The organism is Pseudomonas retamae, assembly GCF_043496865.1.
GTDB lineage: Bacteria > Pseudomonadota > Gammaproteobacteria > Pseudomonadales > Pseudomonadaceae > Aquipseudomonas > Aquipseudomonas retamae.
This window is the reverse complement of record NZ_JBIEIL010000001.1, coordinates 460084-517313: the sequence shown is the minus strand read 5'-3', so window position 1 is coordinate 517313 and position 57230 is coordinate 460084. Positions and strand designations below refer to the sequence as shown.

Below are 57230 nucleotides of genomic sequence, written 5' to 3'. Positions count from 1 at the left end.
GCAGGGCGGCACGCCGCACCTATCTAGTTAGCTGCACCGCCCAATAAAAATGCCCGGGCGAGATTCGCTCGGGCTTTTTTTCGCCTCAAATAAAGGAAATCGCCCGTATGTTGGACGCCAATCTTAAAGCCCAGTTGAAATCGTACCTGGAACGGGTCACCCAGCCGATCGAGATCGTTGCATCCCTCGACGACGGTGCGAAATCCCGTGAAATGCACGACCTGCTGAAAGACGTTGCCAGTCTTTCGAGCCAGATTACTTTGATCGACAACGGCGACGATGCACGCAAGCCATCGTTTTCGATCAACCGTCCGGGCGCCGACATCAGTCTGCGTTTCGCCGGTATCCCGATGGGCCACGAATTCACCTCACTGGTGCTGGCCCTGTTGCAAGTCGGCGGTCACCCGTCGAAAGCCAGCGTCGAAGTGATCGAGCAGATCCGCTCGCTCAAAGGCGAGTTCAGCTTCGAGACTTACTTCTCGCTGTCTTGCCAGAACTGCCCGGACGTGGTCCAGGCATTGAACCTGATGGCCGTGCTCAACCCGAACATCCGCCACGTCGCCATCGACGGCGCGCTGTTCCAGGACGAAGTCAACGATCGCAAGATCATGGCCGTGCCGAGCATCTACCTCAACGGCGAGAACTTCGGTCAGGGCCGCATGGGCCTGGAAGAGATCCTCGCCAAACTCGACACCGGCGCTATCGAGCGTCAGGCCGAGAAAATCAGTGCCAAAGACGCCTTTGACGTACTCGTCGTCGGCGGTGGCCCGGCCGGTGCTTCGGCAGCGATCTATGCGGCGCGTAAAGGCATTCGCACTGGCGTCGCGGCTGAGCGTTTCGGCGGTCAGGTGCTCGACACCATGGCCATCGAGAACTTCATTTCCGTACAGGAAACCGAGGGGCCGAAACTGGCGACCGCGCTGGAAGAACACGTCAAGCAATACGACGTCGATATCATGAACCTGCAGCGCGCGGACAAGCTGATCGCTGGCAAAAACGGCGAGCTGCACGAAATTCACTTCGCCAGTGGCGCGACGCTAAAAGCCAAGAGCGTGATTCTCGCCACCGGTGCGCGCTGGCGCGAAATGAACGTGCCGGGCGAGCAGGAATATCGCAACAAAGGCGTGGCGTACTGCCCGCACTGCGACGGTCCGCTGTTCAAAGGCAAGCGGGTCGCGGTGATCGGCGGCGGTAACTCCGGCGTTGAAGCGGCCATCGACCTGGCGGGTATCGTCTCGCACGTTACGTTGCTGGAGTTCGACGTACAACTGCGCGCCGACGCCGTGTTGCAGCGCAAACTGCACAGCCTGCCGAACGTCACCGTGATCACCAGTGCGCAAACCACTGAAGTCACCGGTAACGGCGAGAAAGTCAACGGTCTGCGCTACAAGGATCGTACGACTGACGAGTTGCGCACGGTCGAGCTGGAAGGCATCTTCGTGCAGATCGGTCTGTTGCCCAACACCGATTGGCTCAAAGGCACCATCGAGCTGTCGCCGCGTGGCGAGATTATTGTCGATAACCGTGGCGAGACTTCGATCCCTGGGATCTTCGCTGCCGGTGACGTGACCACCGTGCCGTACAAGCAGATCGTGATTGCGGTAGGTGAGGGCGCCAAGGCTTCGCTGAGTGCGTTCGATCATTTGATTCGCACGTCGGCTCCGGCTTGAGCGTTTTAAACCAGAAATGAAAAACCCGTGAGTGATCACGGGTTTTTTATTGCCTGCCACAAACTTGATGTGGGAGCGAGCCTGCTCGCGAAAGCGGTGTGTCATTCAATGATGATACTGGCTGACCTGACGTCTTCGCGAGCAGGCTCGCTCCCACAGGTGGATTCACGCAGTCTGTTACAACGGCGCAGGTTGGATGATTTCAACCCAGTAACCATCCGGATCTTTGATAAACGCCAGGCTCTTCATGCGGCCATCGGTCAAACGCTTCTGGAAATCGCAGCCCAGTTCTTCAAAGCGCGCGCATGCCGCAACGATGTCCGGTACGGAAATGCAGATGTGACCGAAACCACGCGGGTCGCTATTGCCGTTGTGATAGGCAAAGTCAGCATCGTTTTCGGTGCCGTGGTTGTGAGTCAATTCGAGAATCCCCGGAATCGACTTCATCCATTCAGTGCGAGCAGCCGCGTCAGCCGGGATTTGCGATTTGTCGACCAGTGCGAGGAAGTACAGGCTGAATTCGGCTTCCGGGAAGTCGCGCTTTTCGACCAGCGAAAAACCCAGTACACGGGTGTAGAAGTCCAGGGACTTGGTGATGTCTTTGACGCGCAGCATGGTGTGGTTGAAAACGAAGTTGCGGGTTGCGCTGTCCGGGGTGGCGGTGACGCCGGGGAATGTGTTGAGTTCGTGCAGGCTCATGGGCCCTCCAATGACTATGGGCGAGTGATGGGCGCAATGATACGCATGCCTGCCGGCATCGCCAAATGAAAGGGCAGACTTGCTCTGCGCCCGGGCGAGCCTCAGACTTTACCGCTCAATCTGTGAGTGCGTCCGGCGATGATCCGACTGTTCAAATCCCTGTGTGTGTTTTCTGCCTTGTCGTTCGTCGTGGTGTGCGCGTCCGCTTCCGCGGGCGAGCCGAGTATCACCTGGCCTGTCGGTTGGCAGGTTGAAGCGCTGCCGGCAGCAACTGCGCAGGTGTCTCGACAGCGGGCAGTCAAAATTGACGCTGACGGCAATCAGGTCATGGTGATGGAGCTGACCATGACCGAGGTCGAGAAAGACCACCAAGTCAATTTGCCGGGTGTGCTGCTGGAAATGCGCAAGTCGATTCAGAAGGACTTTTTTCAAAGCGGCTACCAAAGTGTCTGCAACAAAGTGCATGCAGCGATGCTGGGCAGTTTGTCCGCGCTGGAAACCACTTGTACGATCACCGAAAATGGACGGCATGTGCTGTCGCAAACCTTGGTCGCAGCAGTCGAGGCGAACAAGGCCTATGTACTTTCCTACGCGGGGCAGGCAGAGGTCTATAAGGCGAGTGCAGACGAAATATCGGCGGTGAGAAACAGCTTGAAACTTTAAGCCGCTGTTCTACGCCGGCCGGTTAGATATCGGAAGGGATTAAGACTAAAGTTTTAATCGTAGCGACGCTGGTAACATCAAGCAGCAAAATGTTTAGCCGTTGGCTCATAAACGTTACACAAAAGTCGCAACTTGTACGATGAAATTCATTTCATTTGTTAGATATTGTCAATAAAAAAGCCCCGCTTGAAGCAGGGCTTTTAGTCGATTGGCGAGTTAACCGCGCAACCAGGAATCAACGGTGGCAGCACCGTATTGTTCCTTCCAGGCTTTAAGGCCGCGGTGGTTGCCGCCCTTGGTTTCAATCAGTTCACCAGTGTGCGGATTCTGATACACCTTGACCACACGGGCACGGCGGGTTTTAGGCGCCGCAGTGGTCTGCAGGCCGGATTTTGCCGGGTTTGGATCGAGGATGGCGATGATGTCCTTCAGGCCTTTGCCGTAGGTTTTCATCAGCCCCTGGAGCTTTTCTTCGAATTCGATTTCTTTCTTGAGCCCGGCGTCGTTCTTCAGCGATTCGAGCTGCTTGAGCTGTTCCTGAAGGGCCTTTTCAGCTGCACGAAATTCAGCGAGTCTGGACAATATCTTTACTCCAATAGTGTGTTTGGCTGATACCAACCGCAAACAAAGCTATAAGCCAAGAGCCGTGAAGCGACTCGGTGATAAATGGCTCACCTGCGAATTTTGCTCAGGTTGAAAAAATTGTAGTAGTTAATGCGCCAAGAGTAAATCCTGATGTTGTCTTGATGTAACAGCAGCGGTCTTTTGTATCAATTTGGTGCGCCTCACCGGTACGCTCGTCTTAACTCACCTTAGTTAACGGTGAGTTAATGCGTCGATGAAATCCGCCGCCGGCATCGGTCTGGCGAACAGATACCCTTGCAGGAAATCGACATGATGCTCGGTGAGATAGTCGGCCTGTGCCTGAGTTTCGACACCTTCGGCAACAATACCCAGATCCAGCTTGGCCGACAGTTCGATAATCGTGTCGAGTATGTGCCGCGAGAGCGCGTCGAGACCAATCATGGCAACGAAGCTCTGGTCGATTTTCAGGAAATCCACATTGAATTTTCGCAAGTAGGCGAGGCTGGAGTGCCCGGTGCCGAAGTCATCGATGGCGATCTTCACTCCCAGTGAATGCAGTTGCTCGAACAGTTGCCGGGTGATGTCGGTGGGTTCGATCAGCTCGCGCTCGGTCAATTCCAGCACCAGGTTGACGCTATCGGGGGCGAACGCGGCGAGAAACAGCTGGCAGTCCTCCACCAATTCCAGATCCCGGCAATGGCTGGCGGTGATATTGATGCCGATATGAAAGGGCACAGTGAAGGTCGCTGACAACGGTCCCAGCAGCGCGGCGGTTTGTTGCATCAGCGCGCGGGTCATCGGCACGATCAGGCCCGAGTGCTCGGCAAACGGAATGAACAGGTCCGGTCGCACCAGGCCTTCTTTGGGATGAGCCCAGCGCATCAGCACTTCGGCTCCAGACCATGCCTTGCTGTCGCCATGTACCACAGGCTGGAAGTAGGGGATGAACTCGCCGGCTTCCAGCGCCCGAAGCATCTCATGACTTGGCGAAACCGAGCGCTTTTGCACGACATGGCCGATCGCGCCGGAGACTGCACCGAAGAAGATCAGCAGGCTGAACAATGGAGGGTACTCAGCGGCCATGTAGCGCCAGGTTTGACCTTGAGCAAAACCGGCGCTGACGCGGAACCCGTAAAGCGATGAAACCAGCGTGGTCGGCGCAACGGGCAGTGCGGGGAGGGCGCCCGTTTGGACTTTGCCATCAGCCGCCAGCCAGTTATCACCCACTTGCAAGACCAGCAGCGTCTGCCGACCGATCAGTCGCAGGATATTGCTCAGGTGATAACCGTCCAGCGTGGTCAACGCGCCACCGCGGCCTTCGCTGAGTCGATACACCAGCAGCGCGGTGTCGGGAGTCACCGGGTTGCCGTTCATCAGCCATAACTTGCCCTGGTTGTAGTCGCCGGGATTCACCGTTTCCAGGTAATCGCCAAACAGCGAGCTGCAATAGAGGTTGTCGTCCCACACCAGATTGGTCGAGCGCACGAAGGGGCGGCGGGTCACCTGTTCGCGTAGGGCAAGCTTGACGCTTTCGCAAGTCTGGCCGGCCAGTGGCAAAAGTTCATGAGCCGCTTGAGCAGTGTTGTCGAGCATCAGCTCAAACTGGCGCAAGGCCTGTTCGGCGGTCTCTCGAGCACTCTGTTCGAGGGTGCGTTCGGCCTGCAAGTAAAGGATCGTACTGCCCAATATGATCGGCAGCAGCCCGCTCAGCAGCGTGATGACGATACGTGTGCTGCGTTTGCGGCGGGGTCTGACGGTCAACGGCATGGGCGCATCCTGTCGCGGTGGGGTGGGGCGAAGCTTGGCGCCCTGCGCAAAAGCAGTCAGCCAGGAGCGAGGATAGATCGAACACGCTGATTGCGCCGCTCAGTCATGATTTATCCGCGTCGCCACCTCGATAAACGCCAGCGTGGCGGGTGATGCCTGGCGCCGGTCAAGAACGGCGAGTCCAACCTGACGCTTGACCGCAGGCAACAATGGCTTTTTCACGAAACCTGCGTTTTGCGCTCCCGGCAAAGAGCCTTCGGCGACGATGGTGAGGGCGTCGCCACGGCTGACCAGATCGAGCGTGCTGAGCAGTTGCGCGCAGCGGTAGCGGATATTCGGTTGCAGCCGCGCGGCCATGAACAGTCGCGATACCAGTTCAGAAGAGCCAGCCTCGGTGAGCACGAATGGTGTCTCGCACAAATCTTTCAGGCTTAACGCCGGGTGCCTTGCCAGCGGGTGGTCGGGCGGCAGCAGGGCGACCATCTGGTCTTCGATCAGACTGAATGTGTCGAAACGCTCTTCTGGCAGCACGACGAAGCCGATGTCGATCCGTCGCTCCTCCAGCCATTGAATCACCTGACGATCCGGTCCTTCGTCAACGTGCACTTCGATGCCGGGATGAGCTTCTCGATAGCGGCGCAGAATGGCTGGGAGCAGTTTGATCGACGAAGTCGGCCCGAACGAACCGATGCGCAAGGTACCGCTTTTCATGCCGCGCGCATCGGCGGCCTCCTGGCGCAGGGTGTTGGCCAGGCCGAGCATAGCGCGTGCGCGCGGCAACAATTGCTCACCAATGGTACTGAGCTCCACTTGCGACTGATGCCGACGCAGCAGTTCAACGCCCAGTTCCTGCTCCAGTGATTTCATTGCGTGGGACACCGCCGACTGGGAAATCCCCAACCGATGGGCGGCGAGGGTAAAACCGCGCAGTTCGGCGACCAGCGAGAAGATCTCCAGTTGCGTAAGGGTCATGAGTATTTGCTCATTTTACGATGAGGGCGAATGAGCTGATCATAAAGCATCCGCAACTTTTCGAGCCTCGACTACATGCACAACCTTGAAAAAACATCATCCGACGTTCCGGTTTACCTGACCCTGGCAGGGGTAACGATGATATGGGGCGGCACCTTCGTTGCCGGGCGCTTTCTTGTCGGGGGGCTAAGCCCGATGTTTGCCGCCAGCCTGCGTTTCCTGTTAGCGAGCGTGGCGTTGCTGGGTTTCATCTGGCTGGCGCGGGTCCCTCTCGTGCGTCCCACCACTGCGCAATGGCTGCGCTTGACGCTACTGGGATTTTTCGGGATTTTCTTTTACAACCTGTGCTTCTTTTACGGCCTGCAATACATCAACGCGTCGCGCGCTTCGTTGATTGTCGCGCTGAACCCGGCGGTCATCGGCCTGGCTTCGTGGTGCTTGTTCAAGGAGCGCCTGGGCGTAATGAAACCGGCGGGTATCGCGATCTGTATCGCCGGCGCTGCACTGGTGATCTTCAGCCGCAATCCGCAATTACTGGCGGCGACGCCCGACGCATGGATGGGCGATCTGTTGATTCTGGGGTGCGTGCTGGGCTGGGGCGTTTATTCGTTGTTATCCCGTGAACTGAATCAGTCGTTAGGCCCGGTGCAGACGGTGACGTACTCGATCCTGATCGGCACGCTGATGTTATGGCTGTTGGCGGCAGCGCGCAGTGAACTGAGCTGGCATGCTCTGGTTGATCTGGGCACGGCGCAATGGCTGAGCCTCGCCTACCTCGGTGTACTCGGCTCGGCGCTGGCCTACATCGGTTATTACGACGGTATCCGCAAGATCGGCGCGACGCGCAGTGGCGTCTTCATCGCACTCAACCCATTGACGGCGGTAATCTTCGGCGCGCTGCTGTTGGGCGAGCAACTGACGTTGACCATGTGCCTGGGCGGTGCGCTGATCCTCGGCGGCATCTACCTGTGCAACAAACCCCTTGCGGCAAACGCAAAAAAGCGGATTTCATAAGGGCAGCAGACAAGCCGGTTTACGCTGTGTAGAATCGGGTTACGCATACAATAATAATCGTCTTCTGGCAGCAGAAGCCTCGCCCGCAAGAGCCTTGGGTCGACAATGAAGATATTCGGGTTTCAACTGATCTACGGTGACTTCCTCGCCCGCAGTGTGCGCGGCATTTCCTGCGCGCCGCCCAGCGCTCTCAGCATGACTCGCCAATAAACCCCGGTTGATTGATAAGAAATGATGAGGCGTCACCATGGCAGATTTATACGAAAACCCAATGGGCCTGATGGGCTTTGAGTTCATCGAGTTCGCATCGCCGACTCCCGGCACGCTGGAGCCGATCTTCGAGATCATGGGCTTCACCAAAGTCGCGACTCACCGCTCCAAGAACGTCCACCTGTACCGTCAGGGCGCGATCAATCTGATCCTCAACAACGAACCGAACAGCGTGGCGTCGTACTTTGCCGCCGAACACGGCCCGTCCGTGTGCGGCATGGCGTTCCGCGTCAAGGATTCGCAAAAAGCCTACAGCCGCGCCCTGGAACTCGGCGCTCAGCCGATTCACATCGAAACCGGTCCGATGGAGCTGAACCTGCCGGCGATCAAGGGCATTGGTGGCGCGCCACTGTACCTGATCGACCGTTTCGGCGAAGGCAGCTCGATCTATGACATCGACTTCGTGTTCATCGAAGGCGTGGACCGCAACCCGGTCGGCGCCGGTCTGAAGATCATCGATCACCTGACCCACAACGTGTATCGCGGTCGCATGGCCTACTGGGCGAACTTCTACGAGAAGCTGTTCAACTTCCGTGAAATTCGCTACTTCGACATCAAGGGCGAATACACCGGCCTGACCTCCAAGGCGATGACCGCACCGGACGGTATGATCCGCATCCCGCTGAACGAAGAATCGTCCAAGGGCGCCGGGCAGATCGAAGAGTTCCTGATGCAGTTCAACGGTGAGGGCATCCAGCACGTCGCGTTCCTCACGGATGACCTGATCCAGACCTGGGACCAGTTGAAGAAGATCGGCATGCGCTTCATGACCGCACCGCCGGACACTTACTACGAAATGCTCGAAGGGCGTCTGCCGAATCACGGCGAACCGGTCGATCAACTGCAATCGCGCGGTATTCTGCTCGATGGTGCCTCGGAGCAGGGCGACAAGCGTCTGCTGCTGCAGATCTTCTCGGAAACCCTCATGGGCCCGGTGTTCTTCGAATTCATTCAGCGCAAAGGCGATGATGGTTTCGGTGAGGGCAACTTCAAGGCACTGTTCGAGTCGATCGAACGCGACCAGGTGCGTCGTGGTGTTTTGACCACCGAGTAATCCGCAACTGAAATAAAAAATCCCGGCCTGCAGAGATGCAGGGCCGGGATTTTTTGTGCTCGCATAATCTCAACTGTGGGAGCGAGCCTGCTCGCGAAGGCGTCAGCTCAGTCAATATCTTTGGTGAAGGAAAGATTGTATTCGCGAGCAGGCTCGCTGCCATAATTTTGAATTGCGCACTGTTCAGGAACGGCTTTGTCGCATCAGGTGCTTGAAGCCTTCGAAAACCAGCACCACCACCGCCAGCCAGATCGGGATATAGGTCAGCCACTCCCCGGACTTGATGCTTTCACCGAGCAACAGCGCCACACCGAGCAGCAGCACCGGCTCAACATAACTCAACAACCCGAATAAGCTGAACGGCAGCAAGCGACTGGCGATGATGTACACCACCAACGCCGAGGCACTGATCAGCCCCAGCAGCGGAATCAGCCAGAGCAACCCGGGATATTGGTCAAACACGCCCAAGCCTTGCTCGCCGCCCTGCACGAACCACCAAGCGAGCGGGAGCATCAAGGTCATGTCGACCCACAACCCGCCGAGGTTGTCGGTCTGAAGGTATTTGCGCAGCACGAAGTACAACGGATAACCGACCACGACCACCAGCGTTGCCCAGGAAAAACCGCCGACCTGATACAGCTCGTTCAACACGCCAAGGCTGGCGAAAAACACGGCGATCTTTTGCAGATACGACAGGCTCTCGCCGTAGGCGATGCGCCCGGTCAATACCATCGCCAGCGGCAGCAGGAAATAACCCAGCGAGACATCAAGGCTGTAATCGTTCAGCGGCGCCCACATGAACAGCCACAACTGCACGCCGAGCAATGCCGCCGAGACGATCAAACCGCCGATCAATTTCGGCCTCGCCGCCATCAAGCGCACCAATTCGACAACCCGCCGCCATTCTCCGGACACCAGCATGAACACGGTCATGCACGGGACCGTCAGAAGCATCCGCCAGCCGAAGATCTCCACACCGCTCAACGGCGTGAGCAACGAAGTGTAGTAATACATGACGGCAAACAGCACCGATGCCGAAACCGATAGAGCGATACCTTTAGCCAAGCTGTCCTCGCGGGTTGAGGGGTGAACGGGGCGCGCAGGATACGTGGTTTTTGTGCTGAATATTGATCGAATGCTCAATATTCTTCACATGCATCAACCGGATCGACGCGCCTTCAGCATAGCTGCCGGTTTCCCTGAAGGGAGCGAGCCCGCTCGCCAAGCTCTGAGAATCAATGACCACCCTTGAACGGATTGCCAAAACGCTTGAGGTACATTTCACCAAACCGGTAAGAGGCGTAATCGGTCATGTGACCCATGTCACGATAAACCGGCAAGCCATCGACCGTGGTCGTGCAAGCGCCGTCCTTGCATTGCAGGCTTTTCGGGTCGATGACGATCAGGCTTGGGTATTCGCCCTGCAATTGGCTGAACAGCATGGCCAAAGTCGGATCTTCGTCATTTGACCAAGGCACCGATGCGCATTGAGTGCTCTGTTCGGCACTGCCAAGCAAGCCGCGCAGTTTCACCTGTTTCAACAGGCATTCATTGATGCCTGCCGGCATCGGCAGGGTATTCATCAGGAACACCGGTGTCGCGCCGGACCTGACGATGATGTCCAGCGCTTGGCGGAGCGCGACGCCGAGGCGTTGTTGCGACAGTTCGGCACTGCGCGGATCCTCCAGGCGGGTGACGATGGCATCGGTGAGATACGCCTCCCAGAACTGGCCGATGATCACGTAGCGGAAATGATTGTTGGCGATCATTTCGTAGTAGCGTTGCGCAGCGTTATGGCATTTCTGATACAGCGCGTTTTTCGCTTTGTACCAGTTGTAGAGGTAAATGTTCGGCAACGCCAGGCAGGCCGGATAACCCTGCGCGAGCACGGCGAGGTCCGCGTCCCTGGCCAGCGTTTCAACGAAACCCCAATAATGGTTCGAGTAGGAATCGCCCATCAGCAGCACCTGAGGCTTGGCCTGTGCGGCGCCCATGATGCAGCCAGGATCCGCACCGTCGCTGACGCCCAGGCACGCTTCACGGTTGGCCGGCACTGATGCTTTCAAACCGTTGAACAGGTTGTTTGAGCCCTGATTGAAACGGTTCGGCCAGCCCTCGTTCCGGTCACCGGCCGAGTGCAACAACGACAAGGCAATCGCCGGCACGATCATCAGCCAGATCAGGGTTTTGCCGAAGCCAGCGCGCGCCTTGCGGAAACGCTTTTCGATCAGCACGAAGGACAGATAGCCGATGACGAAGGTCGCGCCGAAGTACATCACCTGCACCAGCGGGGTGAGGGCGATGCCCAGGTAGCTCATCACGGCGAGAATCGGCCAGTGCCATACGTACAGCGAATACGACAGCGCGCCAACGAACACCAGCGGCCGGAACGCCAGCAATTTTGAAGTCACGCTGGCATCGCCGATGCCGCGAAACAGCAGCACGGCCGTGGCCAGGCACACGGCGATGGCGTGGTAGCCGGGGAAACCCGACAAGATATCTTCGCGCGTCGCGCAGTAGAGCAGCGTCGCCAGCGCCAGCACACAAATCACTGAAGCGCTCAGGCGCTTGAGCCGGAAAGTCTCGCGGCTGAAAATTACCGCGCAGGAGCCGATCATCAGCTCGAAGATACGTGCGGTGAAGAAGTAATAGTTGCGGTCGGGATAGGCGTACGACAAATACAGCGCCAGTGCCATTGCCGCGAGGGTCAGACCCAGCACGGTGGCTTTGAACACTCTTTTTGCCACGTAACGGTTGAGCAGCCACAGGCCCAGCGGCAAGGCCAGATACCATTGCCATTCGATGGCCAGCGACCAGGTGTGCAGCAGCGGCAGGCTCGCGGCATCCGGCGTCGCGTAGCCGCTGGTCACCTTGGAAAAGTACTGGTTGGAAATCAGCAGCGATGTGTACTTTTCACTTTTCAGAAAGTCGACATAGTCGCTGGGTAGATACAGCAGGGTGGTGATCAGCAAGGTGACGATGAGCAGCGCGATGATCGCCGGTTGCAGGCGCCAGATTCGTCGCGTGTAAAAACCTCTGAAGCTGAACGTGCCCTTTTCCAGCGAGGACATGATGATCGAGGTGGTCAGGTACCCGGAAATCACAAAGAAGATGTCGACGCCGATGTATCCCGACGGAAACAACGCCAGGCCGCCGTGGAAGATCAACACCAGCAGCACGGCGATGGCGCGCAGGCCGTCGATATCGGCGCGGTACTCGATCGAAGGTTTGCGCTCGGCAGTCGTTGCCATTGCTTCGGTGCGAGGCGGTGAACGCGGATCGTGTCTGTCGCCAGGACTGTTCAGCAGAGAAGGCTTTGCGGGTGCCTCGACGGAGCGATCAAACATGCAGTAATCCCTGGCAATTTTGCGACGATCATCCAGTGTCCGTTTGATCACGCTGAATTCAATGAAAAACAGCCGATTGTATCGGCTGTTCTACATTAGGGAAGCTTCTTATACCTGATGCGGTTTGCGCCCTGACACGAAATGGCTGACATCGTTGAACCCTGGAGTCGAAGCATGCCCCGGCGTGACCAGTGAATCGACGAACGCCTCGTCCTCGGCGCTGATCTTCACGGCCTGCGCCTTGCTATAGGCATCCCACTGCGCTTCGGTCCGCGGTCCGACAATCGCCGAGGTCACGGCGCTGTTGTTCAACACCCAGGCAATCGCGAACTCGACCATGCCGACGCCGCGCTGCTCGGTGTACTGCTGAATCTGCTGGGCAATGCGCAACGACTCGACGCGCCACTCGGTTTCCAGAATGCGCTTGTCCTGGCGTCCGGCGCGGCTGTTGGCGTCCGGTTGAACATCCGGCGCGTACTTGCCGCTGAGCACGCCACGGGCCAGCGGGCTGTAAGGCACCACGCCGAGGCCATAGGTTTGCGCAGCGGTGATCTGCTCGGTCTCGGCTTGACGGTTGACGATGTTGTACAGCGGCTGGCTGATCACCGGACGGTCAACGCCGAGCTTTTCGGCAACACGAATCACCTCGGCGATGCGCCAGCCGCGATAGTTCGACAGCCCCCAATAGCGGATCTTGCCTTGGCGAATCAGATCGCCAATCGCCGAAACGCTCACTTCAAGCGGCGTGTTGTGGTCTTCGCGGTGCAGGTAATAGATGTCGACGTAGTCAGTGCCGAGCCGAGTGAGGCTGGCTTCCAGAGCATTGAAGATGTGCTTGCGGCTCAAACCGCTGCGGTTCGGCACGCCGTCCACCGGGCCGAAGCCGACCTTGGTGGCGAGCACCCATTCGTGCCGATGCCGGGCGATCGCTTCACCGACAATCTCTTCGGAACGGCCGTTGGTGTAGACGTCGGCGGTGTCGATGAAGTTGACGCCTTGGTCCCAGGCCTTGTCGATGATGCGCAGCGAGTCTTCGGCGCTGGTCTGCTCGCCGAACATCATCGTGCCGAGCGTCAGCGTCGAGACCTGCAGTCCGGAGTGGCCGAGTGTGCGGTAGCTCATGGCGAAATCCTTTTTGGCGGTGGGAGGGGTTCAATCAAATACCAGATGCGGATGAGGGGGCAAAGTGAATTTACAAGATCAAAAGCCCCTCACCCTAGCCCTCTCCCCGAGGGAGAGGGGACTGACCGCAGTGACTGCGGGAGTTACGCCGACAAGAAATACCGAGCCGGACACAAATTTTGAACAGCACACCAATCGGCTCCCTCTTTCCGGAAGTGACCGTTTGTCGTGACTGTCAGATCTGACAGTAGGCAGATGAATGAAAAAGCAGCCTGATTATGGGTAAAGGTTCGAGCCCAAGGGGCCAGTGCCATTTTCCAAGACTGGAGCATTTCCATGACTACTCAGGCTTTCGATCCCGGCTCACTGGATGAATCAGAGCTGGCGCTCTATCCACCGCGGCTTCCTGATGCGAATACAGCTGTAGCAGGTGCGGATTGCGGTATCGCAAAACAGTTTTATGACCTTGCGCCCAAGGGCGCTACCGTCGTCGTTGATGCTTATCTCGGTCAGGCGCCGCTGGACACTGTTCAGCTCAATCTCAACGGCGAAATGAACATCGATAGCACGCAGACTCAGTCGACTGATGATTCAGTGGTGCTACATATACCCAAAAACAAATTGAGATCAGATCCCGGCTACCTTAATCAGCTCACCTATACGGTCGTCCGCGGCAGCAGTAATGAAGGCACTTCTGAACCGGCAATGACCATTTTGTACAATGCCATTCGGCCCGGAATGGAAGACAAGGTCGAGGGGGATGAAGGGCATTCGGAGCTTGCACTCGAGCTGCCTAAAGATGTGATTGCCGATGGCGTTGATGCTGACCGGGCAGCGCAGGGTGTGCAGGTATATTTCTCCTACCCGTATTGCCGGCCGTACGACAGGATTTTACTCAACTGTAACGGCCATGATGTTGTTCGCCAGGTCCATCCTGACGAAGCTCCTGTCACACCGACCAATGTGCCGACCCGGCTCGGGTTGATACTGGACAAAGCGGTGTTCGAAGCTGCGGGCGATCATCCGCAGTTCACGTTTTCCTACACCGTCACTGATCAGATTGGCAACGGTGCAGATTTGAATTCGCCGTGGTCCGCAGTGATCCGTCTAGTTGTTGATCTCAAGGGCACGCGAATGCCTGCTCCGGATGTTGCCGAGGATCCGGATGACCCTGACGATGCGCCGGACACCATCGACCTGAACAAACTGGGCAGCAAGGCTCTGACCGTCCAGGTGCATGTTCTGGAGCCTGGCTGGGCGATTGGCGATACGATTCGTGTGACCTACACGGCGACGCCGGGCACTTGGCCAGTCGTCGTACACCCTGTTGAAGCCACTGTGGGCAGACTTCCTTTTGTCCATCGGTTGCTGGTTCCCAATGCCAAGGTGATTGCTGACAGTGAGGTCGCGGTCAGTTATGAACAGGTACGTGGAGGAGCAGTCCTTGCCACATCGAAAATTGCGAGGGCCAAAGTTATCGTAAAACCCGTCATTGCGACGGTTAAGAATTCGTCTGGTACGGATCTGACAAACGGCGGTACGGTTTCCGACAATAAAGTGGTGTTGTCGGGTTCTGCGTTGGCAGGAGCGGTGTTGCAGGTTTTTGATGATGGAGTGTTTATTGAAGAGGTGCAGACGGGGGCTAACTATAAATGGCAGAGCAGGTTGTTACCGATATTGGTAGGGCACCATCGGTATACGGTTAAAGAAAAAGCGGGGAATGAGTTTGAGTCTGATCCATGGTTGCTTGAGCGTTTGGCGCTCAGCATAGACCGGACGCAAATGAAGCTGGATGGATTCTCGGTGAAAGTGCCGCAGTGGCCGAAAACGGGGGAGGATTCGATCGGTAATACGGCTGTTCGTGTACCCACCGGTGGAGTACCGCCATACGATTACGCATCGTCGGATCCGCTGACAGCTCCTGTAACCGCTGCAGGTAAAGTAACTGGGCTTAAGCAGGGAGTAGCGACGATATACGTCACGGATCAAGAGGGCGAGACAGTTAATTATCTGGTGGCCGTTACAAATGTTTATAGGTTGCAGATCAGCGCCCAGACAATAAACTTTCTCGAGGCTGAAGCGTGGAGGAATTCTTTGGGTGGTCGTCACACTCATGACAGAATCTTCCTGAACGACATTTTGCGTGTTTACTCACTTCCACTCCGGCCAACGAATATATGGAATTGCGCTACCTATGGGAGATGGGGCGCGTATTTGTACCCCAGCAACTCGTTTGGTAGCACTTATGGTCTTCTCAATTGGACCGCGTGGTGCTTACTGGAGATCTGAGCTTTTGATCATTCCTACGCTGAGCGTAGGAATGATCATGAAACCAATAAAAAAGACCTTGAAAAAGGGCCGCTCTTTTCTGCATCAAAACCTCAAGCCCGCAACGTCCGCGTCATCCGCAACGCCAGCAAACTCCCGCCGACAATTACCGCCGCGAGCAGATACAACGCTGCATCCGTCGAGCCCGTGCTGTCCTTGACCCAACCCACCAGATACGGGCTCAAGAACCCGGCCATTTGCCCCATCGAGTTGATCAACGCCAGACCACCCGCAGCTGCGCCGGCACTCAACATGGCGGTCGGCACTGGCCAGAACATCGGCAGCCCGGTGAGCGCGCCCATGGTGGCAATGGTCAGGCCGAGAATCGCAATCGCCGGATTCGCCGCGAAGTTCACGGCGATGAGCAGACCAATTGCGCCCATCAACATGGGCACCACCAGATGCCAGCGGCGTTCCTTGCGCAGGTCCGCCGAGCGGCCGACAAGCAGCATGAACACCGCCGCCAGCAGATACGGAATCGCGCTCAACCAGCCGATCACCAGATTATCGCTGAAACCCAGGTTCTTGATGATCGACGGCAGCCAGAAGTTGATCGCGTAGACGCCGCTCTGGATGCAGAAATAGATCAGGCCGAACGCCCAGATCGCCGGGTTCTTGAACACCGCCAGCAGCGAATCGGAGGTGGATTTCGGTTTGTTCGCCAAGTCTTCGGCCTGATCGGCCTCCAGCACCGCGCGCTCGTGCGGGGTCAGCCATTTGGCATTGGCGAAGCTGTCGCTGAGCAGGAACCAGGCGAGGGCGCCGAGGATCACCGTCGGAATGCCTTGCAGCAGGAACATCCACTGCCAACCGGCGAGACCGCCCTGGCCGGCGGCGAAGTGATTGAGGATCCAACCGGAGAACGGGCTGCCGAGCAGACCCGACACCGGAATCGCCGACATGAACAGCGCCATGATCCGGCCACGGCGGAACGTCGGGAACCACTGCGAGAGGTACAGCACCACACCAGGAAAGAACCCGGCTTCGGCCGCGCCGGTGAACAGTCGCAGGGTGTAGAACTCGGTCGGGGTGGTGACGAACAGCAGGCAGGTCGACAGCGTGCCCCAGGTGATCATCATCAGCGCAATCCAGCGCCGTGGACCGAATCTGGTCAGGGCCAGGTTACTCGGCACGCCGCACAGCACGTAGCCAATGAAGAAGATCCCGGCACCAAGGCCGTACACGGTTTCGCTGAACTTCAGCGCGTCGAGCATCTGCAGTTTGGCGAAGCCAACGTTGACCCGGTCGAGGTAGTTGAACAGGTAGCAGATGAAAATGAAGGGAATCAAACGCAGGGTGATGCGTTTGTAGACGGCGTTTTTACCGTCGGCGTCGATGGTCTGGGTAGCTGCGGCGCTCTGCGACATAGCGGCTCTCTCTTTATTATGATTTTTTGCGATGCAAAGGGTAACGTTGATCGCCCCGAGAGTCTCGGCCACCTCTGGCCGGATTGTCTTTGTGCCTGAGCACAGGGTTTGTCGGCAGACCCTGTGCGGGTGAACAATCGCACGCACCGAAAATCAAGGATTGCCGCTGTCATGTTCGAACTTGATCACGACCTCGCCCAGGACATCGTCGACCGGGCGATGGCCATTTTGCCCTACAACGTCAACGTCATGGACAGCCAGGGGCTGATCCTCGGCAGTGGCGAACCGGAGCGCATCAATACTCGCCACGAGGGTGCGCAACTGGTGCTGGCCAATGGACGCGTGGTCGAAATCGATGCGCAGACGGCGGTGCATCTCAAAGGCGTGCAACCGGGCATCAACCTGCCGCTGCTGCTTGATCAGCGTTTGATCGGCGTACTTGGCATTACCGGGGAACCCGAACAACTGCGCACCTATGCTGAACTGGTGCGCATGACCGCAGAAATGCTCGTCGGCCAGCGCAACCAGCAGGCCGAGCAGCAATGGCGGCGCCAGCGTTGTGATGACCTGCTGGCGCTGTTGCTGAGCGAGGCGGGTGATTCGCCGCGGCTGGTTGACGAGGCGCAGCAACTGGGGCTCAAGCCGCAATTGACGCGGGTGCCGTACCTGTTCGAGTTGGGTCTGGAGCACGGTCCGGGGCAAACGGTCGAGGCGCTGAGTGCCTGGCTGATGACGCGTTACCCGGACAGCTGGTGCGTAAGTTCGGCGCAGTCATCGCTGCTGTGGTGTCGCCCGGCGAGTCAGCACATTGAGCACGAGCGCTTGCTGGAAAAACTCGATGGCCTCGGCTGGAAGATCCTGCGCATGGCCGTGGGCGGGCAGGCCGACGGGCTGGCCGGGTTGCGCCGCTGTTATCGGCGGGTCGGCGATCTGCTCGCCTACGGGCGCGAAGTCTTGCCGCATTCGCGCGTGCTGACGCTCAACCGTTATCGATTGCCGGTGATGCTCTGGCGCCATCGCAACGATGACGCGCTGGACGAATTGCTCAAACCGCTGCGCAAGGTGATTGCCAAGGACAGCAACGGCCAACTGCTGGCGACGCTGCGCAGCTGGTGTGAGCACGACGGCCAGAGTCAGGCCTGTGCCGATGCCTTGGGCATTCATCGCAACAGCCTGCGTTACCGGATGGAGCGGATTGCCGAGTTGAGTGGCGTCGATCCGCTCAGGCTGGACGGGATGCTGGCGTTGTATCTGGGGGTGCAGCTGTTGCCGCAGACGGATCCGCATTGATCTGGCGCCTTCGAAGACGCCTTCGCGAGCAGGCTCGCTCCCACATTTGGAATGAGTACTCCTGTGGGAGCGAGCCTGCTCGCGAAGGGGCCGGCAGATTCAATACAAGTCTTTTGTGAAAATGAACAACAATCCTCTCCAGCCCTTGTGCAACCGACTGGCGTCAACACACCGACCGACTGGCAGCATGACGGACATTGCCACCGGAGAATTCCCATGAAAGTCGTCATCGCCCCCGATTCATTCAAGGACAGCCTCAGTGCTCAGGGCGTCGCCGAAGCCATCGCCCTCGGCCTGGCGCAGGTGTGGCCGCAGGCGACGCTGGTCAAATGCCCGATGGCCGATGGCGGTGAAGGCACGGTGGAATCGATTCTGGCGGCCTGTGCAGGCGAACTGCGCCGCAGCCGCGTGCGTGGCCCGCTCGGGGCGCCGGTCGAGGCCGCGTGGGGCTGGTTGCCGCACACCCAGACCGCGATCATCGAAATGGCCGAGGCCAGTGGCTTGCAATTGGTGCCACCGGGGCAGCGCGATGCCTGCATCAGCAGCACGTTTGGCACCGGCGAACTGATTGGCGCGGCGCTGGATGCCGGCGCACAACGGGTGATTCTGGCGATTGGCGGAAGCGCCACCAACGATGGCGGCGCCGGCGCGATGCAGGCGCTGGGGGTGAGACTGCTCGATGCGCAGGATCAGCCGCTGGTCCCCGGCGGACTGGCATTGGCGCACCTGGCGCGGCTGGACCTGAGCGGACTCGACCCACGCTTGGCGCACGTGCGTTTCGACATCGCTGCTGACGTCAACAATCCACTTTGCGGCCCGCACGGTGCATCAGCGATCTTCGGTCCGCAGAAAGGCGCGACACCTGCTCAGGTGCAGCAACTTGATCAAGCCTTGGGACACTTTGCCGAACAGTGCGCGCAGGCGCTGGGCAAAGACGTCCGCGATGAACCCGGCAGCGGCGCTGCCGGCGGTCTCGGCTTTGCCGCCAAGGCATTTCTCGGTGCGCAGTTTCAGGCCGGCGTTGAGGTGGTAGCCGAGCTGGTGGGGCTCGCCGATGCGGTCAAAGATGCCGATCTGGTGATCACCGGGGAAGGGCGCTTCGACGCGCAGACGCTGCGTGGCAAGACGCCGTTCGGCGTTGCACGGATCGCCAAACAACACGGTGTGCCGGTGGTGGTGATTGCTGGCACCCTCGGCGACGGTTATCAGGAACTGTATGGCCACGGGATCGACGCGGCATTCGCCGTGACCAGCGGACCGATGACCCTGGAACAGGCCTGCGCCGAAGCGCCACGGTTGTTGCGTGAACGCGCCACGGACATTGCTCGTGTGTGGCAGATGGCGCGGCGCAGCTTGTGAAATGCTCGACCAGTGTTTCATCCTTGAAACACCGATAAAAATACTTTCAACGGACCCGCAATCTTCCTCAAGCCTGGCCGATACAAAGGTCAGGCGCACACAAAACTCCCAAAACAGTGGCGCCGAACTGCAGCCCACCCCAATGGCTCAGTGATATGGCATGGACGCTCGTAGCTTCTATCTTGAGAGTTCAGCCATGTCCTTGCGTAACCTGAATATCGCGCCCCGTGCGTTCCTCGGTTTTGCCTTCATTGCTTTATTGGTCGTCGTGCTTGGCGTGTTTGCCGTCAATCGCATGTCGGTCATCCGCCAAGCGTCGATCGATATGAATTCGACGCAATTGCCCAGCGTGACCCATCTCAGTGTGATAACCGAAAACGTCCTGCGGATGCGCATCCTCTCGTTCCGCGTGTTGGTCAATCGCGAGCCTGCCGCGTTGCAGGAAGCGCAGACGCGTATCGCCGTGCTGGTCGAAAAGGCGCGCAAGGCACAAGCCGCTTATGCCGAACTGCATGCGGGCCCGGAAGAACGTGCGCTGTACCAGACGTTTTCAACCACGCTGGACAACTACGTGCAAGCGCAGAACCAGATGCTCGAGTTGTCGCGTCAAGACAAAATGGACGAGTTGCGTGCGTTGATCAACACGCGAATCAAGGAAGGCACCGACCAGATGGGCGAGCAGTTGAACAAACTGATCGCAATCAATGCCGCCGATGCTAAAACCGCATCGACTCGTGCCGGCGACTATTACGACAGCGCCATCACCGGCATCATCATTGTCGCGGTGATCGCAGCGCTGGCCACCGTGTTGCTCGCGTGGTTGCTGACCCGCAGCATCGTCACGCCACTGAACCGTGCGGTGCTGGCTGCGCAAACCATCGCCAGCGGCAACCTGAGCAAAGCCATCGAAGTCGACGGCAAGGACGAGCCGGCGCGCCTGCTCGAAGCCCTCGCGGCGATGCAGGTGAACCTGCGTCAAACCATCGAACAGATCGCCGGTTCCGCCACGCAATTGGGCGCGGCGGCCGAAGAACTCAGCGCCGTCACCGAAGAAGCCTCGCGCGGTTTGCAGCAGCAGAACAACGAGATCGAACAGGCCGCCACCGCCGTCAACGAGATGACCGCCGCCGTCGAAGAGGTCGCGCGCAATGCGGTATCGACCTCCGAAGCTTCTAATCAGTCGACCCACGCCGCCCGCGAAGGGCGCGATCAAGTGGTGAAAACCGTCGACGCGATCCAGACCATGACCCATGACGTGCAGAACACCGCGCAGATGATCGAAGGCCTTGCCGCCCAGGGTCGCGACATTGGCAAAGTGCTCGACGTGATCCGCGCCATCGCCGAACAGACCAACCTGCTGGCGCTTAACGCCGCGATTGAAGCGGCGCGCGCCGGTGAAGCCGGACGTGGTTTTGCCGTGGTGGCAGACGAAGTACGGGCGCTCGCCCACCGCACGGCGCAATCGACCCAGGAAATCGAAAAAATGGTCGCCGGCATTCAGAACGGCACCGGTGAGGCCGTTTCCTCAATGCAGCAAAGCAACCAGCGCACCCAGATCATCCTGGAAATGGCCCGTGCCGCTGGCGTCGCGCTGGAGCAGATTACCCAGTCAATCCATCAGATCAACGAGCGCAATCTGGTCATCGCCAGTGCTTCGGAAGAGCAGGCGCAGGTTTCGCGTGAAGTCGATCGCAACCTGGTCAACATCCGCGATCTGGCCACGCAGTCCGCAGCCGGGGCCAACCAGACCAGCGCCGCAACTCATGAACTGTCGCGTCTGGCAGTGGATTTGAATGCGATGGTGGCGCGTTTCGTGATTTGAGATACGGTGAAGGCTGGAAACCGCGCGATCAGGAGACGTACATGCGCTATTCAGCCTTGACCCAACGCATTGCCGGAGAGGGCGCCGCCGCCTGGCAGATTCACGACCGAGCGTTGGCGTTGCGCGCCGAAGGAGTCGATATTCTGCTGTTGAGCGTCGGCGATCCGGACTTCGATACGCCGCTGCCGATTGTCCATGGCGCCATCGACAGCCTGTTGGCCGGCGATACGCATTACGCTGATATCCGTGGCCGGCTCGAGCTGCGCAGGCTGATTGCCGAGCGCCATTGCCAGCGCAGTGGTCAGCGCGTTGACCCTGATCAAGTGATTGTCTTGCCCGGCGCGCAATGCGCGGTGTATTCGGTAGCGCAATGTCTGCTCGATCCCGGCGATGAAGTGATCGTCGCGGAACCCATGTACGTCACTTACGAAGGCGTGTTCGGCGCTTGCGGCGCAACGGTCATTCCAGTCCCGGTGCGCCCGGAAAATGGTTTTCGCGTCGACCCGGCCGATGTCGCGGCGCGTATTACTGCAAAGACTCGCGCGATGTTGCTCAACAGCCCGAACAACCCCAGCGGTGCAAGCTTGCCGCTGTTGATCTGGCAGGAACTGGCGGCGCTGTGCATCCGCCATGACCTGTGGCTGATCAGCGACGAGGTCTACAGCGAACTGCTTTACGAAGGCCGGCACATCAGCCCGGCGAGCCTGCCCGGCATGGCCGAACGCACGGCAACGATCAACAGCCTGTCGAAATCCCACGCCATGACCGGTTGGCGCATCGGCTGGATAATCGGGCCGAAACCGCTGGCCGATCATTTGGTCAACCTGTCGCTCAGCATGCTCTTCGGATTGCCGGACTTCGTGCAAAAAGCCGCACAGGTCGCACTGCAAAGTGATCTGCCGGAAGTGACGCAGATGCGCGAGGAGTATCGCCTGCGCCGCGATCTGGTTTGCGAGCGTTTGCACGGTTGCCCGGGGCTGCACCCGGTCCGGCCCGATGGCGGTATGTTCGTGATGGTCGATGTGCGCCAGACCGGGCTCGGTGCTCAGGCGTTTGCCGAACGATTGCTCGAAGGTTATGGCGTATCGGTACTGGCCGGTGAAGCATTCGGCCCGAGTGCTGCGGGGCATATCCGCATTGGCCTGGTGGTCGAGCGGGTGAAACTGGCCGACGCCTGCGCGCGGATTGCACTGTGCGCGGCACAGCTTTTACAGGCGCGCAGTGCCTGATGGTCCCCGGCCGTACCTCGCGCACTGATCGTTCCCACGCTCTGCGTGGGAATGCCTCAAGGGACGCTCCGCGTTCCAGCTTCCGAAGGGACGCAGAGCGTCCCGGGCTGCATTCCCACGCGGGAGCGTGGGAACGATCAGTTTAGAGGGTTCACCAGATTCGCCGGTTTCCCCCCAGCCAACGCCGCCAGCAGATTCTCCACCGCACACCGCGCCATCGCCTCGCGAGTTTCATGGGTCGCCGAACCTATGTGCGGCGTCGCCACCACATTGTTGAGCTGCAACAACGGCGAGTCATGATCGAGCGGTTCACGCTCGAACACATCAAGGCCCGCCGCACGAATGCGCTGATGACGCAGCGCCTCAATCATTGCCGCTTCGTCGACTACCTTGCCGCGCGAGATATTGATGAAAATGCTCTCCGGACGCATCAAGGCAAACTGTTCGGCGCCAATCAATTTTTCTGTCTGCGCCGTCAGTGGCAAGGTCAGGCAAATGAAATCCGCCTGTCTGAGCAAGTCTTCGAGGCTGCAATATTGCGCATCGAAGCGTTCCTCGACTGCCGGTTTACGCGACTGGCTGTGGTAGATCACCGGCATGCCAAAACCGAAATGCCCGCGCTGGGCCAACGCCTCGCCGATGCGGCCCATGCCGATGATGCCGAGCGTCTTACCATGCACATCAGTGCCGAAATGCGCCGGCCCGATGTTGCGGCCCCACTGGCCGCTGCGCACCATGTTGGCCAGTTCGACCACCCGCCGAGCGGCCGCGAGAATCAAGGCGAAACCGGTGTCGGCGGTGGTTTCGGTGAGTACGTCCGGGGTGTTGGTCAGCATGATTTTGCGACGGCTGAGGTAATCGATGTCGTAGTTGTCGACACCGACCGACACGCTGGCGATGGCTTGCAGTTGCGGCGCCAGATCAAGCAACGCGGCGTCGAGTTTCAGACTCGCGCCGAGCAAGCCGTGAGCGCGGGGCAGGGCATCACGCAGTTGCATGAGTCCGTCGGCATCGAGGCTTTCGATCAGCGTCACTTCGAACTGCTCTTGCAGACGCGCCATCAACTCGGGCGAGAGTTTCTTGTACAGCACGACGTGTTTTTTCATGACAAAGTCCTTTCAGGAATGCGCCGGCACGCGCGGCGTGGCAACGGCTTTGGCGACGACGCGGTCACTGGCGCCGGGCTTGAGAAAAATCGTCAGCACCACCGACAGCAGCAAGGCGCCGCTCATCAACAGATAGGACGCGCCGGGCGAGCCGGTGGAGCTGTTCAGATAACCGACCAGATACGAGCCGCCGAACGAGCCGAGCGCGCCCATGCTGTTGATCAGCGCCATGGCGCCACCGGCGACGTTGGCCGGGAGGATCTCCGGGACGATCGCGAAAAACGGCCCGTACGGCGCGTACATGCAGGCGCCGGCAATCACCAGCAGCGTGTACGACCACCAGAAATGTTCCGCGCCGAGCGCGTAGGAACCGTAGAACGCGATGGACGCGATCAACAGCGGCGGCCAGACGAAGCGTTTGCGCTTCTGCAACTTGTCCGACCCCCACGACACCGCAAGCATGCCGATCACCGCCGCCAGATACGGCAGCGCCGACAGCCAGCCAGCCTCGATCATGTCCATTTTTGCCCCTGCCTTGAGGATCGACGGCAGCCACAAGACGAAGCCGTAGACGCCGATGCTCCAGCAGAAAAACTGCAACGCGAGAATGATCACCTTCGGCGAACGAAACGCTTCGGCGTAGTTCTTCACCGCTTTGATGCCGACCTGTTCGGCGGCCAGTGCGCTTTCCAGATCGTGCTTTTCCTGATCGTTCAGCCACTTGGCCTGGGCCGGACGATCATCGGCCAGACGCCACCAGATGAACGCCCACAGCACCGCCGGCAAGCCTTCGATGATGAACATCCAGCGCCAGCTGAAGTGCTGCACCAGATAACCTGAAACCACCGACATCCACAGCATGGTTACCGGGTTGCCGAGGATCAGAAAAGTGTTGGCCCGCGAACGTTCGGCACGGGTGAACCAGTGGCACAGATAGACCAGCATCGCTGGCATCACCGCGGCTTCGACCACGCCGAGCATGAAGCGGATCACAATCAGCCAATAGGCGTTGGAGACCACGCCAGTCAGGGTAGCGAGGCCGCCCCAGAGGATCAGGCTGACAAAAATCAGCTTCTTGACGCTGTGCTTTTGCGCGTAGACCGCACCAGGCACCTGGAAGAAGAAGTAACCGAGAAAGAACAGCGCACCGAGCAGCGAGGACAGGCCCGGGGTGATCATCAGGTCTTCGGCCATGCCGGAAGCGGCGGCGAAGCCATAATTGGCGCGATCAAGATACGCCAGGCTATAGGTGATGAACACGATCGGCATGATGTACCACCAGCGGCGGGTGGCGAGGGTAGCGTTTTTCATGGTCTTGCTCCTGAGCTTGTTGTTTTTGTCGCAGCAGGTTCATTCAGTTTGTGCTGATCAGGCGGGCCCTTTAGCGAGCAAGCTCGCTCCCACAGAAGATTGCATTTCAAAGGTGGGAGCGAGCCTGCTCGCGAAGACGGCCTCAAATTCACCGGATAATTCCAGGCGGGTAGGAAGGCCCTCCATATCCCCACGACTCTGCACCGCCCGACTGCCAATCCAGTTCGCGCGTTGCACCGCCTCGGGCACACTTTGATGCTCGAGCAGGGCGCTGATCAGCCCCACCGCAAAGCCGTCACCAGCACCGACCGTATCGACGACCTGGGCCACCGGCACACCAGCGACAAAGCCCTGATCCAGTTGCGTGCGGTAATAAGCGCCCTGCGGCCCGAGCTTGATCGCCACTGCTTCGGCGCCTTGGTCGAGATAGAACGCAGCGATGTCCGCCGGGTCTTCGAAACCGGTCAGCAGGCGTCCCTCGCTCAAGCCCGGCAAGACCCAATGGGCAAGGGCGGCGAGGCGGTTGATCTCACTGATCATCTCGCGCTCGCTGGCCCACAGGCTCGGGCGCAGATTGGGGTCGAAGGAAACGCTGCGCCCGGCATGGCGCATACGACTCATCAATTCAAAGGACAATTCGCGCGCGGTGTCAGAGAGCGCCGGCGGAATGCCGGTGGCGTGCAAATGGCGGGCGTTGAGCAAGTCGGAGGTGATCGATTGCGGAGACAGATGACTGGCCGCCGACCCGCGGCGGAAATACTCGACCTGCGGGTCGCTGCCATCGTCGTTGCGCGACTTGAACTGGAAACCGGTCGGGTGCTGTGGGTCGACATCGACATGGCTGCAATCCAGTCCCTCCTTGACCAAAGTCTGGACCACGAAGCGCCCGAGCGAATCATTACCGACCCGGCTCAGCCACGCGACATTGAAACCCAACCGCGAAAGCCCGATGGCCACATTGCTGTCGGCACCGGCGATGCGTTTGTGAAAGTGTTCGACCGCCGCCAGATCACCGGTCTGCTCGGCGACCAGCATCGCCATGGTTTCACCGAACGAGAGGATATCGATCTCAGACATGGGCAGGCTCCAGACGCGATTGGCCGAGGCGGGCGAGGGCGGCGACATGCTCGGTGGTCAGTTGCAGCAGATCATCGCCCTGCAACGGGTATTCGGCCGCGCGCATAACGCCTTGGGCCATGTGCCGCAGCAGTTGTTCCCACAGATGCAGGTCACTGACGGCGGGCGGCACGGCGACCAGTTTGCCGTCGGCGCGGCGCGCCACGGCTTTGCAATGCACATAACCGACATGCCGGCCGAGCAGGCGGGCGGCGCTGGCGGCGGACTGGTCCTGCCACTGCCAGTTGCCGATATCGAAGGTCATTTTGATTGGCAGGTTGTGCTGCTCCACCGCCGCGAAGAAGCGCTGAAACGGTTCGATGCGCCCGCCGTGCAAGGTCTGATCGTTTTCCACCAGCAACTGCACCGAGGTTCGTTGCAGACTTTCGGACAAAGCTTGCAGGTCGTTGGTGTCGGTGAAATAGCCGAGGGAGACTTTCAGCCATTTCGAACCGAAGGCTTCAGCCTGTTGCAGCGCGGTGATCAATTCGGGATTCGGTTGCGCCTGGCCGGCGAGCCACAGTTCGGTCGGTGAGGAATAAATGCTTTGCAAGCCCTGCGCCTGGGTGGCCGCAGCCAATTGCGCCGGCTCTTCGCGGGTCAGCAGTTCTTCACGCCACTCAATGCGATTGGCCCCGGCCGCGGCCAGAACGTCGATGAAAGAATCTTGCCCGCGCTGGCGCACAAGGTCGGCGCCGTAGCTGGAAAGACTGATGGAAACGGCAGGTTTATTCATTGTTATCTACCTCTGAAACCGGTTTCATTTTTGTTCAAAAAAATATCAACGTTCTTTTGTACCCTTCGCTGGAAGGTCAGCTCCCACATTGGAACGCGGTCACCTGTGGGAGCGAGCCTGCTCGCGAAAGCGTCAACTCAAACACCGCCAACCCCACGGGTAGATCCTCGCTCAACCAGCACCGGCGCAAAATCCATCACCCGCGCCAATTCATCATCCCCACGCAAACGCCTGAGCAGACACTCGAACGCCCGCGCGCCAATCTTCTGCGTCGGCTGCGCGAGCGCAGTAATCCCGCTGCCGACCAACGGATACCAATCCAGATCATCCAGTGCGATCAACCCGACATCTTCAAACAGCCGCGAGCCGGTCGCGCGCAATGCCGTCGTGGCTGCCAGCGCCGCTACGCCATTCGCGCAGAACAGCGCTTTCGGCCCGTTTCCTGGTGTGCTTAAAAATGATTGAAGTTGCGCTTGCAGATCAGCGCCGGTTTCCAGCACTGCCCCGGTGAGACCCGGACGCTGCGCAATCTGCGCCTGAAAACTGCTGACTCGTTCGATACGTGAACTGGTGCCGTCATACGGTTCGGTGATCAACAACAGATCGCGATAACCGCGTTGCTCAAGATGTGCCAACGCCATTTCTACTGCCTGCGGATTGTTCAGTCCGACCATGTCGCTGTTGAGGCCGGCAACTTTGCGATCCACCAGCACCAGCGGCATCTCGCGGTGCAGTTCGTGCAGCTCGTCACGGTGATGGCCAAGGGTGTTCACGATCAGCCCTTCGATGTTGTACGAGCGCAACAGTGCCAGGTGCTGGCGTTCCTGCTCGTCATCACGGTCGGTGTTGCACACCACCAGGCTGTAGCCGTGCGCACGGCAGGCGGTTTCCACCCCGTGCATCACGGCAATCGAATAAGGGTTACGGATATCGGCGACCAGCATGCCGATCAGGCGCGTGCGCCCACGTTTGAGACCGCGCGCCATTTGGTTGGGGCGGTAGCCGAGTTCGTCGATGGCTCGCTCAATGCGCAGCGCGATAGCGTCGGAGAGGAGGGCGCGGTCATCGCCGATGAAGCGCGAGACGCTGGCCTTGGAGACGCCGGCGCGTTCGGCGACGTCGAGCATAGTGACGCGTTCACGTTGCGCAGTTGAAAAGTTGCTCACGAGGCGTGGCCTGTCATCGATAAGTTTGTTTTATTGTTGAAACCGGTTTCAGAAGAGCATCGCCGTTCGCTTACGTCAAGCCCTGCGCAGGCTTCTCGGCAGGAAAAAAGCGATGAATGGTCGGTTTACCTGTCAGATCTGACAGTAGGCAGCATTACAGCTTAAGCGCTTAATTCAGGTCAGATATCGCGAGAGTATTCAAGGAAGTGGGCATGACCATTGAAGATGCGCCAGCATACAAACCACCGTCGGTCGAGGGTATGCCCGATCACGACGTAGACCCTGAGGGCATAATTCCGCTGCCTTTATTAACCGAAGGCATTGTGGTCGTCGTACCGTTATGGCCAAACCCTGTCACCAAACCCGGTGAGCGAGACCGACTTGAGGTCATCTTCGAACAGACGGGGGAGCGGGTTTCCATAACCAAGGACTATTACCCTGACGATATAAAGCCAGAGTTCCGGATTGATATCGGTCCTGAGCATTTGATGAATGATGGGTTCGGTTGGTTGCGGTATGTGCAATATAACAATGCGGATAACCCAGCGTATTCTGAACAGCGGAAACTAACGATTGATCATTTTCCGCCTATCTATGATCTTAAACCAGCAAGCTTTCCTGATGCGACAGACCGAGGATATTTGAATTGCAGTACTAATCCGCCTATATGGGAAGGCGTGCATTTTGACGTACCGCCATTAGTAGACTTCATACCAGGTGATTTCATTGAGGTTACCTGGCGGGGCTATTTATCGCCGAATGCGAGTGGCCCAGCTATCGTCAGTAAGGTTTTTCAGCGAAGGGCATTAAGCCGTGAGGATATACGTGTAGGTTACAGCGAGGTGGTTGAACCTTACGACCCATACATAGTGCCTATGGTTGATGATGCATCCGCGTCGATAGTCTATCGGATATATCGCGGAGCAAAGCTGGTGGGTGAGTCGGAAATTGGTTGGGTAAAGATCGACAGAGTAAGAGCTGGCTATCCTCCGTGTGGCCCAGAAAGTTTTTCTGCGAAGCGCGTTTAGTTAGCGCGTTCGAGAGACCGGCCACAGATTGAAGTCGTGTTGCCATTTATGTTGATAAAGGAGATGCAGCAATGAATGAACTAATCAAAAATGCGGGCTTGAATCGAAAAGCGGTAATTTTGAAACGGATGTCGGACGCCGCCCTGGCCGATCCCGGCGTGGCGGTTACTATTACCGAGCAAACTATTGATGGAGATTTGAGGATACCTGTTGCCAAACTGAATGCTCCGTTGGAGTTCACCATTCCGAAGCCGCTGCAAGAACATCAAAACGACATCATTGACATTTTAATTCGAAAAAAAGATGCGCCTGGTTGGGTTGAAATTGACTCGTTTGACTTGGATCCGGATCTAAGTAAAAGAGTCTGGCCGATGGCAAAGACAATTCCATTAGGTCCATGGCTGAATGAAGAGTCTCAACCTCCTGAGCCAACCAGTTACGAAATTCGGTACAACTACTGGTACGCTGGGGCAAATGGAGGGCTCTCGCTTATCGCCGAGTATATGATTGACAAGACTCGACCGTATCAGGTGAAAGACCCAGCATCCGATCTCAAGCCCAAAGCCGCCGCATTTCCTCAAGATCTTCCCCCGACTGATCCAATCGATGAGGAATATATTGAAGCCAACCCGGACGGAATTATCGTCAAGCCTTCATCGGTTAGCTTGACCTATGACGCCAAGGATATTTTTGAGTTCTTTTGGGGCATATCGCCAGACCCTGCAGTTGATGAGCCTGTATTTCGAGGCACTTTGCCCTCAAGTCTGGAGGCGGCCATACCGATCAGTGTCTTTGAAGAATCGGAAGAGGGCGTCAACACATTGGTTTATCGCGCCACAGATGTCGCGGGTAACGTGGGTAAAATCTCAAACCCAGCCTCCCGAGAGGTCAGGCGTGTAGAAGATCCCACAGTGTTCAAACCACCAGTAATACCTCTGGCTAATGGAGAGAATGGCGATGACCGTATCGACATGCAGGATTGCTTCGCTGGTGTCGATGTCGTGATTGAAGTGCCTGTTCCGAACTCTCCCGCCCATTCCATCATTCCCAAGTGGGCGACCCAACCACTCGAAGAAAAGTCTGTTGCTGACGCGGTTAACGGACAACTGACCTGGAGGGTGGACTATGCGAAAATAAAGTCCGCCTATGGCGTAACTGACGATGACAAGCCAACTGACGTTTCTTATCTGATGTACCGAGGGGCTACCTCAATCGGTGGCAGCAACAAAATAATCCAGGTCAATCTTTTCACCATCGGTCCACCTAATCCGGGTGAGCCAGATCCGGTCAATATAAATCTTCCTGTTCCTACACTGAAAGGCGGAGGCGGCTCGGATGATGCTATCAAGGAAGTAGATTATGACGCGAACGCAACTTATACCATCAAATTGTTTGATGCACCGCCAACCGAAGAGAGTTGGCTGGTCGACGTTTTGTATGCAGATAAAAAGGTAGGAGAGACGATTAAGCTTAGAGATGGTCAGGAGGGCACGGAGTTGACGGGCACCTTACCGTGGCCAACTATTTTCGCTGAAGGTACGGGCAGCAAACCATTGCAGTGGGTTCTTTATACTGCAACAGATCCAAACTTTACCAAATCTCCACCAAAGCCCATCACTGTCGATGAGTTTCCTATCCAGACAGCCGCACCGACAATTTTGTACCTGACGGGTAAGGACCAGAACCTGATCGGTTGCCCAACACTTGATGTCATAGGCGCTGGTGGCAGACGGACCTTGCAGGTAGTCGTGCCGAAAAGTGATTACACGGTAGTGCAAGAGGAGATTACCGTAAAATTCGGTGCCTATATCAACGACGTTTTGGTAGAAAACACTGAAGTGACTGCTAAGCATGCAATTACTACTCCTTATCCGGATGAAGGGGTCACTATTGATATTGGTGACTATGTAACCAACTTCAAACCAGGACATGGAGCTGAAGGACGGGTCTCTTATACAATAACTCGCTCCGGCCTCGGTGATACGCCACCTTCTGCTGAAGCGAAAGCCGGTGTCATACTGCAGAACAGCACCGGGCAATATTGCGAGGATGCGACAGCTCCTTGATCACACCGACCTGAAAGTGCAACGAGCATCCTTGTTCGTTGCACTTTCAGCTTTTCACGATTAACAAAAGGGGAAATTTCCCTCTGCTAAAGGGATTAATCCTACAGAAGGGGGGAGGGTCTCGCGCTAGCCTTGTGACCCTCGCGGGTCATTCATAAGTGACCCAAACCGGTTCTCTTAATGCAGGTGCCCACTATGCGAAGCAAGTGTCAGTCTGTTTGCGTAACACCCGTGCGCAAATCATTAGTTTATTTACCTTTCATTTCTCTGTTTGCTCCCTTCGCTTTAGCGGCGCCTGTGAACGGGAGCACAGTGACGATCACTGGCGGAACGCCAGAGCGATGGGACTTGATTTCCAACGCCACGCTAAACGTCAATGGTGCAGAAACACTTTTTATCAACGCCGACCGTTCAACCCTGAACGTCAACCCGGGCGGCATCACTCAGCAAATCTCCGCGCGTAATGGTTCTCAGGTAAATCTGAACGGCGCAGCGGTTAACGGAGTTTCCGGAGTCGCCGCTGTGGTGATCCTCAACAGCACCGCCGATATTGAAAGCAGCACGATTACAGGTAACCGTGTAGGCCTTCAGGTTGTTCGCTCCGCTTTCACACAGTCGGGTTCAACGGCTGCCGTCAGCGGTAAAAGCATGATCAGCGGTGAAAGGGGGGGGGCCTTGGTAAGCGCGTTCAGCCGTCTGGATGTGAGCGACTCACAAATCCGGGGAACGGGAGCAACCAGCTACGGCTTAACGCTTGCGAGCGCACAGGCGGTAGCTACCGACAGTACAATCACAGGTGGTCAAAACGGTGTGGTCCTGAGTCTCGATACGCTTTCCGCCCAGCCCTCGATCCTTGAGCTGAACAACACGACCGTCCAGGGCATCACTGGATCTGCGATCCTCGTTGACTTTGAAGACGCGGGCACTTCCACGTCCACAATTACCCTCACTAGTTCGTCGTTACTGGCTGGGAACAACACACTCGTGGATGTGCGCGGGGGGGCCGATACAGCTCTCACAGTCAACAGCAGCTTGCTGACTGGAAATATCGTCAATGAAGCAGGCAGTACCCTCGATCTGACGTTGCAGAACCATTCGACTTTGACCGGTCGTCTGGAAAACGTATCCAGTGCAAGCATCAATGACAATTCTCGCTGGGTATTGGTTGGCGATAGCCAGCTCGAAAAGCTGGTGTTGAATGGCGGCACGGTCGCCTTCGGTGGAACGGACGCTTTTTATCAACTGGACGTGAATCAGCTTTCAGGCAACGGTCGCTTTGAATTGGGTACCAATTTTTCCACCGGTCAAACCGACGTCCTCAACATCACAGGTTCGGCAAGCGGCCGACATGAACTGGTGATTAGCGCCAGCGGCGTCGACCCGGCGGCAGGACAACCAATCCGAGTGGTTCAAACAGCCGGTGGCGATGCGCAGTTCTTTACCGCCAGGAGTGTCGACCAAGGGGCATTTTCTTACGACCTGGCCAAAAGCGGCAATGACTGGATCCTTGATCCAGCGACTCGGACTGTCAGTCCTGGAGCTCGCTCTGTTCTGGCACTTTTCAACACCGCGCCGACCGTATGGTACGGCGAGCTTACTTCTTTGCGTTCGCGTATGGGCGAGCTGCGATTCAATGGTGCACAGGCCGGAACATGGGGTAACACCTATGCCAATAGATATAATGTTGCCGATGGCTCTGGTGTCGCTTATCAGCAAAATCAACAGGGTTTCACATTGGGTGTCGATGGTCTGCTACCGTTTGGAGACGGGCAATGGCTTGTTGGCCTGATGGCCGGCCACAGCAAGTCTGACCTCAATCTTCAAGGCGGAACTTCCGGCGAAATCTCAAGCTATTATCTTGGCAGTTACGCTACCTGGATCGACGCAAGCGGTTACTATTTCGATGGCGTGGTGAAGGTCAACAGGTTCAATAATGACGCCAAAGTGGGCTTGAGTGATGGGCGCAGAGCCAAAGGCGATTACGATAACTCCGGCATTGGAGGTTCCATTGAATTCGGACGTCATATCAAGCTTGAACAAGCATATTTCATAGAACCTTACACACAATGGTCAGCTGTACTTATTCAGGGTAAAGATTTTTCCCTGGACAATGACATGCAAGCGGAAGGTGATCGCACCCGCTCATTATTGGGTGAATTCGGCATGACCATGGGGCGCAATTTCGATCTGCGGAGCGGCGTCAAGGTGCAGCCGTATGTACGGGCAGCAGTGGCGCATGAGTTCATCAAGAATAATGATGTGAGCGTCAACAACAACGTTTTCAACAATGACCTGTCTGGGTCTCGCGCAATAGCGGCTGCCGGTATCGCACTCGCGATGACCGATCGTTTGCAAATACACGCTGACTTTGACTATAGCAATGGCAAAAATATCGAAAAACCTTTCGGCCTCAATTTTGGTGGTCGCTGGAGCTTCTGATTTATTAAAAGACAGACTTGAAAAAAACACTCCTTACTTTCGGTGGGGAGTGTTTTTTTTGGAAGCGATATTTTGATGCGCTCTGCTTATTCTAATCAGGCGGCGCGTGCGTTCGCTTGCTCTAGTGCAGCTACAGTGGCTTCGAAGCGGATGTTAAGAGTCAATGTTTTACGGACGTCATCATCATCATTAACAACGACGACATTGTTCAATGTTCCTGTGTACATGTTTTTGACGGTGTCAAACTGTGGAAAAGCTGTACCACTTTCCTGAGTATAGGTAATAGGGGTTGAAGGGTTTGTGTTGTCTTTGTAGGTAACTCGAACAAGTCCGGTGTCGGGGAATAATTGCTGTAATTGTCCTACAACTGTTAAAGAGAACGACACTTTTATTTCTTTGAGTGTGTCATCAGGCCGAAGTCTTGCATACAATTCTAGTGATTCATTGCGCGGTGGCGAAAACGATTTGGATGTCAGTTGTACCATGCTCGCGGTAAAATCTTCTTCGTTGACTTTTCCAGTGCAGCTATTTGGTAAAGGATTCATGATGCGAGATCTCCGGGGTCATTAATAGATAATCCCTTAACGAAATTCAGGGGTGAATGATCAAAACATTAATGGCAGCGCTTGTGACCTGTCAGAGTTGACAGGTTTAAAGATTATAAGGTTATTTTAAGCTCGTTTTTGATTGCAGATAGCTATTAAGGGTTGGATACGCCGCGACGTTAGCCAAATAAACTCGCAGCAATATTGATCGAGAATCCTAAAATAGCCGTGTTGAATACAAACCCGATCAACGCTTGCACCAGCACGATTTTCCGCATTTCCCGAGTCGCCACGCCGACATCGGCTGTCTGCACCGCGACGCCGATAGTGAACGAAAAGTAAAGAAAGTCCCAATAATTGGGGGTGGTCAGCCCTTCGGCGAAACGCAGCGCTGGCTTCTTGCCGTTCCAGGTGTAATACAACCTCGCGTAGTGGACACAGAAAATCACCCCGATCAGCAGCCATGAACCGATCACTGTCAGCGCTGTGAAGCCGTAATGCATGAGCTTGCGCGTGGTTTCCAGATCCCTGGTCCCGGCCAACTCATAGGTGATGGTCGCAAGGCTGGCTAGCGCGGCGGTGCACACCACGAACAGCACCAGCCCGGCATTTTCGTCTTCGACTTCAGCGATGCGTTTGACGTCCGGTGCCTTGGCACGCACGGTCAGCCAGAACATCAGGATCAGGTATGTCCAGACGCCAGCGTTCCAGCCGATGAGGATTTTGCTGATGATGGAGTCGGCGGGCACCAACAACCCGGTGGCGAGGCCGAGCAGAGAGCCGGCAGAGAGGCGAGGGTGGGTGCGGGCGAGGAAGCGCATGGGGACTCTATGGGCCAAAGTGGTTCAGACACATTAGCCCAGCAATGACGGACATGACCACAGCGCTGGATATTTGCAGAACTCCTGTGGGAGCGAGCCTGCTCGCGAGAGCGTCGGTACATTCAAAATTGATGTTGACTGACCGAGCGCATTCGCGAGCAGGCTCGCTCCCACAATTGGAATCAGTGGGGCTTGGTGAATCGTTGTACGAGCTTCATCACAACAACAAAGAACACCGGCACGAAGATGACCGCAAGTGTCGCGGTAATCATCCCACCGATCACCCCGGTGCCAATGGCTTGCTGACTTGCCGAACTGGCGCCCGTGGCGATAGCCAACGGCACCACACCCAGAATGAATGCCAGCGAGGTCATCACGATCGGTCGCAGACGCAAACGTGCTGCCTGCAACGTTGCATCGATCAGGTCATGGCCTTCGTCATACAGGCTCTTGGCGAACTCGATGATCAGAATCGCGTTTTTCGCCGACAGACCGATAATCGTGATCAAGCCTACCTTGAAGAACACATCGTTGGGCATCCCACGCATCGTCACCGCCAGCACCGCGCCGAGCACACCCAGCGGCACGACCAGCAACACTGAGGTCGGAATCGACCAGCTCTCGTACAGCGCCGCCAGACACAGGAACACCACCAGCAGCGACAATCCGAGCAGGATCGGCGCCTGATTGCCGGACAAGCGTTCCTGCAACGACAGGCCGGTCCATTCCTGGCCCAGGCCTTTCGGCCCCTGCGCCACCAGCCGCTCGATTTCCGCCATCGCTTCACCGGTGCTGTACCCCGGTGATGGTTCGCCGGAAATCGCAATCGCCGGATAGCCGTTGTAACGGGTCAACTGCGCCGGGCCCTGAATCCAGTTGGCCTGCACGAACGCCGACAGCGGCACCATGTGCCCGGTGTTGTTGCGCACATGCATTTTCAGCAGATCGGCGACCTGACTGCGTTGATCGCCTTCTGCTTGCACGACAACGCGCTGCATCCGGCCCTGATTGGGGAAGTCATTGATGTAACTCGAGCCCACCGCAGTCGACAAGGCATTGCCGATGTCCGCGAAGGAAACGCCCAAGGCGTTCGCCTGCTTGCGATCAACGACGAGCTGTACCTGCGGCGCCTCGGCCAAAGCACTTTCACGCACGTTCATCAATATCGGACTTTTCTCGGCGGCGGCGAGCAATTCGCTGCGCGCCTGCATCAACGTCGCATGGCCGAGCCCGCCACGATCCTGCAAACGGAACTCGAAACCGCTCGATGTGCCGAGGCCGTCTACCGGCGGAGGAAGGACCGAAAACGCCATGGCGTCCTTGACTTCACTCAGAGCGATGTTGGCGCGATCAGCAATCGAACTGGCGGAATCTTCAGTGCCGCGCTGCGACCAATCCTTCAACGTCGAAAACGCCAAGGCTGCGTTCTGCCCGCTACCGGAGAAACTGAAACCGAGAATCACCACGCTGTCACTGATACCCGGTTCACCGGCGTTGTGCGCCTCAAGCTGTTCAGCCACGGCCACCGTACGATTTTTGGTCGCGCCGGGCGGCAGCTGAATGTCGGTGATGGTGTAACCCTGATCTTCCACCGGCAGGAACGAGGAGGGCAGGCGCGCGAAGCACAGGCCCAGCCCGACCAGCAACACGACGTAAATCAGCAGATAGCGACCGCTGCGTTTCAGCGCAAGGCCGACCCAGCCCTGATAGCGGTCGGTCAGTTGCTCGAAGCGCCGGTTGAACCAGCCGAAAAATCCGGATTTTTCATGATGGTCGCCCTTGGCGATCGGCTTGAGCAGCGTTGCGCACAATGCCGGCGTCAAGGTCAGGGCGAGGAATGCCGAGAACAGGATCGACGTGGCCATCGACAGCGAGAATTGCTGGTAGATCACCCCCACCGAGCCCTGCATGAACGCCATCGGAATAAACACCGCCACCAGCACCAGCGTGATGCCGATGATCGCACCGGTAATCTGCGTCATCGCTTTACGCGTGGCTTCCTTGGGCGACAAGCCTTCGCTGGCCATGATCCGCTCGACGTTCTCCACCACGACAATGGCGTCGTCGACCAGAATACCGATCGCCAGGACCATGCCGAACATGGTCAGCACGTTGATCGAGAAACCCAGCGCGAGCATGGTCGCGAAGGTGCCCATCAGTGCCACTGGCACCACCAGCGTCGGGATCAGCGTGTAGCGCACGTTCTGCAGGAACAGGAACATCACCGCGAACACCAGCAGCATCGCTTCGCCGAGGGTGTAAACCACTTTGGTGATCGAGACTTTGACGAAGGGCGAGGTGTCGTACGGGATCTTGTATTCAACGCCTGCCGGAAAATAGCGCGAGAGTTCATCCATCTTCGCCCGCACGAGTGTTGCGGTGTTCAGAGCATTGGCCCCCGGCGACAGTTGTACGCCAACCGCTGTTGATGGCTTGCCGTTCAAGCGTGTGCCGAACTGGTATTCCTGACTGCCGATCTCGACCCGCGCTACATCGCCGATGCGCACGGTGGAACCGTCGCGATTGGCCTTGAGCACGATGTCGGCGAATTCTTGCGGCGTTGATAGCTGACCTTTCACCAGAATGGTCGCGGTGATTTCCTGCGACGCCGGTGACGGCAGGTCGCCAATGCTGCCGGCGGACACCTGCGCGTTCTGCGCGACGATGGCGGCGTTGACGTCGGCGGGCGTCAGGTCGAAAGCGATCAGTTTCTGCGGTTCGATCCAGATGCGCATGGCCCGCTCGGCGCCATACAACTGCGCCTTGCCGACGCCATCCAGACGCTTGATCTCGTTCATCACGTTGCGCGCCAGATAATCGCTGAGCGCGACGTCGTCGAGCTTGCCATCACTGGAGGTCAAGGTGATCAGCAACAGGAAACCGGAAGAGACTTTCTCGACCTGCAAGCCTTGCTGGTTGACTGCTTGCGGCAGGCGTGACTCGACCACTTTCAGGCGGTTTTGCACGTCAACCTGGGCCAGTTCCGGGTTAGTACCCGGCTGGAAAGTAGCTTTGATCGTCGCGCTGCCGAGGCTGCTCTGCGATTCGAAGTACAGCAGATGATCGGCGCCGTTGAGCTCTTCTTCGATCAGGCTGACCACGCTTTCATCGACGGTCTGCGCCGAGGCGCCGGGGTACACGGCGTAGATTTCGATCTGCGGCGGCGCGACGTCAGGGTACTGCGCCACCGGTAGTTGCGGAATGGCCAGCGCACCGGCCAGCAGGATGAACAGCGCGACAACCCAGGCGAATACCGGGCGATCGATAAAGAACTGCGGCATGAAAAAGCGTCCTGCTTACTGACCCGAGGTCTGGGCAATGGGAAGAGGGCTGTCGTCGATCTGCACGGTTTCGCCGGGACGGGCATGTTGCAGGCCTTCAACGACGATGCGGTCGCCCGGCTTGAGACCGCCGGTGACGATCCAGCGATTGTTCTGCACCGCGCCCAGTTGCACCGGTTGCTGGGCGACGCGCATCTGTTCGTCGACCGTCAGCACCTGGGCGATACCCGCGCTGTCACGCTGCACGGCGCGTTGCGGCACGGTGATGCCATTGGCGATCGTTGCCTGTTCCAGACGCACACGGATGAAACTGCCCGGCAGCAAATCCAGATCGGGGTTAGGAAATTCGCTGCGCAGGATGATCTGGCCGGTGCCCGGATCGACAGTGATATCGCTGAACAATAACTTGCCGGGCAGCGGATACAGGCTGCCGTCGTCCTGGATCAGCGTGGCTTTGACCTGATCCTGGCCGACCTCCTGCAACTGCCCGGAGCGGAACGCGCGGCGCAATTCGTTGAGTTCGCGAGTCGACTGAGTGAGGTCGGCGTGGATCGGATTGAGTTGCTGAATCAGTGCCAGCGGGGTGGTTTCGTTCTGCCCGACCAGCGCGCCTTCAGTTACCAATGCACGACCGACGCGACCGGAAATCGGCGCAGTAACGGTGGCGTAGCCAAGGTTCAGTTTCGCCCGTTCCACCGCGGCTTTATTTGCCGCTACGTCAGCAGCGGTCTGCCGCGCGTTGGCGCGGGCGTTGTCGTAGTCCTGAGCGCTGATGGCTTTGTCGTCGATCAACTGCGCATAGCGCTGCTCTTGCAGTTTCGCCTGGAACGCATTGGCTTGAGCCTTGCGCAGCGCGGCTTCGGCGCTGTCGAGATCAGCCTTGAAGGGGGCTGGGTCGATGCGAAACAACACATCGCCCTTTTTCACGTCGCTGCCTTCGCGAAAGGTACGCTGCAACACCACGCCGGCCACCCTTGCGCGGACTTCGGCAATCCGTGGCGCGGCAATGCGCCCGCTGAGTTCGCTGCTGAGTGTCAGGGGATGCGCCTCGATCGTCTCGATGCGCACGGTGGCCGGCGGTGCCTGCACTTCGGTGTCCGACGACGAATCACAGGCGCTCAGCGTCAGCGCCAGCGCGATCAGGCCGAGCCCGGCCAGCAGTTTGTTCGACATGTACAACCCCCACTATTGAAGTCCGCATCCTACGGGCAGACGCCGAGAGTAGCGGTGAAGCTTTGTAGGCGCTGTGTGAAATTGTGTAAGGGTTTTGCTCGGGGAGGGGTGAGGGCGTATATCCTGCAAGCCTTGAATTCTTTTGTGACCGTTAAACCGCTTTCGCGAGCAGGCTCGCTCCCACGATGGATTGCATTCCAAGTGTGGGAGCGAGCCTGCTCGCGAAAGCGGTCTGACATCCACCACAGCAATATCTGGATCACCCCATGCCCGACATCCTCCTGGTCGAAGACGACACTGCTCTCGCCGAACTGATTTCCAGCTACCTGGAGCGCAACGGTTATTCCGTCAGCGTCATAGGCCGTGGCGACCACGTGCGCGAGCGGGCGCGGGCCAATCCGCCGGACCTGGTGATCCTCGACCTGATGCTGCCGGGCCTCGACGGCCTGCAGGTTTGCCGCTTGCTGCGCGCCGATTCGGCGACGCTGCCGATCCTCATGCTCACCGCCCGCGATGACAGCCACGATCAAGTCCTGGGCCTGGAAATGGGCGCCGACGATTACGTCACCAAGCCTTGTGAACCGCGCGTGCTGCTGGCGCGAGTGCGCACGCTGTTGCGCCGCAGCAGCCTGGGCGAGCCGCAGACGGTCAATGACCGTATCGTCATGGGCAATCTGTGCATCGACCTGTCCGAACGCACCGTGACCTGGCGCGAGAAACCGGTGGAATTGTCCAGCGGCGAATACAATTTGCTAGTGGTTCTCGCCCGTCATGCTGGAGAAGTACTCAGCCGCGACCAGATTCTGCAACGCCTGCGCGGTATCGAATTCAACGGCACAGACCGTTCGGTGGACGTGGCAATCTCCAAGCTGCGGCGCAAATTCGACGACCATGCCGGCGAGGCGCGCAAGATCAAAACCGTATGGGGCAAGGGCTATCTGTTCAGCCGCTCCGAATGGGAATGCTGAGCTGATGTTTCGCATCCTGTTTCGCCTGTATCTGGTGACCATCGTCTCCTACAGTGCGGCGATCTATCTGGTGCCGGATCTGGTGGTGATGGCGTTCCGGGATCGCTTCGTCACTTACAACCTCGATTTTTCACGTGGTCTGCAATCGCTGATTACCCGCCAGTTTCACGCGGTGCCGCAAGATCAGTGGCCGGCCCTGGCAGCGGCGTTGGACAAGGATTTCCAGCCGCTGCACATCGTTCTCGCTCGAATCGATGACGCACAGTTCACTGACATCGAGCGGGAGCGCCTGCGCCGTAAGGAAAACGTTGTGCGCATCGGCGATTGGGGCTGGCGCACGCTGGCGGTAGCGGCGCTGGACGACACCACCGCGGTGAAGATGGTCGTGCCGCCCGATCCGGTTGATGTCGATCTGTTGTACTGGAGCATCAACGTGCTGATCGGCGCAACATTGCTGGCGTGCCTGCTGATGTGGTTGCGCCCGCACTGGCGCGATCTGGAGCGCCTCAAAGGCACTGCCGAACGTTTCGGTAAAGGGCATTTGAGCGAGCGCACGCACATCGCGCCAAGCTCGAACATCGGCAGCCTCGCGCACGTCTTCGACACCATGGCCGGCGACATCGAAAAACTGCTCAATCAGCAGCGTGATCTGCTCAACGCCGTTTCCCATGAACTGCGCACGCCATTGACGCGTCTGGATTTCGGCCTGGCGCTGGCGCTGTCCGACGACCTGCCAGCCGCCAGCCGCGAGCGCTTGCAGGGGCTGGTCGCGCACATTCGCGAGCTGGACGAATTGGTGCTGGAGTTGTTGTCCTACAGCCGCTTGCAGAATCCGGCGCAACTGCCCGAACAGGTCGAGGTGTCGCTGGACGAATTCATCGACAGTATTCTGGGCAGTGTCGACGAAGAACTGGAGTCGCCGGAGATCGTTATCGACGTGTTGCTGCACGGTCAGCTCGAGCGCTTCTCGCTTGATCCACGCCTGACCGCGCGAGCCATTCAGAATCTGCTGCGCAATGCCATGCGCTATTGCGAAAAACGTATTCAGATTGGCGTGCAGGTCAATGCCGAGGGCTGTGAGATCTGGGTCGACGACGACGGCATCGGTATTCCCGACGATGAGCGTGAGCGGATTTTCGAACCGTTCTATCGACTCGACCGCAGTCGTGACCGGGCTACCGGTGGATTTGGCCTGGGCCTGGCGATCAGCCGCCGGGCTCTGGAAGCGCAGGGCGGCACACTGACCGTCGAACCTTCACCGCTGGGTGGCGCGCGGTTCAGGTTGTGGTTGCCGACGAAACCCTGAGACTCCAAACGCTGAGAACTTGTGGGAGCGAGCCTGCTCGCGAAGTCAGTCTATGAGCGAAGCATGATTCGACTGATCCGACGCCTTCGCGAGCAGGCTCGCTCCCACAGGGGGGATGTGTTGTTCAGGCGAGTTCTGTCGATTGAATCAATCCGACGCCGGCGCTCTGCATTCTCTCCATCGCAGACTGCAGTGAACCATTCATATCAATCGCCCGACACGCATCAAGCACCACGAAGGCATTGAAACCCGCCGCTCGCGCATCCAGCGCGGAAAACATCACACAGAAATCCAGCGCCAGGCCGACCATATAAACCGTGTCGATGCCGCGCTCTTTCAGATAGCCCGACAAGCCTGTGGTGGTGCAGCGATCGGCTTCGAGAAACGCCGAATAGCTGTCGATATCAGGATTGCAGCCCTTGCGGATGATCAGTTGGGCGTGCGGCAAATCGAGTTCAGGGTGGAGCTCGGCGCCGGCCGTGCCTTGCACACAATGCTCCGGCCACAGCGTTTGTTCGCCGTAGGGCAGTTGAACGCTATCGAAGGGTTGCTTGCCGGGATGCCTGGAGGCAAACGAAGCGTGGCCCGGCGGGTGCCAGTCCTGGGCAATGACGACTTGGCTGAACTGCCTGGCAAGCCGGTTGATCAACGGCACTATCACGTCACCTTCCGGCACTGGCAATTGCCCGCCGGGAATGAAGTCGTTCTGCACATCGATCACCAATAACGCGGTACGGGATGAATCAGGCATTGCGTGTCCTCCTTGAAAACAGTCGCTCAGCATAGTTCAGGACCGCTCATGCGCCGAGGCGGCTTTTGACAATTTCGCCTTGCGTTCCAGTTCTGGCGCAGCGTCGTGCCCGCTGATGGGCTGGCGCTTGGTTGCCGCGTTCCGAGCGGGTAGCGAACCGTGGTTTGACCGTGTTGCCTGCCATCCAAGGAACGCGCGATCGGCCAACACGCCACCGGCAAACAAAGCTGCTGCGGCGGCAACGATAAACCAGCGCCGACTCAGCCCTGGCTGTTCAGGCGAAGGAATCGCGTCCAGCCGCGCCTGCAAACGTTCGAGCGGTGCCTGTTGTGCCAGCTCGTCGTAGGCGTTTTGGTAGGGCAGGTTAGCCCGACTGAGCCACTGCACGCGCAGGTTGAGCAGCGCGTCGTCCGCGATGGCCTTTTCCAGCAGGCTGCGTTGCTCGGCGCCGAGTTCATTGTCGAGCCAGGCGACCAGTTGCTCATCCGAAGGTGCCTTCATGAGGGATCAGCCTTGTTAGAGGCCGGAACCGGGTACAGCGGTGGGTATTCAGCCAGTTTCAATCTGGCGGTGGCCAGACGCGTCATGATTGTCGCGACAGGAACGTGCAAAATTTCGGCGACTTCGCTGTAGGAAAAACCTTCGACATAAGCCAGATAAACCGTCTCGCGCTGAGTTTCCGGCAAGGCATCGACACGGCGAATGACCTGCGCAGCCATAAAGTGTGATTTCTCGGCAAAGGCATCGTGAGCCTCTGCGCCATTCCGCGCGGGTTCCTGACGCACCCGGCGCGTGCGTACTTCGTTGACCCAGATCGAATGCAGCAGATCCAACAACCATCGCTCCATACCCGTGCCCGCTACGTACTGATACGCACGTCCAAGGGCGCGCACGCAGGTCGCGTGCACAAGATCCTCGGCCACATGCCGATTGCGCGACAACAGCAAACCGTAGCGCCATAGTCGCGCCAGATGTTGTCCGAGTTCTGCTCTGAAGGCCTGCTCGCTGATGGCGACTTCCCTTATCAATGTTCAAGTTTTGATGAATCGTGGACGGCGCTGGTCTGCAACACGCACTTCTGCGATTTGCTATCCCAGACCTGACCTTTCGGACATTCGGGTTTTTGCACCGGCTCGCCGTTTTCTTCGGCAGCCAGCGCCAACGGGCTGGATATCACAGCGACCAACAGCCACGGGGCGGCGAACATAACGGAACGGATAGTCATGGGCAAGGCTCCACAGAAGGTTAAGTCCGCGTCGGGACAAAACCGGGTGAAATTTCGTTCATTACATTGTCAGTGACTGTTCAGGGTGCGGATAAATTCAAGCGCTATGCTCGGGAGGGTCTGCCGTCGATCCGATGTATTGCCGTAGGAAGCATTGCCATGAATGATCAGGTCCATCACTCAGCCGCGACCGGTTACAGGACCGCCGCCGACACCTACGTCAAAGGCCGGCCAGACTATCCGCCGCAGACCAGCGAATGGTTGTCTGCGACCTTGGGCCTGGATGGGCACAAGACCGTGATTGATCTGGGCGCCGGCACAGGCAAGTTCACCGGCCGCCTGGTGGCGACTGGTGCGCAAGTCATCGCGGTGGAACCTGTCGCGCAAATGCTGGAGAAGCTATCGGACGCTTGGCCCGATGTGCTGGCCGCGCACGGAACGGCGACCGATCTGCCTTTGCCTGACGCTTCAGTGGATGCCGTGGTCTGCGCGCAAGCGTTCCACTGGTTCGCCAGTGCCGAGGCGCTGACCGAAATCGCTCGCGTGCTCAAACCCGGCGGCAAGCTGGGGTTGATCTGGAACCTGCGTGATACGCAAGTCAGTTGGGTGCCGAAACTCGATGCGATTGTCAATGCTCTGGAAGGCGACACGCCACGCTATTACACCGGCGACTGGCGCGCGGCGTTTCCGCATCCGGCCTTCGAACCCTTGCGAGTTGAACGGTTTCATCATGGGCATACGGGTTCGCCGGAGGATGTGCTGTTCAACCGTGTACGCTCGACCAGCTTCATCGCCGCGCTGCCCGAGGCGCAGCGGGCGATGGTGGATGAGCAGCTTCGTGCTTTGATTGCCGCGGAACCCGAGTTGCGTGGCAGAAATGTGGTAACGGTGCCTTACGAAACCGCCGCGTTTGTCGCTGTGAAAAAGGCCTGACTGTCCATGCCGTTCCCATGTGGGAGCGAGCCTGCTCGCGAAAGCAATCTGCACGGATCAGCTCACCCGGGCTAGATCCGCAGCCTTCCTGTTGCGATCGCCAACCCCACGCACCACTAGATACAACAACGGCCCAACCGAAACAAAAACTGCTGTGAGCAGCAAATACGGCACCACCGACCAAAACGATTGCCCGCGCGACCGGGCATCCTTGACCATCCAGACGCCCGCCAGCGTGGCCAGCAGGTACAGATCGATAACAACCTGCGCGGTGTCGGGGCGCGACATCAGGCTGAGGCCAAAGTCGATCAATGACTGTTCGGCCTGGAGCATCACCGAAATGGTGTAACCGCCAAAAGCGAGCAAAGCCGTGAGGGGTAGGGCGATGGACATCATGCTTGCCTTCCTTGGTGCGATGAGAGAGTCGCCACACTAACGCTTGCGGTTGAATTTGGCCATTGACTCGCCAGCAGCGCGCAGGCTACTTTCCATCCCATGACTTCCATCGTATTGCGCTGCCAGCCAAGCATTATTACCGCCATTCCTCATTTGGCGGGCTAGCTCACGACTGCAGCACCCAACCCGCCCTAGAGGCGGGTTTTCACTTTCTGTCTCCGGGGTTCTGAAAAAACGTCAGGAGACGACCATGCCGCACAGCCCCGACCAGCAAGCCCTGCTTGAGCACTACGTAAAAAAGATTCTGGCCGCGCCGGTGTATGACATCGCCGTGCGCACGCCACTGCAAGCGGCGCCGGCGTTGTCGGATGCGCTGGGCAATCGGGTTCTGCTCAAGCGTGAAGACCTGCAGCCGACGTTCTCTTTCAAAATCCGTGGCGCCTACAACAAACTTGTGCAACTGAGCGAAGAGAAGAAAGCACGAGGGGTGATCACCGCCTCGGCCGGCAACCATGCCCAGGGTGTGGCGCTGGCGGCACGCGAACTGGGTATCACGGCGACAATCGTGATGCCGTCCACCACGCCCGAACTCAAGGTACAAGGCGTGCGCAGTCGTGGTGCCGAAGCGCTGCTGCATGGCGAAAGTTTCCCGTTCGCACTGGCCCATGCACTGCAACTGGCCGAACTCAGCGGACGCACCTTCGTGTCGCCATTTGATGATCCCGAGGTGATTGCCGGGCAGGGCACCGTGGCAATGGAAATCCTGCGGCAGCATCAGGGGGAGCTGAACGCAATCTTTGTTCCGGTGGGCGGTGGCGGGCTGATTGCGGGCATCGCCGCTTACGTCAAATACCTGCGTCCTGAAGTGCGCATCATCGGCGTTGAATCCGAACACTCGGCTTGCCTGAAAGCTGCGCTGGAAGCGGATCACCGCGTTGTGTTACCCAGCGTCGGCACTTTCGCAGATGGCGTCGCGGTGGCGCAGATCGGCGCGTTTGGCTTCGAAGTCTGCCGTTTTTGCGTCGACGAAGTGATCACGGTCAGCAACGACGACCTCTGTGCTGCGATCAAGAATATCTACGACGACACGCGCTCGATCACCGAGCCTTCCGGCGCCTTGGCAGTGGCAGGCATCAAGCAATACGTGGCACGAACGGGGGCGCAGGGGCAGACTTTCGTGGCGATTGATTCGGGCGCCAATATCAACTTCGACAGTCTGCGTCATGTCGCCGAGCGCGCCGCGGTGTGCGGCGTTCCGGCTTGATGAACGTTACGGCAGCATCGGGCGCAGGAAGCTGCGCTCGTAACTGACGATGAATTTCTTCTCTACAAGATTGGCAACCAGTGCGGTGCTTTCCGCGTCGGTCATCGCAACGTGCCGATAGCTTTCGTAGTCTGCCAGCGAGGGAAAGCTGAACAGACAATAAGCGATATTGCTCGCGCCTTCGGAGGGAAGGAAGTAACCGTGATGGGTGCCGCCCAAACGCTCGACGATACCGAGCCAGGCCTTGGCGTAATCTTCGAACTCGGTCAACTGATAGGGATCGATGACGTATCTGACGTGGCAGGTAATCAAACCGTGCACTCCTTGCTGTGGTTATTCCGGCAGCGCCGTGCCGACTTTTTCAGATGCCGACCAGATCCGATATCGCACTTCTACGTCTGACGGTGCGTATACGACAACCGGCAGTTTGCTGTTGTAACGCAGTTTGAAACCGTCACCGATAACCGGCACGAACACGCGTTTCTTTTGCGAGCCAGGCGGGCAGGCCATCATCGTGCTCATCGGGCCGGTGACCTGTTCCAGGCGGTAGAACGGATAACCCCAGCCTTCGAGATTCTTCTCGACGAGCGCACCGCCCAATCGCTGGCGATTGCAGTCGACCTCAAGGGTTTTGCCGGCGAGGATTTCCACCTGGAAGTTCTCTTCCTGCTCTTGCTTGGGCAGATGAATCACCTGGCGGGTGAAGCCGGTTTCAGCTTTTGGATACGGTGCGACGTCTTCGAGCTTGGCCGCATGGGCGAGGGTGGACAGGCTGGCAACAAGCAGCCCGGTGATCGCATATACACGTAAAGAACACATGGAAGCCTCCGTGCGTGTGTCGGGGTAGTGAGGGCATTCTTGCTGTCATGGATGCTTAATGCAAATCGGGGTGTGCTTGCAAAATGCAGTGCTCGGGCAGGGCTATCTTGCATTTTGCAAATAGCAGAATGCTGGCCAGCGCGCCAAGTGACTGATTTCAAAGGAGCGAAAACAAGCCGATCAAAGGCACGTTTTATGCGTTCTTTCAGTGCGGCGCACCGGATTTGGGCGCCTACACTCCAATGGGCATTTCGCAGTACCGCCGCTTGACGCACCCAGGGAAACAGCGGGGACACACCCGCGCAGGGGCGCCACGGTCAGCGTGAATACTTGATTGGCATCTCACAGTAAGGAGAGGGTTCGCCATGTTTCTGTCTGCCTTGGAACTACGCAACATCATCGAAAGCAGTTTTCTGCCGAAACGCTGCCAATGCACGCTGTCGCCGGATCTGTCGATGACCGTCAAGGTCTTCGGCGATCATCGTACCGATCAGGTTGATCTGCAGGTCAACGGCATTGATGCGAGCCGACTCAACAGCTGTCGCGAAATCAACAATCTGGTCGCGGGGCTGCGCTCCGATCTCGCGCAACAGACTGCGTTGCACCAAAGCACTGCTCGTTCGCGAGCCGTTTAACGCACCGTTTCACCCAGTTCGACCGTCACGCGCCGGGCCTGCACAAAACCAAGGCCCAGCGCGAACTCGACCAGCACCGCGAGCAAAATCCCGGGGCCGGCATGACCGTTGAGCCATTCCGTAAAACCCAGCACCGCCAACCCCAGACAACCAACGATAAACCCGTTGCTCAACGCATTGCGCCCCAGCGACGGCGGTGCATTGCGCACCAGATAAAACATAACCCCCAACGCCGCAAACAGCACCGCACTGCGCCGCGCAACAAAACCGGCCCCCTCGGAATACTCTACGCTCCAGATCGCCAGCAGCCGCTCGGGGAAAATGCCCCAGGCCAGCGCCAACAGAAAACACAACGAACAAGTGAGCCCGGACAACGTGCGAAACGACAACTGCATGGCGAATCCTTGCGGCAGTGAGGAAGGCTTCGAGCATAACCGTCGAAACCCCTCCCGCCTACCGCAAAGCCGCGAATCAGACGTTTCTGTCAGTTTTGCAGCTGGCACGCGTCGGATAATTTCCGGTAGGTGATTTGCTCGGGTCTGCCGTTGTTGTCGATGTATTTCATGTCGGCGGTGATGACCTTGCATTCCAGGGTGGGTGGCTCGGTCAGTGCAATTACCTTCGCCACTTGCAGCGGCATGCCGTACTTGTAGGGCGCGGCGTTTGAGGGGGTTGTGTCATTGGCTTGGGCCAGCCCGGCGGATGCGGTGCAGGCGAGGGCGGCTACGAGCAATGAAAGACGAATGTTCATAAGAGGACTCCCGTGCGACGGTTCTAGAGTTCGGCGTGATTCACCCGAATCTGCCGCACTGGGCAACAGCCAGAATGGTTGGAGAGCGTGCGGTTCAATAGAGTTTTTGACTACGGCGTTAAGGGACGGTTAACCAGGCTGAACGCGGGCTGTCTGGGAGTGGGGTGGTTTTCTTTGGGATGTATGGCGAATTCCTACAAAGGCTGGCGCCTTGTCTGTTTCCGGCGGTTGGAGCGGGGCGGTTATTGTCGGTTGCCGCTACAAAATCAGTGGTTCGGGTTTGGTCACCCGGGAATAATCGATTTCATATGTGCCATTATCTGCACTGCGGAGTTTTTGACCGTGAAGTGCATAGCTGTGGCGGCCGTGTGCAGGACGCCTTCGGGCGAGCTGAGTTGATTGTTCTCGGTTGACCAAGCCTGTACACGGTCCGCCTCCCATCGTTTGGTCACGGTGTCGGCGGTTACTTTTGAAACAATCGAGTAATCAACATGCCAATAATCAAACTGCTACAAAACCGCTATCTCCCCCTCAGCAGCAACGTCACCGAAATTCCGACACTGTTCATCGACACCCAAGCCAACCCGAAAGACATCCTCGAAGCCGCCGTCCAGCGCATCCGCGCCGCCGCCGATCTGCTCGAAACCTTACATTGCCTGTGCTTCAAGCACGCCGACGTGCAGGACGTTCCACACATCACCCATGCGCTTTACCTGCTAACGCAGGATGGCAATGATTTGCTGCAGGTGGCGCAGCAGAAGATGTTGAACTGGAAAGCGCCGGTTTGATGAGAAATTGAAAGGACGCAGCCACGGGACGGAGTGAGAAACAACCCGTGTTTTAGCATGACAAAGCGGCACCGGGCGCACGGATTCGCTCATAAATGAGAAACGTCAGAAAGGCAGCTACGGGCACTATCACGCAGATCAATACATTCATGCTGTCGGACACCGGCACCTCGTTGAATCGCATGTTCTTATTGCGCTTCAATGCTTTCCGAAACAGCTTTGGTTGATCGGGATTCAAATGGGCTAAACAAGTCAGGACTCCATCCGAGCCGTACTTTATTACCCGGATCAAAGCGCACATGCAGGTACTGATCGTTTGGGCCACGCTGGGGAAGCGAAAGCTGAACTTCGTGGCGCTCTTCTACCGCGCCCTGTATTTGCTGCTGTTTGGTCATGTCCAATATCCAGGTGATTTTGGCTGTGTCTCCCTCAAATTTGGAGCAGCACATTATTCCACCGCCGCCGTTGGCAAAAAGGTTCCCACCCCAAAATCCATTGACCCAGAAACTGAAAATCGGTCGCACCATGTGGTTTTCCGAAGTCATCATTGCACCTGGCGTGCGGAACAGTGCGAGGATTTTGGGGGTGGCGTAGCTAAGCAGCAATGCCAGTACAGCTAGGGCTATTCGTCTTCGTCGCCATGTGTGTTTCCGGCTGGCGTCCGCAGCAATATCTATCACGCGCATAAGGTCCAAAGCAGAGAGTTGTACTTATATTCTACGGCTGGATTCTGTTTTGAGAATGACAATGCCGATCAGTTAAGGACCGGTCGTACTCGGTTCAGAATCAAATGGGCTGATCAAGTTAGAACTCCATTTCAGCTCAACTGCGTTTCCGGGTAAAAAACGAACGTGCAGATAATCATCGCCTCGTGCTCGGTGAGGTAGAGGCACGTTTAACTCGTGATATTCTTTCTGCACACCTTTCCTTAGCTGATCGCCAGTTCGGCCGAGAGTCCAGGTAACCCGAACCGATTTCCCTACGATTTTCCTGCAACAAACAATCCCTCCGCCGCCCATTGCAGAAAGATTGCCACCCCCAAAATCATTTACTGAAAAGAAAGAAATTGGGCGATCCGTGTAATTCGATGACGTCAGCATGGCACCAGGGGTACGTAGTAGCTCCAGAATTTTCGGGGTGGCGTAGCAAAATAGTAAAGCCACCACACTAAGAACTATTTTTCGTCGTCGCCAGCTTTTTCTGAGGTGTGTATCTTTCAAAAGATCGATCATGTAGCCTTCGGGTTCCTGGCTTGAGATCTAGAAACTTAGTATTTTAGATGACGCTTAATTATTTCTTGCTTGAATTTTTAATTTTCAACCATTTTATCTGCCAAGTTTCTCTGGAAAGAAGGAGAGCGGTGGGTGAGTGGCTTTCCATTCTTCAGCGACAGCTTTTGAGCTCTCTATCTGTTCAGGCGTCATTTTGCTCCCAATTTCTTCGAGAGTATCTTGAACGAAATCTTGAATAGCGCCTCCACCATCCAGCTCTTTCAGTAGACTAATCAGTGCATAACCTTTAACAAGGTCTAGGGGATAACCAACTTGGTCAGGCGCATGGGCAATGTAAGAGCCATAACTGCTAATAGCTTTTTGGTCGCCCGTTTCAGCTGCTGCCTGAAGCCAACGGCGCACCCCTTCAAGATCGCCTTTCTTATACAGGATCTCAATGTATTCCATCATTGCTCTTGGGTTGCCGCCTTCAGAGGCAGCTTTCAGCCATTTGCTGATGGCCTCATCACGTTTTCCAGGTAAAAGAAAAAATCCCTCCCCTTGCCGATCACCGACGGCCATCCAATATTGCGCGAGCGCATAACCTGCGCTTGCAGATTTTTCTAACCAAGTACGATCAAAAGTTATTTCATACATTAAATATAGCGACTCAGGGTCACCTGTCCTCACTTCCTTCATTACTTGATTTTTTGCTTGGCTCAACCACTCGGAGCTTGATTTTTTGCTAGTGGGGCAATTATCCATTTTTTTGCAAAGGTCATCATTTTGACGGCCTAACTGAATCATTGCGAATATGGATCCGTTATTCGCGGCTGCTTCATACCAATGCTGCGCTTCGGGCGTCATATATCGATTGCGCTTCCGAAGAGCTTCACCTAAATAATATTGTGCTTCAGGGTCGCCTGCCTCCGCTGCGATGGTCAAAAAGGAAATGGCTGAGGCTGTCTTGTATTGGTTGTAGAGGGTAATGCCGTTATCTCCGGCAGATTCCTGCTCGATATTCAGTTGGGCTTCCACGTATGAGGGAAGCAGTGTCATGAATAACAGGAGAACGGCGAAATAGTTCATTGGGTTTATCAGTCTGGCTCGTCAAAAAAAGATCATGCTAATCAGTCTTCAGCGGCTTAGTTTGTCCGGGTAAAATGAAAGGGGGGGGTGAGTCGCCTTCCATTCTTCTGCAAATCTTTTACCTTTGGTAATTTGCTCAGTTGTCATCTTCGCTTCAATTTTAGGTAGTTTGCTCTCCACTCTTGCTTGTAAACCTCCACCCCCATCTAGCTCCTTCAAGGTGTAAACCAGGGCATAACCTTTTACGACATCGAGCGGGAATCCATAGGTGTCTGGCTCATGAGCAAGATCAGAGCCGTAACCATAAACCGTGGTGGCATAGCTTGCTAAAGCTGCTTGCTCATTCCAATGACGGAATCCCTCAATATCACCTTTTTCATAAAGAAGTGCTCCGTATTCCATCATTGCAGGCGGGTAGCCGCCCTCAGCAGAGGCTTTGAATAATTGTTCAACAGTTTCAGAGCGTTTCCACGGTAGGAATACGCCATCTCCTTGATGGTAGCTTTTAGCTAATAAGTACTGTGAGAATCGGTGATTTTTTGCAGCCGCTCTTTCTAACCAAATTGTATCGAGTGTTAGCTCATACATTATGTACATGGCTTCTGGGTTTCCATCCTGCGCCTCAGGCTGAGCGATGCTAGATGCTTGATTCAGCCAGTCTGATGGTTTTTTTTCTGTAGGTGGACAGTCTTCTGATAATTTACATAGATCCTTTTGTACTCGTCCAAGCTGGATCATTGCGTAAAGATCCCCTTGAGCAGCTGCCATTTCATACCACTTTTTAGCTTCAGGATTCATATAGCTATTTTTTTGCCGCAGCGACTCAGCTAGATAATATTGTGCCTCATGGTCTCCAGCCTCTGCCGCTATTTTTAGTGGCGGGAGTGCAGTACTTGCTTTAAGTTGATTATATAGTGTTATCCCGCGAGATTTAGCTGCAAGTTCAGAGTCGCTCAGCGCCAGTGCGTTGGAGGTCAGAGCGACAAGAAAAAAAACTGCGGCAAGAAATTTCACAGTGGTTAACGGCTTAGTTTGTCAGGGAAGAAAGACAGGGGCGTGTGCGAAGAAGCCCATTCTTTGGAAAGCTTTTTAGCTGCTTCAATCTGTTCAGCAGACATTTTTGCCGCGATTCTAGGTAACGTGTATTCAACGTTTTCCTTCATGCCCCCCCCCCCGTCTAGCTCGGTCAACCAGGATATAAGCGCATAGCCTTTTATAAGGTCGAGGGGATATCCGAATGTATCGGGCTCATGAGCTAGGTCAGCACCGTATCCGAAAACAGTAGGCGCATAACCTGTTAACGCCGCCTGTTCATTCCAGTGGCGAAATCCCTTAATATCGCCACGTTTATACAGTATTTCACCATATTCCATCATCGACTTAGGGTAACCGCCTTCAGCCGAAAGCTTAAACCACCTTTCAACTGCTTCGCTTCGTTTCCAAGGCAGGAAAAAACCATCACCTTGCTTGAGGGAGACCGCCATCCAATATTGCGCAAATGCATTTCCCGCAGAGGCGGCCTTTTCCAACCAGGTATCATCTAGCGTTATTTCGTACATTATGCACATCGCCTCCGCATCTCCAGCCTCGGCTTTTTCTTGAGCGATTTTTTTTGCCTGATTTAACCATTCTATAGGTGGCTTCTGAGAAGGAGCGCAGTCGTTGGATATTTCACACATATCATGCTCAATGCGGCCCAATTGAATCATGGCATAAAGATTGTTCTGACTTGCTGAGGCTTCATACCATTTCCTGGCTTCATTGTTCATATAATTATTTTTTTTGCGAAGTGCCTCGGCTAAATAATATTGAGCTTCGTGGTCGCCCGCTTCTGCCGCCGTTGTTAGAAACGGGATTGCAGAGTTAGCTTTGTATTGGTTATATAGGATGATTCCCTGTTTTTTTGCTGAAGTTTGCTCGTTTGTTAGATCGGGGTTTGCATAGCAGTTTAGCGTGAGAAGCATCAGTAGCGTAAGAGCTGTTTTTATTAACATGGGCTTCCAAATCGGATGATTATTGTGAAGGGCCAACATAGGTAGATTTGCCGGATGGTATATAAGTGCGCCCGTAATATTGGCTTCGTTGGCAATAGCCGTCTCGCTTTTCGCCTAGCACCTTGACGTGGGATAAGTATCGAGCTCGCATGACATCACCGTCACGCTGTCCCAAGCGTAGTACCGCTTCACTCATGAAGTTGTCAAGTTCCAGGCGGTTTTCACAGTATTTTTGATTTCCGTTCGCCGGTTTTAATCCGAACTTATTCATGCACATACAGATCTCTTCGAATTGGCTCTGAGCTTTGTCAACAGAATTTTGCATTTGTGCATTTTTCACAATCCAGCCCAATATCTTTTCAACTGCTCTTTGTTGAATTAGATGGGCCTCGTCAGCATTGTATTTTCGTTCTTTTTTATCCGATGTATTTGAGGAGGATGATGAACTGACTTTAAATTCTGCTGGCGGACTGATTAGCGTCATTAGAAGAGGCCCAAGCGCCCTAGGGATCGCGTTCACACACCACTCTTCAATCTCTGCTTGTTGCTCATAGAACATAATCGTGTCTGCGATCAGTCCACCTTTTCCGGTAGCGGTCAAAGTCTCATAAAGGCTCATTACTGCATCTACACCCATGAGATAGATCATCCCCACATCGAAGCCGGAGATAGCTAGCGAATTCATTTTTGACAAGTAAGCGTATGTCTCATCCTCAATGATGAAAATCGGGTTCTGGTTGTTTTTATAGAGTTCTCTACGAAACATGTTAAGCAACTCTGTGACGGCATCGTAGCCGACTTCGAACTTGAAGGAGCCTCCGACGCCTGGGCCGGCAATCAACGCTGCTTTGAGCACCAGAATCAGACGGCCTTCATGCAGGGAAATACTTGCTTCGGCCCTCGCTCCGAGGCCGGCAGCGGCGTTGAGTTCCACGGTCAAACGCGCAAGGCTGAACCATTCGCTGGCTTTCATTCCGGCGGCTTTTCCGGAAACGGGCGCTTTGGTTAGCAAGGCTACTTCGGAGGGTGGAGCCCAGTTTAGTGCTCCGGTGACCATGATCCCGGTTTGAAGGCCAGCGAACAGATTGAATGCGGCTTTTGCGCCGTCCTGTATCTGTAGCGTTTCAGGAGCTTTTTTAATTTGGTCGCTTTTTTCAGTTCTCGCATAGCTGCGCTTGTCGGGGTTGCGCACCACCGGTTCCGGAGGCGCCAAATGGAAGCCAGCGTTACCGACATCCAATGCAATTTCCGAGGAAAGCAGCAACGATGCGCCGGCGTAGCCCCAAGCCTTCGCGCCTAGATAGAGCGAAAACCGTCCGAGATTCATCTTTTGCTGTATATCGTCGGCATTTCGGTAGGTGATGACGATATCTTTCGCGCTAGCACGGTCTGGTAAGTCGACTTTAAAAAGTTCGACCTCTCCTCTGGCAAGATCAACGGCAAAAGTGGCCTTGGCCGAGGCTTGGAACCCTTCTGCCAGAGTCCAGCCCGGCCCTTCCACTTTTGTCGACGAGTGGATGGTCTCCGTGGTGGAGGGCATCAGGCAACGAACCAGTTGGGCTTGCGGTGTGATGTCGAAAATCCGGAAGGTCTTGCGTACGTTGTCCTTGAACAACACTTGCTGCAATCGGTCCCCCCATTCTTTACGGGTACCAGCGTTCTCCAGCGCAGTGACCTTGTACTTTTTGTTTTCAAGGTAAGCGTTGAATTTTTCGATTTCAAACCACCCTTCGGCGGAGAACCAATCGCTTTCCTGGTCCTTGATTCTTAGCGCGCCTTCGCCTTTCAGCCACTGTCCGAACAAGCTCAGTTCAGTATCCGTCGCTGCTTTTCCATCGCTGTTGCCCGGACGCTTCGCCAGATCTTTGACTTTGGCGCCAACTTTCTTCCAGTCATCCTTAACGGTCTGTTTGAGTCGTGGTAGCGAATACATGCTGAGGTAAGTCAGCGGTTTTTTCAGGCTGTCCGCCATGCTCATCTCGGCCAACGGAAAGCCGTTTTTGATCAAGCGCTCTTCAGGTCTTGCCTGAAATTGCTCTGGCTCCCACAACAGATGACGGCGAACAGTCGCCGTTGCCACATTGCTCTCAGCCCGAAGACGTAGTTTTTCTTTCGACGCCTGCAAACTGTCCCAAGCGGCACGTTCAATAGTGACCAGGTTGGTGGGCGCTTTTGCTTGCCGGCCACTTGCCTCGATCCAGCCTTTGTACTTGGCACTGAGGCGTTCATTGACGTCCTTTTGCTCTTTCTCAAGCGCCATATACTGCTTGAACAGGTCGACACCACTTTCGACTGCTCCGCCCTCAGGAATCAATGCGAATTCCGGCAGGGCAATTCCGTATTGCGCAACGTCGATGATGGCGTCCAGATATGCGCTGTAGGTTGCTTTCCTTTCCTTGCGTTTGATTTCCTGGTCGCGCACATAGGTGCAGAGCATCAACTGATTGTTAGTGCCGCACATCGCGATGTCGTCGATTCGCTTTTTGTCTTGAACGAGCATCGGCGCGAGCTCTGCCGAGGTTAACGTGGTGAGATCCTTGTCCTCTAACAGCGCTTCTCGCGCTTTCAGATACTTTTGAACAGCTTCACGAGCCGCAATGGCTTTGGGCGCATAAAGGTTGCCGCTTTCGTACGCGTAGCCTTTTTCCTTGGCGGCGGCAATGGCCATGCGCTTGAGCTTTTGCCATTCGCTATGCATGCCGCGTACGCGGGTTGCAGCATCCCGGGCGGCCATGAATTGGTTTCTTTTGAGCTGGTCTTGTTCAAGGGCGGTAAGCGGAGTGGTAGATTCTGCTGCTGGCGCTGTGGTTGTTAAGTTCTGCTGAGCCTCCAAGAGCGCTGCATCCAGATTGCTGATGTTCGGATGTTGAGCTTCGATTTCAAGCATCCGTGCCTTCTCTTCACCCTCAAGAAAGTTTGCCAGTTTAGGCTCAAGGAAGTACTCAAGGAGCCCCGACTCGTATAGACCTTTTTTCCGTTCTTCGGGAGATTTGCTTGAGCTGACCTTCTGCTCCAAGTCACTGGAAGCTTCTTTCAAGGCGGAGTTTGTCCGCTCTGGCAGTAACCAGAAGGATTCATTTTCCGTATCGTAAATTGCACTGCCATAAATGGTGGAGCAGGGCGTTTTCACTTTGTCGTGATCGCTTGGTGTGTCTTCTGGCGCTTCGGGCTGTTCACCTATATCCCGAGGCGGTTTTGCACAAGTTTCATCGGCCACTACCGGTGTTGCAGGTGCCGACTCGGTGTTAGGTGCTGCGCTGGTATTTTGTTCCATTTCGCTTCCATTCGTTCTGTACTGACGGGTCATCAAGCAGCGCTGACAGCTAGTTGCTGCAGCTGCTGGACTTTGATGAACGACTCTTCCCTGGATTGCAGGATGGCCATCACTTCTGGCTGCGTTTCGAGCAGAGGGCCGTTGGTGATTGCGCCCAGCTTAAGCAGATGGCGACCTTCATAAATGTTGTGGTCAACCAGCGTCTGGAGGTTCGCCACGAGGTGGGGGAGTTGTTCATCGGTAGGATCACCGTAAGCAGCGTATTGCTCGTCTGCCCAATAAACCCATCCAAGATGCGCTTGAACGCTCGGTGCTTCAGGCGGCAGATTGAAAGCTGAAACGTCGCCCAGCCATTCAAGTTCCGAAACGGCGCGCCAACTCAGCCATCGACCGCGATTACGCCCGAAGTGGGCCGGCGCCGGGCTGTATATACGCTGCCAGGGCCCGAAGAGTTGGTGCAAACTTTCACCGGTGGTATAG

At 56.8% G+C, this 57230-nt stretch carries 50 protein-coding genes and 1 pseudogene (1 of these 51 running past the window's edge); 18 read left to right on the top strand and 33 right to left on the bottom strand.

Going from position 1 to position 57230, the window contains the following annotated elements; genetic code table 11:
- Window positions 1–107: 107 nt before the first annotated feature.
- Window positions 108–1670 (top strand): alkyl hydroperoxide reductase subunit F, encoded by a 1563-nt coding sequence (gene ahpF, locus ACGSLL_RS02110; RefSeq protein WP_394502694.1) that lies wholly within the window; start codon window positions 108–110, stop codon window positions 1668–1670.
- A 177-nt stretch (window positions 1671–1847) separates the two neighbouring features.
- On the opposite strand, the gene gloA is transcribed toward ahpF, so the two are convergent.
- Window positions 1848–2369, bottom strand: a complete 522-nt coding sequence (gene gloA, locus ACGSLL_RS02105; protein WP_394502692.1) for a lactoylglutathione lyase — start codon at window positions 2367–2369, stop codon at window positions 1848–1850.
- Window positions 2370–2507: 138 nt separating this feature from the next.
- Between gloA and ACGSLL_RS02100 the strand changes: the two genes are divergently transcribed.
- Window positions 2508–3032, top strand: a complete 525-nt coding sequence (locus ACGSLL_RS02100; RefSeq protein WP_394502689.1) for a DUF4946 domain-containing protein — start codon at window positions 2508–2510, stop codon at window positions 3030–3032.
- A gap of 216 nt (window positions 3033–3248) precedes the next feature.
- Here ACGSLL_RS02100 and ACGSLL_RS02095 read toward each other — a convergent pair whose 3' ends face one another.
- From ACGSLL_RS02095 to ACGSLL_RS02085, 3 genes are all read right to left on the bottom strand, one after another.
- The gene (locus ACGSLL_RS02095) at window positions 3249–3614 is read right to left on the bottom strand and encodes a histone-like nucleoid-structuring protein, MvaT/MvaU family (RefSeq protein WP_394502687.1); all 366 of its coding nucleotides are present in this window, start codon (window positions 3612–3614) and stop codon (window positions 3249–3251) included.
- A gap of 234 nt (window positions 3615–3848) precedes the next feature.
- Entirely contained in the window at window positions 3849–5384 is a 1536-nt protein-coding gene (locus ACGSLL_RS02090; RefSeq protein ID WP_394502685.1) for an EAL domain-containing protein, read from the bottom strand.
- Window positions 5385–5483: 99 nt separating this feature from the next.
- Window positions 5484–6356, bottom strand: a complete 873-nt coding sequence (locus tag ACGSLL_RS02085) for a LysR family transcriptional regulator (protein ID WP_394502683.1) — start codon at window positions 6354–6356, stop codon at window positions 5484–5486.
- A gap of 75 nt (window positions 6357–6431) precedes the next feature.
- Between ACGSLL_RS02085 and ACGSLL_RS02080 the strand changes: the two genes are divergently transcribed.
- Window positions 6432–7370: a DMT family transporter gene (locus tag ACGSLL_RS02080; protein WP_394502681.1), complete on the top strand. Its 939-nt coding sequence runs from the start codon at window positions 6432–6434 to the stop codon at window positions 7368–7370.
- 247 nt (window positions 7371–7617) lie between these two features.
- A complete protein-coding gene (gene hppD, locus ACGSLL_RS02075) occupies window positions 7618–8694 on the top strand; it encodes a 4-hydroxyphenylpyruvate dioxygenase (RefSeq protein ID WP_394502679.1) in 1077 nt (358 codons plus the stop codon).
- 183 nt (window positions 8695–8877) lie between these two features.
- On the opposite strand, the gene rarD is transcribed toward hppD, so the two are convergent.
- The 3 genes from rarD to ACGSLL_RS02060 form a co-directional block, all read right to left on the bottom strand.
- Entirely contained in the window at window positions 8878–9759 is an 882-nt protein-coding gene (gene rarD / locus ACGSLL_RS02070; RefSeq protein ID WP_394502677.1) for an EamA family transporter RarD, read from the bottom strand.
- Window positions 9760–9929: 170 nt separating this feature from the next.
- The gene (locus tag ACGSLL_RS02065; RefSeq protein WP_394502675.1) at window positions 9930–11945 is read right to left on the bottom strand and encodes an acyltransferase family protein; all 2016 of its coding nucleotides are present in this window, start codon (window positions 11943–11945) and stop codon (window positions 9930–9932) included.
- Between the two features lie 204 nt (window positions 11946–12149).
- A complete protein-coding gene (locus tag ACGSLL_RS02060; RefSeq protein WP_394502673.1) occupies window positions 12150–13163 on the bottom strand; it encodes an aldo/keto reductase in 1014 nt (337 codons plus the stop codon).
- Between the two features lie 336 nt (window positions 13164–13499).
- On the opposite strand from ACGSLL_RS02060, the gene ACGSLL_RS02055 reads away from it, so the two are divergent.
- Entirely contained in the window at window positions 13500–15452 is a 1953-nt protein-coding gene (locus tag ACGSLL_RS02055) for an Ig-like domain-containing protein (protein ID WP_394502671.1), read from the top strand.
- Window positions 15453–15544: 92 nt separating this feature from the next.
- Here ACGSLL_RS02055 and ACGSLL_RS02050 read toward each other — a convergent pair whose 3' ends face one another.
- Window positions 15545–16858, bottom strand: coding sequence for an MFS transporter (locus ACGSLL_RS02050; RefSeq protein WP_394502669.1), 1314 nt, complete (start codon window positions 16856–16858; stop codon window positions 15545–15547).
- Window positions 16859–17029: 171 nt separating this feature from the next.
- Between ACGSLL_RS02050 and ACGSLL_RS02045 the strand changes: the two genes are divergently transcribed.
- The 4 genes from ACGSLL_RS02045 (at window position 17030) to ACGSLL_RS02030 (ending at window position 22558) form a co-directional block, all read left to right on the top strand.
- The gene (locus tag ACGSLL_RS02045; protein WP_394502667.1) at window positions 17030–18148 is read left to right on the top strand and encodes a sugar diacid recognition domain-containing protein; all 1119 of its coding nucleotides are present in this window, start codon (window positions 17030–17032) and stop codon (window positions 18146–18148) included.
- Between the two features lie 216 nt (window positions 18149–18364).
- Complete coding sequence (locus ACGSLL_RS02040) at window positions 18365–19507, top strand: glycerate kinase (RefSeq protein ID WP_394502665.1); 1143 nt, start codon at window positions 18365–18367, stop codon at window positions 19505–19507.
- Between the two features lie 196 nt (window positions 19508–19703).
- Entirely contained in the window at window positions 19704–21329 is a 1626-nt protein-coding gene (locus ACGSLL_RS02035; RefSeq protein WP_394502662.1) for a methyl-accepting chemotaxis protein, read from the top strand.
- Window positions 21330–21370: 41 nt separating this feature from the next.
- A complete protein-coding gene (locus ACGSLL_RS02030) occupies window positions 21371–22558 on the top strand; it encodes a pyridoxal phosphate-dependent aminotransferase (protein WP_394502660.1) in 1188 nt (395 codons plus the stop codon).
- A gap of 137 nt (window positions 22559–22695) precedes the next feature.
- Here ACGSLL_RS02030 and ACGSLL_RS02025 read toward each other — a convergent pair whose 3' ends face one another.
- From ACGSLL_RS02025 to ACGSLL_RS02005, 5 genes are all read right to left on the bottom strand, one after another.
- Window positions 22696–23664 (bottom strand): 2-hydroxyacid dehydrogenase, encoded by a 969-nt coding sequence (locus tag ACGSLL_RS02025; RefSeq protein WP_394502658.1) that lies wholly within the window; start codon window positions 23662–23664, stop codon window positions 22696–22698.
- Between the two features lie 12 nt (window positions 23665–23676).
- On the bottom strand, window positions 23677–24975 hold the full coding sequence (locus ACGSLL_RS02020; RefSeq protein WP_394502656.1) for an MFS transporter: 1299 nt from the start codon (window positions 24973–24975) through the stop codon (window positions 23677–23679).
- 57 nt (window positions 24976–25032) lie between these two features.
- A complete protein-coding gene (locus ACGSLL_RS02015) occupies window positions 25033–26052 on the bottom strand; it encodes a sugar kinase (protein WP_394502654.1) in 1020 nt (339 codons plus the stop codon).
- Window positions 26045–26827: a sugar phosphate isomerase/epimerase family protein gene (locus ACGSLL_RS02010; protein ID WP_394502652.1), complete on the bottom strand. Its 783-nt coding sequence runs from the start codon at window positions 26825–26827 to the stop codon at window positions 26045–26047. The genes ACGSLL_RS02015 and ACGSLL_RS02010 overlap by 8 nt, the downstream gene beginning before the upstream one ends.
- A gap of 137 nt (window positions 26828–26964) precedes the next feature.
- Window positions 26965–27993 (bottom strand): LacI family DNA-binding transcriptional regulator, encoded by a 1029-nt coding sequence (locus tag ACGSLL_RS02005; protein WP_394502650.1) that lies wholly within the window; start codon window positions 27991–27993, stop codon window positions 26965–26967.
- A 212-nt stretch (window positions 27994–28205) separates the two neighbouring features.
- Between ACGSLL_RS02005 and ACGSLL_RS02000 the strand changes: the two genes are divergently transcribed.
- From ACGSLL_RS02000 to ACGSLL_RS01990, 3 genes are all read left to right on the top strand, one after another.
- The gene (locus tag ACGSLL_RS02000; RefSeq protein WP_394502648.1) at window positions 28206–29021 is read left to right on the top strand and encodes a hypothetical protein; all 816 of its coding nucleotides are present in this window, start codon (window positions 28206–28208) and stop codon (window positions 29019–29021) included.
- A 71-nt stretch (window positions 29022–29092) separates the two neighbouring features.
- The gene (locus tag ACGSLL_RS01995; RefSeq protein ID WP_394502646.1) at window positions 29093–31087 is read left to right on the top strand and encodes a hypothetical protein; all 1995 of its coding nucleotides are present in this window, start codon (window positions 29093–29095) and stop codon (window positions 31085–31087) included.
- Window positions 31088–31399: 312 nt separating this feature from the next.
- The gene (locus ACGSLL_RS01990) at window positions 31400–33526 is read left to right on the top strand and encodes an autotransporter outer membrane beta-barrel domain-containing protein (protein WP_394502644.1); all 2127 of its coding nucleotides are present in this window, start codon (window positions 31400–31402) and stop codon (window positions 33524–33526) included.
- A 95-nt stretch (window positions 33527–33621) separates the two neighbouring features.
- On the opposite strand, the gene ACGSLL_RS01985 is transcribed toward ACGSLL_RS01990, so the two are convergent.
- The 4 genes from ACGSLL_RS01985 to ACGSLL_RS01970 form a co-directional block, all read right to left on the bottom strand.
- Window positions 33622–34071, bottom strand: coding sequence for a hypothetical protein (locus tag ACGSLL_RS01985; RefSeq protein ID WP_394502643.1), 450 nt, complete (start codon window positions 34069–34071; stop codon window positions 33622–33624).
- A gap of 179 nt (window positions 34072–34250) precedes the next feature.
- Entirely contained in the window at window positions 34251–34892 is a 642-nt protein-coding gene (locus tag ACGSLL_RS01980; protein WP_394502642.1) for a DUF1345 domain-containing protein, read from the bottom strand.
- Window positions 34893–35074: 182 nt separating this feature from the next.
- Window positions 35075–38173: a multidrug efflux RND transporter permease subunit gene (locus tag ACGSLL_RS01975; RefSeq protein WP_394502641.1), complete on the bottom strand. Its 3099-nt coding sequence runs from the start codon at window positions 38171–38173 to the stop codon at window positions 35075–35077.
- A 15-nt stretch (window positions 38174–38188) separates the two neighbouring features.
- The gene (locus ACGSLL_RS01970) at window positions 38189–39346 is read right to left on the bottom strand and encodes an efflux RND transporter periplasmic adaptor subunit (protein ID WP_394502639.1); all 1158 of its coding nucleotides are present in this window, start codon (window positions 39344–39346) and stop codon (window positions 38189–38191) included.
- A gap of 266 nt (window positions 39347–39612) precedes the next feature.
- On the opposite strand from ACGSLL_RS01970, the gene ACGSLL_RS01965 reads away from it, so the two are divergent.
- Both ACGSLL_RS01965 and ACGSLL_RS01960 read left to right on the top strand, forming a co-directional pair.
- Window positions 39613–40314 carry a response regulator gene (locus tag ACGSLL_RS01965; protein ID WP_394502636.1) on the top strand — a complete coding sequence of 234 codons (702 nt, stop codon included), beginning with the start codon at window positions 39613–39615 and terminating at the stop codon, window positions 40312–40314.
- A gap of 4 nt (window positions 40315–40318) precedes the next feature.
- A complete protein-coding gene (locus tag ACGSLL_RS01960) occupies window positions 40319–41620 on the top strand; it encodes an ATP-binding protein (protein WP_394502634.1) in 1302 nt (433 codons plus the stop codon).
- A gap of 124 nt (window positions 41621–41744) precedes the next feature.
- Here ACGSLL_RS01960 and pncA read toward each other — a convergent pair whose 3' ends face one another.
- Genes pncA through ACGSLL_RS01940 form a run of 4 tightly spaced genes read right to left on the bottom strand, consistent with a single transcriptional unit; the run spans window position 41745 to window position 43596 of the window.
- A complete protein-coding gene (gene pncA, locus ACGSLL_RS01955; protein ID WP_394502632.1) occupies window positions 41745–42371 on the bottom strand; it encodes a bifunctional nicotinamidase/pyrazinamidase in 627 nt (208 codons plus the stop codon).
- 36 nt (window positions 42372–42407) lie between these two features.
- Window positions 42408–42872, bottom strand: a complete 465-nt coding sequence (locus tag ACGSLL_RS01950; RefSeq protein ID WP_394502630.1) for a hypothetical protein — start codon at window positions 42870–42872, stop codon at window positions 42408–42410.
- On the bottom strand, window positions 42869–43342 hold the full coding sequence (locus ACGSLL_RS01945; protein WP_394503078.1) for a sigma-70 family RNA polymerase sigma factor: 474 nt from the start codon (window positions 43340–43342) through the stop codon (window positions 42869–42871). Before ACGSLL_RS01945 ends, ACGSLL_RS01950 begins: the two co-directional genes overlap by 4 nt.
- A gap of 53 nt (window positions 43343–43395) precedes the next feature.
- Window positions 43396–43596 carry a carbohydrate-binding module family 14 protein gene (locus ACGSLL_RS01940; protein WP_394502628.1) on the bottom strand — a complete coding sequence of 67 codons (201 nt, stop codon included), beginning with the start codon at window positions 43594–43596 and terminating at the stop codon, window positions 43396–43398.
- A gap of 159 nt (window positions 43597–43755) precedes the next feature.
- On the opposite strand from ACGSLL_RS01940, the gene ACGSLL_RS01935 reads away from it, so the two are divergent.
- Window positions 43756–44529: a class I SAM-dependent methyltransferase gene (locus tag ACGSLL_RS01935; protein WP_394502626.1), complete on the top strand. Its 774-nt coding sequence runs from the start codon at window positions 43756–43758 to the stop codon at window positions 44527–44529.
- A 57-nt stretch (window positions 44530–44586) separates the two neighbouring features.
- On the opposite strand, the gene ACGSLL_RS01930 is transcribed toward ACGSLL_RS01935, so the two are convergent.
- On the bottom strand, window positions 44587–44925 hold the full coding sequence (locus ACGSLL_RS01930) for a DUF2834 domain-containing protein (protein ID WP_394502624.1): 339 nt from the start codon (window positions 44923–44925) through the stop codon (window positions 44587–44589).
- A 250-nt stretch (window positions 44926–45175) separates the two neighbouring features.
- Here ACGSLL_RS01930 and ilvA point away from each other — a divergent pair.
- Window positions 45176–46165, top strand: a pseudogene (gene ilvA, locus ACGSLL_RS01925) (threonine ammonia-lyase, biosynthetic); the annotation flags it as partial.
- 30 nt (window positions 46166–46195) lie between these two features.
- Here ilvA and ACGSLL_RS01920 read toward each other — a convergent pair.
- Window positions 46196–46501, bottom strand: coding sequence for an NIPSNAP family protein (locus ACGSLL_RS01920; protein WP_093101742.1), 306 nt, complete (start codon window positions 46499–46501; stop codon window positions 46196–46198).
- A gap of 21 nt (window positions 46502–46522) precedes the next feature.
- A complete protein-coding gene (eco, locus tag ACGSLL_RS01915) occupies window positions 46523–47008 on the bottom strand; it encodes a serine protease inhibitor ecotin (RefSeq protein ID WP_394502621.1) in 486 nt (161 codons plus the stop codon).
- 365 nt (window positions 47009–47373) lie between these two features.
- On the opposite strand from eco, the gene ACGSLL_RS01910 reads away from it, so the two are divergent.
- Entirely contained in the window at window positions 47374–47643 is a 270-nt protein-coding gene (locus tag ACGSLL_RS01910) for a DUF1652 domain-containing protein (RefSeq protein ID WP_258449384.1), read from the top strand.
- Here the strand turns inward: ACGSLL_RS01910 and ACGSLL_RS01905 are convergent.
- The gene (locus ACGSLL_RS01905; RefSeq protein WP_394502618.1) at window positions 47640–48038 is read right to left on the bottom strand and encodes a hypothetical protein; all 399 of its coding nucleotides are present in this window, start codon (window positions 48036–48038) and stop codon (window positions 47640–47642) included. The two genes, ACGSLL_RS01910 and ACGSLL_RS01905, sit on opposite strands and share 4 nt — an antisense overlap.
- Window positions 48039–48127: 89 nt before the next feature.
- Complete coding sequence (locus ACGSLL_RS01900) at window positions 48128–48394, bottom strand: DUF2790 domain-containing protein (protein WP_394502616.1); 267 nt, start codon at window positions 48392–48394, stop codon at window positions 48128–48130.
- 491 nt (window positions 48395–48885) lie between these two features.
- Here ACGSLL_RS01900 and ACGSLL_RS01895 point away from each other — a divergent pair, with 491 nt between their 5' ends.
- On the top strand, window positions 48886–49182 hold the full coding sequence (locus ACGSLL_RS01895) for a hypothetical protein (RefSeq protein WP_394502614.1): 297 nt from the start codon (window positions 48886–48888) through the stop codon (window positions 49180–49182).
- A gap of 188 nt (window positions 49183–49370) precedes the next feature.
- Here ACGSLL_RS01895 and ACGSLL_RS01890 read toward each other — a convergent pair whose 3' ends face one another.
- From ACGSLL_RS01890 to ACGSLL_RS01860, 7 genes are all read right to left on the bottom strand, one after another.
- Entirely contained in the window at window positions 49371–49868 is a 498-nt protein-coding gene (locus ACGSLL_RS01890; protein WP_394502612.1) for a DUF3304 domain-containing protein, read from the bottom strand.
- A 72-nt stretch (window positions 49869–49940) separates the two neighbouring features.
- The gene (locus tag ACGSLL_RS01885; protein ID WP_394502610.1) at window positions 49941–50414 is read right to left on the bottom strand and encodes a DUF3304 domain-containing protein; all 474 of its coding nucleotides are present in this window, start codon (window positions 50412–50414) and stop codon (window positions 49941–49943) included.
- Between the two features lie 93 nt (window positions 50415–50507).
- On the bottom strand, window positions 50508–51482 hold the full coding sequence (locus ACGSLL_RS01880) for a tetratricopeptide repeat protein (RefSeq protein WP_394502608.1): 975 nt from the start codon (window positions 51480–51482) through the stop codon (window positions 50508–50510).
- 48 nt (window positions 51483–51530) lie between these two features.
- Window positions 51531–52496 carry a tetratricopeptide repeat protein gene (locus ACGSLL_RS01875; RefSeq protein ID WP_394502606.1) on the bottom strand — a complete coding sequence of 322 codons (966 nt, stop codon included), beginning with the start codon at window positions 52494–52496 and terminating at the stop codon, window positions 51531–51533.
- 5 nt (window positions 52497–52501) lie between these two features.
- Window positions 52502–53476: a tetratricopeptide repeat protein gene (locus tag ACGSLL_RS01870; RefSeq protein ID WP_394503076.1), complete on the bottom strand. Its 975-nt coding sequence runs from the start codon at window positions 53474–53476 to the stop codon at window positions 52502–52504.
- A gap of 19 nt (window positions 53477–53495) precedes the next feature.
- Window positions 53496–56750, bottom strand: a complete 3255-nt coding sequence (locus ACGSLL_RS01865) for a hypothetical protein (protein ID WP_394502604.1) — start codon at window positions 56748–56750, stop codon at window positions 53496–53498.
- A gap of 32 nt (window positions 56751–56782) precedes the next feature.
- Window positions 56783–57230, bottom strand: the 3' portion of a protein-coding gene (locus tag ACGSLL_RS01860; RefSeq protein WP_394502602.1) for a DUF4123 domain-containing protein. It continues 416 nt past the right edge of the window; 448 of the gene's 864 nt are visible here — the last part of the coding sequence; the start codon falls outside the window, past its right edge; it ends in the stop codon at window positions 56783–56785.

What these genes read in the sequence shown, in the direction of transcription:
- ahpF (WP_394502694.1), top strand. Translation starts at nt 108, where the DNA reads ATGTTGGACGCCAATCTTAAAGCCCAGTTGAAATCGTACCTGGAACGG.
- gloA (WP_394502692.1), bottom strand. Translation starts at nt 2,369, where the DNA reads ATGAGCCTGCACGAACTCAACACATTCCCCGGCGTCACCGCCACCCCG.
- ACGSLL_RS02100 (WP_394502689.1), top strand. Translation starts at nt 2,508, where the DNA reads ATGATCCGACTGTTCAAATCCCTGTGTGTGTTTTCTGCCTTGTCGTTC.
- ACGSLL_RS02090 (WP_394502685.1), bottom strand. Translation starts at nt 5,384, where the DNA reads ATGCCGTTGACCGTCAGACCCCGCCGCAAACGCAGCACACGTATCGTC.
- ACGSLL_RS02085 (WP_394502683.1), bottom strand. Translation starts at nt 6,356, where the DNA reads ATGACCCTTACGCAACTGGAGATCTTCTCGCTGGTCGCCGAACTGCGC.
- ACGSLL_RS02080 (WP_394502681.1), top strand. Translation starts at nt 6,432, where the DNA reads ATGCACAACCTTGAAAAAACATCATCCGACGTTCCGGTTTACCTGACC.
- hppD (WP_394502679.1), top strand. Translation starts at nt 7,618, where the DNA reads ATGGCAGATTTATACGAAAACCCAATGGGCCTGATGGGCTTTGAGTTC.
- ACGSLL_RS02065 (WP_394502675.1), bottom strand. Translation starts at nt 11,945, where the DNA reads ATGGCAACGACTGCCGAGCGCAAACCTTCGATCGAGTACCGCGCCGAT.
- ACGSLL_RS02060 (WP_394502673.1), bottom strand. Translation starts at nt 13,163, where the DNA reads ATGAGCTACCGCACACTCGGCCACTCCGGACTGCAGGTCTCGACGCTG.
- ACGSLL_RS02055 (WP_394502671.1), top strand. Translation starts at nt 13,500, where the DNA reads ATGACTACTCAGGCTTTCGATCCCGGCTCACTGGATGAATCAGAGCTG.
- ACGSLL_RS02050 (WP_394502669.1), bottom strand. Translation starts at nt 16,858, where the DNA reads ATGTCGCAGAGCGCCGCAGCTACCCAGACCATCGACGCCGACGGTAAA.
- ACGSLL_RS02045 (WP_394502667.1), top strand. Translation starts at nt 17,030, where the DNA reads ATGTTCGAACTTGATCACGACCTCGCCCAGGACATCGTCGACCGGGCG.
- ACGSLL_RS02040 (WP_394502665.1), top strand. Translation starts at nt 18,365, where the DNA reads ATGAAAGTCGTCATCGCCCCCGATTCATTCAAGGACAGCCTCAGTGCT.
- ACGSLL_RS02035 (WP_394502662.1), top strand. Translation starts at nt 19,704, where the DNA reads ATGTCCTTGCGTAACCTGAATATCGCGCCCCGTGCGTTCCTCGGTTTT.
- ACGSLL_RS02030 (WP_394502660.1), top strand. Translation starts at nt 21,371, where the DNA reads ATGCGCTATTCAGCCTTGACCCAACGCATTGCCGGAGAGGGCGCCGCC.
- ACGSLL_RS02025 (WP_394502658.1), bottom strand. Translation starts at nt 23,664, where the DNA reads ATGAAAAAACACGTCGTGCTGTACAAGAAACTCTCGCCCGAGTTGATG.
- ACGSLL_RS02020 (WP_394502656.1), bottom strand. Translation starts at nt 24,975, where the DNA reads ATGAAAAACGCTACCCTCGCCACCCGCCGCTGGTGGTACATCATGCCG.
- ACGSLL_RS02015 (WP_394502654.1), bottom strand. Translation starts at nt 26,052, where the DNA reads ATGTCTGAGATCGATATCCTCTCGTTCGGTGAAACCATGGCGATGCTG.
- ACGSLL_RS02010 (WP_394502652.1), bottom strand. Translation starts at nt 26,827, where the DNA reads ATGAATAAACCTGCCGTTTCCATCAGTCTTTCCAGCTACGGCGCCGAC.
- ACGSLL_RS02000 (WP_394502648.1), top strand. Translation starts at nt 28,206, where the DNA reads ATGACCATTGAAGATGCGCCAGCATACAAACCACCGTCGGTCGAGGGT.
- ACGSLL_RS01995 (WP_394502646.1), top strand. Translation starts at nt 29,093, where the DNA reads ATGAATGAACTAATCAAAAATGCGGGCTTGAATCGAAAAGCGGTAATT.
- ACGSLL_RS01985 (WP_394502643.1), bottom strand. Translation starts at nt 34,071, where the DNA reads ATGAATCCTTTACCAAATAGCTGCACTGGAAAAGTCAACGAAGAAGAT.
- ACGSLL_RS01980 (WP_394502642.1), bottom strand. Translation starts at nt 34,892, where the DNA reads ATGCGCTTCCTCGCCCGCACCCACCCTCGCCTCTCTGCCGGCTCTCTG.
- ACGSLL_RS01975 (WP_394502641.1), bottom strand. Translation starts at nt 38,173, where the DNA reads ATGCCGCAGTTCTTTATCGATCGCCCGGTATTCGCCTGGGTTGTCGCG.
- ACGSLL_RS01970 (WP_394502639.1), bottom strand. Translation starts at nt 39,346, where the DNA reads ATGTCGAACAAACTGCTGGCCGGGCTCGGCCTGATCGCGCTGGCGCTG.
- ACGSLL_RS01965 (WP_394502636.1), top strand. Translation starts at nt 39,613, where the DNA reads ATGCCCGACATCCTCCTGGTCGAAGACGACACTGCTCTCGCCGAACTG.
- ACGSLL_RS01960 (WP_394502634.1), top strand. Translation starts at nt 40,319, where the DNA reads ATGTTTCGCATCCTGTTTCGCCTGTATCTGGTGACCATCGTCTCCTAC.
- pncA (WP_394502632.1), bottom strand. Translation starts at nt 42,371, where the DNA reads ATGCCTGATTCATCCCGTACCGCGTTATTGGTGATCGATGTGCAGAAC.
- ACGSLL_RS01950 (WP_394502630.1), bottom strand. Translation starts at nt 42,872, where the DNA reads ATGAAGGCACCTTCGGATGAGCAACTGGTCGCCTGGCTCGACAATGAA.
- ACGSLL_RS01940 (WP_394502628.1), bottom strand. Translation starts at nt 43,596, where the DNA reads ATGACTATCCGTTCCGTTATGTTCGCCGCCCCGTGGCTGTTGGTCGCT.
- ACGSLL_RS01935 (WP_394502626.1), top strand. Translation starts at nt 43,756, where the DNA reads ATGAATGATCAGGTCCATCACTCAGCCGCGACCGGTTACAGGACCGCC.
- ACGSLL_RS01930 (WP_394502624.1), bottom strand. Translation starts at nt 44,925, where the DNA reads ATGATGTCCATCGCCCTACCCCTCACGGCTTTGCTCGCTTTTGGCGGT.
- eco (WP_394502621.1), bottom strand. Translation starts at nt 47,008, where the DNA reads ATGTGTTCTTTACGTGTATATGCGATCACCGGGCTGCTTGTTGCCAGC.
- ACGSLL_RS01910 (WP_258449384.1), top strand. Translation starts at nt 47,374, where the DNA reads ATGTTTCTGTCTGCCTTGGAACTACGCAACATCATCGAAAGCAGTTTT.
- ACGSLL_RS01905 (WP_394502618.1), bottom strand. Translation starts at nt 48,038, where the DNA reads ATGCAGTTGTCGTTTCGCACGTTGTCCGGGCTCACTTGTTCGTTGTGT.
- ACGSLL_RS01900 (WP_394502616.1), bottom strand. Translation starts at nt 48,394, where the DNA reads ATGAACATTCGTCTTTCATTGCTCGTAGCCGCCCTCGCCTGCACCGCA.
- ACGSLL_RS01895 (WP_394502614.1), top strand. Translation starts at nt 48,886, where the DNA reads ATGCCAATAATCAAACTGCTACAAAACCGCTATCTCCCCCTCAGCAGC.
- ACGSLL_RS01890 (WP_394502612.1), bottom strand. Translation starts at nt 49,868, where the DNA reads ATGCGCGTGATAGATATTGCTGCGGACGCCAGCCGGAAACACACATGG.
- ACGSLL_RS01885 (WP_394502610.1), bottom strand. Translation starts at nt 50,414, where the DNA reads ATGATCGATCTTTTGAAAGATACACACCTCAGAAAAAGCTGGCGACGA.
- ACGSLL_RS01880 (WP_394502608.1), bottom strand. Translation starts at nt 51,482, where the DNA reads ATGAACTATTTCGCCGTTCTCCTGTTATTCATGACACTGCTTCCCTCA.
- ACGSLL_RS01870 (WP_394503076.1), bottom strand. Translation starts at nt 53,476, where the DNA reads ATGTTAATAAAAACAGCTCTTACGCTACTGATGCTTCTCACGCTAAAC.
- ACGSLL_RS01865 (WP_394502604.1), bottom strand. Translation starts at nt 56,750, where the DNA reads ATGGAACAAAATACCAGCGCAGCACCTAACACCGAGTCGGCACCTGCA.